Source organism: Agrobacterium sp. NPDC090273 (genome assembly GCF_044772305.1).
Classification (GTDB): Bacteria; Pseudomonadota; Alphaproteobacteria; order Rhizobiales; family Rhizobiaceae; genus Agrobacterium.
This window is the reverse complement of sequence record NZ_JBIVYN010000011.1, coordinates 1-57,671: the sequence shown is the minus strand read 5'-3', so window position 1 is coordinate 57,671 and position 57,671 is coordinate 1. Positions and strand designations below refer to the sequence as shown.

General features: G+C 56.7%; 46 protein-coding genes (1 of these 46 running past the window's edge). 30 read left to right on the top strand and 16 right to left on the bottom strand.

The window, feature by feature from the left end; genetic code table 11:
- Positions 1 to 701, top strand: the 3' portion of a protein-coding gene (locus ACIQT8_RS22995) for an ATP-binding cassette domain-containing protein (RefSeq protein ID WP_138793636.1). Its footprint begins 145 nt before the window's first position; the window shows 701 of its 846 coding nt (coding positions 146-846); its start codon lies beyond the left edge, outside the window; it ends in the stop codon at positions 699 to 701.
- Positions 702 to 774: 73 nt separating this feature from the next.
- Here ACIQT8_RS22995 and ACIQT8_RS22990 read toward each other — a convergent pair whose 3' ends face one another.
- Entirely contained in the window at positions 775 to 2,244 is a 1,470-nt protein-coding gene (locus ACIQT8_RS22990; protein ID WP_400970455.1) for a mannitol dehydrogenase family protein, read from the bottom strand.
- A 76-nt stretch (positions 2,245 to 2,320) separates the two neighbouring features.
- Positions 2,321 to 2,995, bottom strand: a complete 675-nt coding sequence (locus ACIQT8_RS22985) for a GntR family transcriptional regulator (RefSeq protein ID WP_400970231.1) — start codon at positions 2,993 to 2,995, stop codon at positions 2,321 to 2,323.
- A 246-nt stretch (positions 2,996 to 3,241) separates the two neighbouring features.
- Between ACIQT8_RS22985 and ACIQT8_RS22980 the strand changes: the two genes are divergently transcribed.
- Positions 3,242 to 4,360 carry a mandelate racemase/muconate lactonizing enzyme family protein gene (locus ACIQT8_RS22980; RefSeq protein ID WP_400970228.1) on the top strand — a complete coding sequence of 373 codons (1,119 nt, stop codon included), beginning with the start codon at positions 3,242 to 3,244 and terminating at the stop codon, positions 4,358 to 4,360.
- Positions 4,361 to 4,378: 18 nt separating this feature from the next.
- Here ACIQT8_RS22980 and ACIQT8_RS22975 read toward each other — a convergent pair whose 3' ends face one another.
- Both ACIQT8_RS22975 and ACIQT8_RS22970 read right to left on the bottom strand, forming a co-directional pair.
- A complete protein-coding gene (locus ACIQT8_RS22975) occupies positions 4,379 to 5,401 on the bottom strand; it encodes an LLM class flavin-dependent oxidoreductase (RefSeq protein WP_400970226.1) in 1,023 nt (340 codons plus the stop codon).
- A 130-nt stretch (positions 5,402 to 5,531) separates the two neighbouring features.
- Positions 5,532 to 6,449, bottom strand: a complete 918-nt coding sequence (locus ACIQT8_RS22970; RefSeq protein ID WP_400970223.1) for a LysR family transcriptional regulator — start codon at positions 6,447 to 6,449, stop codon at positions 5,532 to 5,534.
- Between the two features lie 227 nt (positions 6,450 to 6,676).
- Between ACIQT8_RS22970 and ACIQT8_RS22965 the strand changes: the two genes are divergently transcribed.
- The 10 genes from ACIQT8_RS22965 (at position 6,677) to ACIQT8_RS22920 (ending at position 19,055) form a co-directional block, all read left to right on the top strand.
- Complete coding sequence (locus tag ACIQT8_RS22965; protein ID WP_400970220.1) at positions 6,677 to 7,885, top strand: ABC transporter substrate-binding protein; 1,209 nt, start codon at positions 6,677 to 6,679, stop codon at positions 7,883 to 7,885.
- A gap of 11 nt (positions 7,886 to 7,896) precedes the next feature.
- Positions 7,897 to 8,682: an ABC transporter ATP-binding protein gene (locus ACIQT8_RS22960; protein WP_138793642.1), complete on the top strand. Its 786-nt coding sequence runs from the start codon at positions 7,897 to 7,899 to the stop codon at positions 8,680 to 8,682.
- Between the two features lies 1 nt (position 8,683).
- On the top strand, positions 8,684 to 9,385 hold the full coding sequence (locus ACIQT8_RS22955; protein WP_400970217.1) for an ABC transporter ATP-binding protein: 702 nt from the start codon (positions 8,684 to 8,686) through the stop codon (positions 9,383 to 9,385).
- A gap of 2 nt (positions 9,386 to 9,387) precedes the next feature.
- Entirely contained in the window at positions 9,388 to 10,275 is an 888-nt protein-coding gene (locus tag ACIQT8_RS22950; RefSeq protein ID WP_138793644.1) for a branched-chain amino acid ABC transporter permease, read from the top strand.
- Position 10,276: 1 nt separating this feature from the next.
- Positions 10,277 to 11,281, top strand: coding sequence for a branched-chain amino acid ABC transporter permease (locus tag ACIQT8_RS22945; protein WP_400970214.1), 1,005 nt, complete (start codon positions 10,277 to 10,279; stop codon positions 11,279 to 11,281).
- Positions 11,282 to 11,355: 74 nt separating this feature from the next.
- Positions 11,356 to 12,951: a GMC family oxidoreductase gene (locus tag ACIQT8_RS22940; protein ID WP_400970211.1), complete on the top strand. Its 1,596-nt coding sequence runs from the start codon at positions 11,356 to 11,358 to the stop codon at positions 12,949 to 12,951.
- A 12-nt stretch (positions 12,952 to 12,963) separates the two neighbouring features.
- Entirely contained in the window at positions 12,964 to 13,848 is an 885-nt protein-coding gene (gene mmsB / locus ACIQT8_RS22935) for a 3-hydroxyisobutyrate dehydrogenase (RefSeq protein ID WP_400970210.1), read from the top strand.
- Complete coding sequence (locus ACIQT8_RS22930; protein ID WP_400970207.1) at positions 13,845 to 15,800, top strand: acetoacetate--CoA ligase; 1,956 nt, start codon at positions 13,845 to 13,847, stop codon at positions 15,798 to 15,800. The genes mmsB and ACIQT8_RS22930 overlap by 4 nt, the downstream gene beginning before the upstream one ends.
- Before the next feature lie 3 nt (positions 15,801 to 15,803).
- A complete protein-coding gene (locus tag ACIQT8_RS22925) occupies positions 15,804 to 16,595 on the top strand; it encodes a 3-hydroxybutyrate dehydrogenase (RefSeq protein ID WP_400970204.1) in 792 nt (263 codons plus the stop codon).
- A gap of 120 nt (positions 16,596 to 16,715) precedes the next feature.
- Positions 16,716 to 19,055 (top strand): glucose/quinate/shikimate family membrane-bound PQQ-dependent dehydrogenase, encoded by a 2,340-nt coding sequence (locus tag ACIQT8_RS22920; RefSeq protein ID WP_400970201.1) that lies wholly within the window; start codon positions 16,716 to 16,718, stop codon positions 19,053 to 19,055.
- Between the two features lie 33 nt (positions 19,056 to 19,088).
- Here ACIQT8_RS22920 and ACIQT8_RS22915 read toward each other — a convergent pair whose 3' ends face one another.
- Together ACIQT8_RS22915 and ACIQT8_RS22910 are read right to left on the bottom strand one after the other, a co-directional pair.
- Entirely contained in the window at positions 19,089 to 20,105 is a 1,017-nt protein-coding gene (locus ACIQT8_RS22915; protein ID WP_400970198.1) for an NAD-dependent epimerase, read from the bottom strand.
- A gap of 14 nt (positions 20,106 to 20,119) precedes the next feature.
- Complete coding sequence (locus ACIQT8_RS22910; RefSeq protein ID WP_138793652.1) at positions 20,120 to 21,424, bottom strand: UDP-glucose/GDP-mannose dehydrogenase family protein; 1,305 nt, start codon at positions 21,422 to 21,424, stop codon at positions 20,120 to 20,122.
- A 465-nt stretch (positions 21,425 to 21,889) separates the two neighbouring features.
- Between ACIQT8_RS22910 and ACIQT8_RS22905 the strand changes: the two genes are divergently transcribed.
- The 3 genes from ACIQT8_RS22905 (at position 21,890) to ACIQT8_RS22895 (ending at position 24,506) form a co-directional block, all read left to right on the top strand.
- Positions 21,890 to 22,777 (top strand): DMT family transporter, encoded by an 888-nt coding sequence (locus tag ACIQT8_RS22905; RefSeq protein WP_262527223.1) that lies wholly within the window; start codon positions 21,890 to 21,892, stop codon positions 22,775 to 22,777.
- Between the two features lie 130 nt (positions 22,778 to 22,907).
- Complete coding sequence (locus ACIQT8_RS22900) at positions 22,908 to 23,885, top strand: glutathione S-transferase family protein (protein WP_400970193.1); 978 nt, start codon at positions 22,908 to 22,910, stop codon at positions 23,883 to 23,885.
- 3 nt (positions 23,886 to 23,888) lie between these two features.
- Positions 23,889 to 24,506: an alpha/beta hydrolase gene (locus ACIQT8_RS22895; RefSeq protein WP_400970190.1), complete on the top strand. Its 618-nt coding sequence runs from the start codon at positions 23,889 to 23,891 to the stop codon at positions 24,504 to 24,506.
- A gap of 13 nt (positions 24,507 to 24,519) precedes the next feature.
- Here ACIQT8_RS22895 and ACIQT8_RS22890 read toward each other — a convergent pair whose 3' ends face one another.
- Positions 24,520 to 25,422 (bottom strand): LysR family transcriptional regulator, encoded by a 903-nt coding sequence (locus ACIQT8_RS22890; RefSeq protein ID WP_400970187.1) that lies wholly within the window; start codon positions 25,420 to 25,422, stop codon positions 24,520 to 24,522.
- Positions 25,423 to 25,712: 290 nt separating this feature from the next.
- Between ACIQT8_RS22890 and ACIQT8_RS22885 the strand changes: the two genes are divergently transcribed.
- From ACIQT8_RS22885 to ACIQT8_RS22875, 3 genes are read left to right on the top strand one after another with little or no spacing between them, the layout of a single operon-like run.
- The gene (locus ACIQT8_RS22885) at positions 25,713 to 26,666 is read left to right on the top strand and encodes an aliphatic sulfonate ABC transporter substrate-binding protein (RefSeq protein ID WP_138793657.1); all 954 of its coding nucleotides are present in this window, start codon (positions 25,713 to 25,715) and stop codon (positions 26,664 to 26,666) included.
- Positions 26,667 to 26,688: 22 nt separating this feature from the next.
- Positions 26,689 to 27,468 carry an ABC transporter permease subunit gene (locus tag ACIQT8_RS22880; protein WP_400970183.1) on the top strand — a complete coding sequence of 260 codons (780 nt, stop codon included), beginning with the start codon at positions 26,689 to 26,691 and terminating at the stop codon, positions 27,466 to 27,468.
- An 11-nt stretch (positions 27,469 to 27,479) separates the two neighbouring features.
- Positions 27,480 to 28,289, top strand: coding sequence for an ABC transporter ATP-binding protein (locus ACIQT8_RS22875; protein WP_400970180.1), 810 nt, complete (start codon positions 27,480 to 27,482; stop codon positions 28,287 to 28,289).
- 50 nt (positions 28,290 to 28,339) lie between these two features.
- Here the strand turns inward: ACIQT8_RS22875 and putA are convergent, their stop codons facing one another.
- On the bottom strand, positions 28,340 to 32,026 hold the full coding sequence (gene putA / locus ACIQT8_RS22870) for a trifunctional transcriptional regulator/proline dehydrogenase/L-glutamate gamma-semialdehyde dehydrogenase (protein ID WP_400970177.1): 3,687 nt from the start codon (positions 32,024 to 32,026) through the stop codon (positions 28,340 to 28,342).
- A 173-nt stretch (positions 32,027 to 32,199) separates the two neighbouring features.
- Between putA and ACIQT8_RS22865 the strand changes: the two genes are divergently transcribed.
- Positions 32,200 to 32,670, top strand: coding sequence for an Lrp/AsnC family transcriptional regulator (locus ACIQT8_RS22865; protein WP_138793661.1), 471 nt, complete (start codon positions 32,200 to 32,202; stop codon positions 32,668 to 32,670).
- Positions 32,671 to 32,702: 32 nt separating this feature from the next.
- On the opposite strand, the gene ACIQT8_RS22860 is transcribed toward ACIQT8_RS22865, so the two are convergent.
- Complete coding sequence (locus ACIQT8_RS22860; protein WP_400970174.1) at positions 32,703 to 33,275, bottom strand: sigma-70 family RNA polymerase sigma factor; 573 nt, start codon at positions 33,273 to 33,275, stop codon at positions 32,703 to 32,705.
- The gene (locus tag ACIQT8_RS22855; RefSeq protein WP_138793663.1) at positions 33,275 to 33,481 is read right to left on the bottom strand and encodes a NepR family anti-sigma factor; all 207 of its coding nucleotides are present in this window, start codon (positions 33,479 to 33,481) and stop codon (positions 33,275 to 33,277) included. Before ACIQT8_RS22855 ends, ACIQT8_RS22860 begins: the two co-directional genes overlap by 1 nt.
- 136 nt (positions 33,482 to 33,617) lie before the next feature.
- Between ACIQT8_RS22855 and ACIQT8_RS22850 the strand changes: the two genes are divergently transcribed.
- The gene (locus ACIQT8_RS22850; protein ID WP_138793664.1) at positions 33,618 to 34,412 is read left to right on the top strand and encodes a response regulator; all 795 of its coding nucleotides are present in this window, start codon (positions 33,618 to 33,620) and stop codon (positions 34,410 to 34,412) included.
- 98 nt (positions 34,413 to 34,510) lie between these two features.
- Positions 34,511 to 35,494, top strand: a complete 984-nt coding sequence (locus tag ACIQT8_RS22845; protein ID WP_400970171.1) for a sensor histidine kinase — start codon at positions 34,511 to 34,513, stop codon at positions 35,492 to 35,494.
- Positions 35,495 to 35,696: 202 nt separating this feature from the next.
- Here the strand turns inward: ACIQT8_RS22845 and ACIQT8_RS22840 are convergent, their stop codons facing one another.
- Complete coding sequence (locus ACIQT8_RS22840; protein ID WP_400970168.1) at positions 35,697 to 37,418, bottom strand: sensor histidine kinase; 1,722 nt, start codon at positions 37,416 to 37,418, stop codon at positions 35,697 to 35,699.
- Positions 37,419 to 37,653: 235 nt separating this feature from the next.
- On the opposite strand from ACIQT8_RS22840, the gene ACIQT8_RS22835 reads away from it, so the two are divergent.
- Positions 37,654 to 38,229: a PRC-barrel domain-containing protein gene (locus ACIQT8_RS22835; protein ID WP_138793667.1), complete on the top strand. Its 576-nt coding sequence runs from the start codon at positions 37,654 to 37,656 to the stop codon at positions 38,227 to 38,229.
- 88 nt (positions 38,230 to 38,317) lie between these two features.
- On the opposite strand, the gene galE is transcribed toward ACIQT8_RS22835, so the two are convergent.
- From galE to ACIQT8_RS22820, 3 genes are all read right to left on the bottom strand, one after another.
- Positions 38,318 to 39,301 (bottom strand): UDP-glucose 4-epimerase GalE, encoded by a 984-nt coding sequence (gene galE, locus ACIQT8_RS22830; protein ID WP_400970165.1) that lies wholly within the window; start codon positions 39,299 to 39,301, stop codon positions 38,318 to 38,320.
- A 174-nt stretch (positions 39,302 to 39,475) separates the two neighbouring features.
- Positions 39,476 to 39,913, bottom strand: coding sequence for a hypothetical protein (locus ACIQT8_RS22825; protein WP_138793669.1), 438 nt, complete (start codon positions 39,911 to 39,913; stop codon positions 39,476 to 39,478).
- 9 nt (positions 39,914 to 39,922) lie between these two features.
- Positions 39,923 to 40,264, bottom strand: a complete 342-nt coding sequence (locus ACIQT8_RS22820) for a YqjD family protein (RefSeq protein WP_138793670.1) — start codon at positions 40,262 to 40,264, stop codon at positions 39,923 to 39,925.
- 363 nt (positions 40,265 to 40,627) lie between these two features.
- Between ACIQT8_RS22820 and nspC the strand changes: the two genes are divergently transcribed.
- Together nspC and ACIQT8_RS22810 are read left to right on the top strand one after the other, a co-directional pair.
- On the top strand, positions 40,628 to 41,725 hold the full coding sequence (gene nspC / locus ACIQT8_RS22815; RefSeq protein WP_138793671.1) for a carboxynorspermidine decarboxylase: 1,098 nt from the start codon (positions 40,628 to 40,630) through the stop codon (positions 41,723 to 41,725).
- An 84-nt stretch (positions 41,726 to 41,809) separates the two neighbouring features.
- Positions 41,810 to 43,048 (top strand): saccharopine dehydrogenase family protein, encoded by a 1,239-nt coding sequence (locus ACIQT8_RS22810; protein ID WP_138793672.1) that lies wholly within the window; start codon positions 41,810 to 41,812, stop codon positions 43,046 to 43,048.
- Positions 43,049 to 43,131: 83 nt separating this feature from the next.
- Here ACIQT8_RS22810 and ACIQT8_RS22805 read toward each other — a convergent pair whose 3' ends face one another.
- Positions 43,132 to 44,985, bottom strand: coding sequence for a DEAD/DEAH box helicase (locus ACIQT8_RS22805; protein ID WP_138793673.1), 1,854 nt, complete (start codon positions 44,983 to 44,985; stop codon positions 43,132 to 43,134).
- 378 nt (positions 44,986 to 45,363) lie between these two features.
- Between ACIQT8_RS22805 and ACIQT8_RS22800 the strand changes: the two genes are divergently transcribed.
- The 6 genes from ACIQT8_RS22800 (at position 45,364) to clpB (ending at position 55,245) form a co-directional block, all read left to right on the top strand.
- Positions 45,364 to 46,641, top strand: coding sequence for an aspartate kinase (locus ACIQT8_RS22800; RefSeq protein WP_138793674.1), 1,278 nt, complete (start codon positions 45,364 to 45,366; stop codon positions 46,639 to 46,641).
- A gap of 172 nt (positions 46,642 to 46,813) precedes the next feature.
- The gene (ptsP, locus tag ACIQT8_RS22795; protein WP_138793675.1) at positions 46,814 to 49,081 is read left to right on the top strand and encodes a phosphoenolpyruvate--protein phosphotransferase; all 2,268 of its coding nucleotides are present in this window, start codon (positions 46,814 to 46,816) and stop codon (positions 49,079 to 49,081) included.
- A 29-nt stretch (positions 49,082 to 49,110) separates the two neighbouring features.
- Positions 49,111 to 50,190, top strand: coding sequence for a peptide chain release factor 1 (gene prfA / locus ACIQT8_RS22790; RefSeq protein ID WP_138793676.1), 1,080 nt, complete (start codon positions 49,111 to 49,113; stop codon positions 50,188 to 50,190).
- Positions 50,187 to 51,056: a peptide chain release factor N(5)-glutamine methyltransferase gene (gene prmC / locus ACIQT8_RS22785; RefSeq protein ID WP_400970157.1), complete on the top strand. Its 870-nt coding sequence runs from the start codon at positions 50,187 to 50,189 to the stop codon at positions 51,054 to 51,056. The genes prfA and prmC overlap by 4 nt, the downstream gene beginning before the upstream one ends.
- Before the next feature lie 396 nt (positions 51,057 to 51,452).
- Entirely contained in the window at positions 51,453 to 52,256 is an 804-nt protein-coding gene (locus tag ACIQT8_RS22780; protein WP_400970154.1) for a DUF4167 domain-containing protein, read from the top strand.
- A 364-nt stretch (positions 52,257 to 52,620) separates the two neighbouring features.
- Positions 52,621 to 55,245 carry an ATP-dependent chaperone ClpB gene (gene clpB / locus ACIQT8_RS22775; protein WP_138793679.1) on the top strand — a complete coding sequence of 875 codons (2,625 nt, stop codon included), beginning with the start codon at positions 52,621 to 52,623 and terminating at the stop codon, positions 55,243 to 55,245.
- Positions 55,246 to 55,309: 64 nt separating this feature from the next.
- Here clpB and ACIQT8_RS22770 read toward each other — a convergent pair whose 3' ends face one another.
- Positions 55,310 to 57,256 (bottom strand): M23 family metallopeptidase, encoded by a 1,947-nt coding sequence (locus tag ACIQT8_RS22770; RefSeq protein ID WP_400970150.1) that lies wholly within the window; start codon positions 57,254 to 57,256, stop codon positions 55,310 to 55,312.
- Between the last annotated feature and the right edge of the window lie 415 nt (positions 57,257 to 57,671).

Genomic DNA, 57,671 nt, shown 5'->3' with positions numbered 1-57,671 from the left:
CCGGTTCGGGAAAATCCACGCTTGCGCGCATCATTGCGCTCATTGACCCGGCATCGGGCGGTGAGCTGAAGATCGAGGGGCAGGCGGTTGATATCGCCAAGCGTCGCCCTGGTCCCGATATGCGCTCCAAGGTGCAGATGGTGTTCCAGAACCCCTACGGTAGCCTCAATCCGCGCCAGAAGGTTGGCGATGTGTTGATGGAACCGCTGGTGATCAATACGTCCGTCCCAGCCGCCGAGCGTCGCGAACGGGCAGAAGCCATGCTGGTCAAGGTTGGTCTTGGCCCGGAGCACTTCAACCGTTATCCGCACATGTTCTCGGGCGGTCAGCGCCAGCGTATCGCCATCGCACGCGCGCTGATGCTGAACCCGACGCTGCTGGTTCTGGACGAGCCGGTTTCTGCGTTGGACCTATCGGTTCAGGCGCAGGTTCTGAACCTGTTGGCCGATCTTCAGGAAGAGTTTGAGCTGACCTACGTTTTCGTCAGCCACGATCTTTCCGTGGTGCGTTACATTGCCGATGACGTGATGGTGATCTCAAAGGGTGTCGCGGTAGAGCAGGGCACGCGAGAGGAACTGTTCGCAGATCCGAAGCATCCCTATACACGCCAGCTTTTTGCGGCGACGCCGATCACGGATGTCGATGCCATTCGCGCTCGCGTCGAGCGCCGCAAGGCCGCACGCATCGCCGCTACAGCCTAAGCATTTGTTTTGGCAAAGACGAAACAGGCCGGTTTTCCGGCCTGTTTTTTTGTGCGCTGATTTTGCAAGCGATTCACGGCTTCAGAAAACTGCTGACAGCGGCAAGCGCACCATTGTCCCTGACATGACGATATGCAGTTTTCAATTCTGCAACGAAGTCTGTGTTGTCAGGAAGGTCGTCACCGAATGTACGGGTGAAGCCCAGAAAGCGGTCGATGACGTCGTCCGGCTCCATCCGTAGCTGGTCGGGTGCATCCCATTCATTGAAGACTGGATCCAGGATCGTAATCGGCTCGCCGTTTTCATCGATCGTCGCGCAGGATCGGACCCAGAGCGCGACGGCGAGCACAAGGGGTCGGCTATCGACCTTGGATGCCAGCAGTTCTCGCAGCGGCGCGAGGACGCGCAGCGGCAACTTCTGCGAGGCATCCGAGGCGATCTGCATGGTCTTGTGTTGAAGCGCGGGGTTGCCGAAGCGCTCGCGTAAACCGGCCGCAAATGCCTCTCCGTCAACGGCGGCACTGAGTGTTTGTTTCACAGCATGCCAATAGGCATCGATAAAGCGCCGGATCGCAGGTTCGCTCCATGCATCGGCGACGGTGGCGAGCCCGGTGACCTGGCCGGCTGCCGCAATGGCGCTGTGCGCACCGTTCAGCATCCTGAGCTTCATATGCTCATAGGGTTCTACGTCTGCAACGAACTCCACACCGGACTTTTCAAGCATTGGTCGCCCGTGTGGAAAGCGATCTTCGATGACGAAGCGGAAGTAAGGCTCAGCGACCACGGGCCAGGCGTCCTCAACGCCAAGGGCAGCTTTGATGGTTTCGCGATCAAGGCTGGTGGTTGCTGGAACGATCCTGTCGACCATTGAACAGGGGCAGGCGATGTTCTCGCCGATAAAATCCGCCAGTTCGGGTTTGGCCAATCTCGCATATTCCAGCAGCAGCTTTTGCAAGACACGGCCATTGGATGGGAGATTGTCACAGGACAGAAGCGTAAGTGGCAAAGAACCTTCTGAAAGCCTGCGCTGCGTGGCGGCGAGAATGAAGCCGTAAATGGTTCGCGGCTTGTCGGGATTTGCAAGATCGTGGAGGATATCCGGGTGGTCGCGCAGCAGGGTCTTGCTGGCAAGATTTGTAACGTAACCTTTTTCAGTTACGGTCAGCGTGACAAGCCGGACAGCCGGATCGGACAGACGGTCAATGAGTGTCTCGGGCGCCTCAGGCGCGACGATTGTTTCGACAATGGAGCCGATGATGCGCAGCTTCTCGCCATCTGCATCGCGCAAGCTGAACGTGTAGAGATTGTCTTGAGGTTCGATTGCATCGCGTGTGTCTGCACTTCTGAGCGATGCGGCCACAATGCCCCATCCGGTCTCGCCCCGCGCGAGGCAGTCATCGATAAAAACCGCCTGATGGGCGCGGTGGAAGGCCCCGACACCGAGGTGAACGATACCCGGTGTGACCGCGTCGCGATCATAAAGGGGGATTTCGATGGATTGAGGCAGATAGGACAGGGTTTTGGCGGAAAGCCGTTCTGACATTGGCAGCGTCGTGGCTTTCGGATTTTCAAACGACAATTCTGTTTCCTCCCAGTTGTCTTTATCATGCTGCCGGCAGCTATCCTCCGTTCTGCTTCAGCAGACGTATCTGGCGCAACGTGTTTTGCCGGCTGCGCTCCAGGTGGCGCCACAAAGCATCGACGATCTGTGCCTTGCTTTTTGCACCCACCGCATCTGCGATATTCTGGTGCTCATCGACAGAACGGCTGTAGTCACCCAAAATCGAGACGAAAACGGTGTGCGTCTGGTCGAGGATGCGCTCATGCGAACCGGAAATGACGGGAATATTCGCAGCACTGACAAGCAGGCTGTGGAAAGAACGATCATAGAAAAGCGCCTGTGATAGGTCGTCCAGGCTGGTGCCTTTTGAGAAAGCACGATGTTTCTCGAGGCTTTCCAGAAGTTTTGCATGGAGGGTGTCGTTCAACTGCCCGGCGTCGAATGCCACTTCGACCGCACCTTTTTCGATAAGCATTCTGGCGGCGTAGAGTTCCTCAACATCCTCAATGCTGAAATCCCGCACCACCATGCCGCGGCGGGATGAATTGACCACGAGCCCATCCGCCTCGAGCTTGAGACAGGCTTCCTTGATCGGAGTTGGGCTTATTCCGAGATCTGCGGCGAGTTCGTTGGGAAGCAGTCGCTCCCCGCCACGCAACCGCCCACTGACGATACGCGAACGCAGTTCCTGGTGGGCCTGTTCGGCAAGAGTGACTTTGACCAAGCTGTTCATGCAAACATCATTGCTCAACCATAAAAGATCGGCAATCCTTCGAAATTAAAAATAAAAAATTTTTTATTTTCTATGATCGATAGTTTACGTTAGTTCTTATTTCGATGCTCACGGCTTCTGGGAGGAAGGCTGCTGAGTTTGGTCAAGAGGTTGGTTTGACGGTTTGCGGCCCGTTGCGGGCGCGGCCTTTTCACGTCCGCCATGCTCCTCCCGAGATGATTGAGCGCAAGGGAGTGAGTGTGCCTTATGAAAATCAAGTCGGTCGAACCGTTTATCCTGCACCTGCCGTTAACCTCGGCGTCCATTTCAGATTCCACGCACAGCATCACCCACTGGGGCGTCGTTGGCGCCAAGATCGTAACCACTGATGGCCTAGAGGGGTATGGCTTTACCGGAACGCATGCGCACCTGCCTTCTGATCGACTGATTACCTATTGCATCAGCGATTGTTACGCTCCCTTGCTCGTTGGCGAAGATGCATCCGATCATTCCCGACTGTGGACGAAGCTGGCGCGTTATCCCTCATTGCAGTGGGTTGGGCGTGCGGGCATCACGCACCTTGCGCTGGCGGCCATCGATGTGGCGCTTTGGGATCTGAAGGCGAAGAAGGCTGGCGTTCCGTTGTGGCACTATCTGGGTGGTGCAAGAACCAATCGGCTGGAAGCCTACAATACTGATATCGGCTGGCTCTCCTTCAACCTGGAAAATCTGCTGGCCGGAAGCGCAAAGGCTGTGGAAGAAGGCGGGTTCACACGCCTGAAGATCAAGGTCGGGCACGACGATCCGAATGTTGATGTCGAGCGTCTTGCTGCTGTCCGCAAACGCGTCGGTTCAACGGTCAGGATTGCCATCGACGGTAACGGCAAATGGGACCTGCCGACCTGCCAACGTTTCTGCGCCGCGGCCCGTGATCTCGACATTTATTGGTTCGAGGAGCCAATGTGGTATGACGACGTGACGAGCCATGCGCGGCTGGCGCGCAACACGTCGATCCCTATTGCGCTTGGCGAGCAGCTTTACACCGTCGATGCCTTCCGCTCATTCATTGATGCCGGTGCGGTCGCTTACGTTCAGCCGGATGTGACGCGGCTCGGTGGCATAACCGAATATATTCAGGTCGCCGATCTGGCGTTGGCTCACCGGTTGCCCGTGGTGCCGCATGCCGGCGAAATGAGCCAGGTGCACGTGCATTTGAGCTATTGGCACCCGGCCTCGACCATTCTCGAATACATCCCCTGGATCAAGGACCATTTTGAGGAGCCGGCCAATGTGGTCGATGGTGTTTACAGACGCCCGCAACAAGCGGGCGCCAGCACGACGCCGCTTGCCGCAAGCATGGAGCGTTACGGCAAGCCGGTCAGGTGAGGTGATGCCACCGGGCGATTAACGCCAGCCGAGGGCCGGGGCCACCTGCTTCAGGATCGTTTCGATCACGTGCGTGTTGTACGTGACGCCGAGTTGGTTCGGCACGGTCAGAAGCAGCGTGTCGGCCTCGGCGATGGCCTCATCGGCCTTCAGTTGCTCGATAAGCGCTTCCGGTTCGGCCGCATAGCTGCGCCCGAAGATCGCCCGCGTTTTGTCGTCGATGAAGCCGATCGAGTCATCTTCCTTGTTGCCGTAACCGAAATAGGCCCTGTCCATATCGTTGACGAGCGCGAAGATACTACGGCTGACGGAGACGCGTGGTTCGTGTGCGTGACCTGCTTCTTTCCAGGCGGCTCGGTAGGCCCTGATCTGCTCGGCCTGCTGGACGTGGAACGGCTGACCCGTCTCATCCGTCTTCAGTGTCGAGCTTTGCAGGTTCATGCCAAGCTTTGCGGCCCATTCGGCGGTCGCATTCGAGCTTGAACCCCACCAGATGCGCTCGCGCAGACCATCTGAATGCGGTTCCAGCCTGAGGAGGCCTGGCGGGTTGGGGAACATCGGCCGTGGATTGGGTTGCGCAAAACCTTCGCCTTTCAAAAGTTCAAGAAAGACTTCGGTGTGCTGGCGCGCCATATCCTCCTCAGTCTGGCCTTCCGCCGGGCGATAGCCGAAGTAACGCCAGCCATCGATGACCTGTTCCGGCGATCCGCGGCTAATGCCAAGTTGCAGGCGCCCTCCCGATATCAGATCGGCGGAGCCGGCATCCTCGGCCATGTAGAATGGGTTTTCATATCGCATGTCGATGACGCCGGTACCGATCTCGATCGTCTTCGTTCTAGCGCCAACCGCAGCAAGCAGCGGGAAGGGCGAGGCAAGTTGCCGGGCGAAGTGGTGTACGCGGAAATAGGCCCCGTCAGCTCCAAGTTCTTCGGCTGCAACCGCAAGGTCGATCGATTGCAACAGCGTATCCGCGGCTGAGCGCGTTTGCGACTGCGGAGAGGGCGTCCAGTGCCCGAACGACAAAAATCCGATCTTTTTCATGATGGCCTTCGAAACGTTGGAGGAGTACCGGCAAGCCGGTATCGTGTTGCCTGTCATATAGGCAACGCTCCGCCTTATCCAATCCAGCAATCGGAAACAGGGTGTCGCTGAAATGTGAACGACGGGATGTTCAGGTGATGGTTTTACGATCGAGCACAAACAGCTTTTCGTGAGAGCGAACTGTGTTCAAAATGAAATCCATCAAGGAGCGTACGCGTGGCACATCGGCAAAGTCGTGGTGGCTGGTTAGCCAATAACCGCGCCGCAATTCCACCTCTTCCGGCAGAACCATCTGCAGTTCTGGGAACCGTGCCGCTATGAAGTTGGGCAGGATGCACAGGCCGCGACCGCCAAGGGTTGCGGTCAGCTGCGCAAAGATGCTGGAAGACTGAAAATTGGGTCTTAATCCCGGCAGCACGTCCCGCATGTAATCGAGGCCAGGCGAAAAGATCAGATCCTGCACGTAACCAATGAAGAAGTGGTCGAGAAGGTCTTCGCGGCGGGTGATCTTTGGCCTGCCGGCGAGGTAAGAGCGCGATGCGTAGATGTGCAGCGTATATTCGATGATCTGTTCATTGACATAGGGACCAGCTTTCGGCGGGTCGAGCGTCACTGCCACATCGGCTTCTTTTCTGGAAAGGGCCATGATCTGCTGGATCGTCACCAGTTCCACCATGATGTGGGGATGAGTGGCGGCGAAGTCGTTGAGCTTTTCAACAAAGAAAAAATTGGAAAAACCTTCCGGCGCACTCAGCCGTACGACACCGCGCAACAGGCTGCCGCTTTCGGAAATATCCGACTGCAATCGCTCTGCTTCAGCCTCAATGCGCTCGACGGTATCGACTAGCCGACGCCCCACAGTCGTCAGTTCGTAGCCTCGCGGATTTCTCTCGAACAGCTTGGTTTTAAGAGAGAATTCCAAGCGGTCGATGTGGCGGGAGACGGTGGCATGACTGGTCCGCAGGCTGCGGGCTGCGGACGAAAGCTGACCGGTTCGAGCGACAGCGAGAAAATATTGCAGATCGTCCCACGTGAAAGGCGTCGCCATATTGTCCCCGCTCAAATGACTTCTGTTCAAAAATGAACAGTTCCTGTTCGCAATTTGATGATGCCGCCGTCTTGTGTCAACGCGCGAATTCGAGAAATCTAAGCTCAGGATGCATCGCTTTGAGGAGGGCGATGTGACCATTTCAGTGCAGATCGGAGCAGGTGCTCCATAAACGGCTGCACAAGTTGGATCTGAGGCTCGCAATCGATCTCTGGGAGGAGAAGTCAATGCGCAAGAGCATTATTTTGTCTACGGCCATGGTGTTGGCCGCGGGAACTGCCACTTATGCCGCCGATTTGTCGGATGGCAAGGTCAAGATCGGCATCCTGAACGACCAATCTGGCGTCTATGCCAACTTCGGTGGCAAGTACTCTTTCGAGGCCGCCAAGATGGCGGTGGAGGATTACGGTGGCAAGGTGCTGGGCGCACCGGTTGAGGTTGTGACCGCCGACCACCAGAACAAGGCTGATGTTGCATCCAATATTGCCCGTCAGTGGTACGATACCGAACAGGTCGATTCCATTATGGAACTGACGTCCTCGTCGGTTGGTCTTGCCGTGCAGGCACTGTCCAAAGACAAGAAGAAGATCACGATCAACACCGGTGCCGCAACAACGGAGCTGACCGGCAAGCAGTGCAGCCCCTATGGTTTCCACTGGGCCTACGATACCTATTCTCTGGCTGTCGGAACCGGTGGCGCGCTGGTAAAACAGGGTGGCGATAGCTGGTTTTTCCTGACCGCTGACTACGCCTTTGGCTATTCGCTGGAAGAAAACACCAGCAATTTCGTCAAGGCCAACGGCGGTAAGGTGCTCGGTTCGGTACGCCATCCATTGGCAACCACCGACTACTCGTCATTCCTGCTGCAAGCACAGTCCTCTGGCGCCAAGGTCATCGGGCTTGCGAATGCCGGCCTCGATACGTCCAACGCTATCAAGCAGGCGGCGGAATTCGGTATTGTTGCCGGTGGCCAGCGCCTTGCGGCCCTGCTCTTCACCCTCGCAGAAGTTCACGGTCTCGGTCTGGAAGCAGCACAGGGCCTGACACTCACCGAAGGTTTTTATTGGGATCGCGATGACGAGTCCCGCAAGTTCGGTGAACGTTTCAAGGAGCGTACCGGTGCGATGCCGAACATGGTTCATACTGGTACTTATTCGGCGGTCCTCCATTATCTGAAGGCCATCGAGAAGGCCGGAACGGATGATGCCGATGCCGTTGCCAAGGCCATGAAGGAAATGCCAGTCAACGACGTCTTCGCAAAGGACGGCCATGTTGCTGCCAACGGCCGGATGATTCACGACATGTACCTTATGGAAGTGAAAAAACCGGAAGAAAGCAAACAGGCCTGGGACTACTACAAGGTGCTCGCCACCATTCCCGGCAAGGAAGCCTTCATGGACCCCGCCAAGAGCGGTTGCTCTCTGGTAACGCAATAAGGGAACATTCGATGACGATCGCTCCCGTCCTTGCCAGACAGGAGGACCACCGCGTTGTGCTTTCGGCGCGTGGGCTCTCCAAGACTTTCGGCGCATTCGCGGCCGTGAAGAACGTCGATCTCGACGTCGAACATGCCCGCGTGCATGCCCTGATTGGTCCGAACGGCGCGGGGAAAACGACGGTCTTCAACCTGTTGACCAAGTTCCTCCAGCCCTCGGGCGGGACGATCACCTTCATGGGAACGGATATAACAAAAACGCCACCGGACAAGGTGGCGCGGCTCGGTCTCGTGCGTTCTTTCCAGATCTCGGCGGTGTTTCCGCACCTTACGGTTCTGGAAAACGTACGGGTCGCGTTGCAAAGGCCAAACAATCTCGCCACGCAGTTCTGGTTGCCGCTCTCCTCGCTCGACACGCTCAATGCACGTGCTGAAGAACTGATCAGCATGGTCGGGCTGACGCGTGAAAAAGACGCGCTCGCCGCAGATCTTTCCTATGGGCGCAAGCGCGTGCTGGAAATCGCAACCACGCTGGCGCTCGACCCCAAGGTTCTGCTTCTGGACGAGCCAATGGCAGGAATGGGCGGCGAAGACGTTGCGCATGTCGCGGACCTCATCCGCGAAGTCGCAAAGACCCGCGCCGTCTTGATGGTCGAACACAATCTCAAGGTCGTGGCGGATATCTGCCACCATGTCACGGTGCTGCAACGCGGAGAGATCCTCGCGGAAGGGGACTACGCCGCAGTTTCCGCCGATCCGCGCGTGCGAACGGCCTATATGGGTACGGAGGAAGCCTGATATGGCGGCACTTCTCGAAGTTTCAAATCTGAAATCCTGGTATGGCGAAAGCCAGGCGCTCCATGGCGTCGATCTCAAGGTGGGTGAAGGCGAGACCATCACCATTCTCGGGCGCAACGGCGTTGGAAAGACCACCACGCTGCGCACCATCATGGGCATCATCCGCAATCGCAAGGGCACCATCAAGCTTGCAGGCAAGGACATGATGCCGGTGCCGCTGCATCGGACCGCAAAACATGGCATCGGCTTCGTTCCTGAAGAACGGGGTATCTTCGCGACCCTGAGCGTCGAAGAAAACCTCAAGCTCCCCCCGGTTGTGTCCGAGGGTGGTATGAGCCTCGACGAAATCTACGAGCTTTTTCCCAATCTCTACGAACGCCGGGGCAGCCCAGGAACGAAACTCTCTGGAGGCGAGCAGCAGATGCTGGCGATGGCGCGCATATTGCGTACCGGCGTCAAGGTTCTGCTTCTCGACGAGCCGACAGAAGGGCTGGCACCCGTCATCGTTCAGCGCATCGGCGAGGTTCTGCAAAAACTCAAGAGCCGCGGCATGACAGTGGTTCTCGTTGAGCAGAATTTTCGCTTTGCGAGCAAGATCGCCGATCGCTTCTACCTGATGGATCACGGACATATGGTCGGCGATTTTCCGGTTGGCGAACTGCCTCATCGTATGGGCGAGCTTAACAAAGTGCTGGGGGTTTAACGATGACGATGATCTTCGGCATTCCTGTGCAGGCCCTGCTGGGCCAATTGCTCGTCGGCCTCATCAACGGCTCGTTTTATGCGTTGCTGTCGCTCGGCCTCGCCGTCATCTTCGGCCTGCTGCGCGTCATCAACTTCGCCCACGGCGCGCAATATATGCTCGGTGCGTTTGTGGCCTTCCTCGGGCTGCAATATTTCGGCATCAATTTCTGGGTCGCGCTGGTGGTGACACCGCTTGTCGTGGCGCTGTTCGGTGCCATCATCGAACGGTTTATGCTGTCGCGCCTTTACGATCTTGATCCGCTCTACGGTCTGCTGTTCACCTTCGGTCTGGCGCTTGTGGTGGAGGGGACTTTTCGCTGGCTTTATGGCGCGGCCGGTCAACCCTATTCGGTTCCACCGCAGTTAGCAGGTGGCACCAATCTGGGCTTTATGTTCCTGCCGAACTACCGTGCCTTCGTCGTTGTCATTTCCCTTATCGCCTGCATCGCGACATGGGCGCTGATCGAAAAGACCCGTCTCGGCTCCTACCTGCGCGCCGCTACGGAAAACCCGACGCTTGTCCAGGCATTCGGCATCAACGTGCCGGTTCTTTTGACGCTGACCTACGCGCTTGGAGCCGGGCTTGCCGGGTTCACTGGTGTGCTGGCCGCACCGATCTATCAGGTGTCGCCTCTCATGGGTACCAACCTCATCATCGTGGTGTTTGCCGTGGTCGTGGTCGGCGGCATGGGATCGATCATGGGTGCCATCGTGACAGGCTACATGCTCGGCATTGCGGAAGGACTGACCAAGGTCTTCTATCCGGAAGCCTCAAACATCGTCATCTTCGTCATCATGGCCTTTGTGCTTCTCATCCGCCCCGCCGGTCTTTTCGGAAAGGACGCCTGATATGTCCAAAGCCATTCAGAACTCTGCTGCTGCCTTGCCTCATACGGAGGTGTCTACGACGGCTGGAACCATCAGGACGGCGTTGATCATTGCCGGCCTTGGGGTACTGGTTGTCGCACCGATGTTCATCTATCCGATCTTCCTGATGAAGCTCTTGTGCTTTGCGCTGTTTGCTTGCGCCTTCAATCTGCTGATCGGTTATACGGGTCTCCTGTCGTTCGGCCATGCGGCGTTCTTCGGCGGCGCGGCCTACTTCACGGCCTATTCTGTGAAGGAATGGGGTGTGACACCGGAGATCGGTCTCGTCATTGGCATGGCCGGGGCTGCCCTTCTTGGTCTGGTCATCGGCTTTTTTGCCATCCGGCGTCAGGGCATCTACTTCGCCATGATCACGCTTGCCTTGTCGCAGATGTTCTATTTCTTCTGCCTGCAGGCGCCGTTCACACACGGGGAAGACGGACTTCAGGGTGTGCCGCGCGGCCACCTCTTCGGGATCATCGATCTCAACGCGACAAACAGCATGTACTACACGGTTCTGGCCGCTTTTGTGATTGCACTGCTGGTGATCTGGCGTTTCGTCAACTCGCCCTTCGGCATGATCTTGAAGTCGATCCGCGAGAACGAGCAGCGTGCCATTTCACTGGGTTACAGTGTCCAGCGCTACAAGCTTGGTGCCTTCGTAATGTCGGCAACACTTGCGGGTCTGGCGGGTGGTCTCAAGGCGCTGGTTTTCCAGTTCGCGACCTTGACCGATGTGACCTGGCAGATGTCTGGCGAAGTCATTTTGATGACGTTGCTCGGTGGCATTGGAACCATGATCGGGCCAATCTTCGGCGCTGGTCTTGTCGTGACCCTCCAGAACTATCTGGCGACATCTGATTTTCCGGTGACGATCATCACCGGTCTCGTCTTCATGGCCTGCGTGCTGGTCTTCCGCCGTGGCCTGATTGGCGAATTCTACGCCTCACGCATCGGTCGGAAACTCGGTTTCCAGCATCGCGGCTAGGTTTTGTGAAAACGGAATGAATGGTCTGGCTCGTGCCGTTTTCGGCGCGGGAGCGGGACCGCACGGAGAAAAGCATGGGCGAATATGACTATATCGTCATCGGAGCGGGCAGCGCTGGCTGCGTTCTCGCCAACCGCCTCTCGAAAGACCCGAATAATCGTGTGCTCTTGCTGGAAGCCGGCGGCAGCGACAACTATCACTGGATCCACATTCCGGTCGGTTATCTCTACTGCATCAACAATCCGCGTACCGACTGGTGCTTCAAGACGGCGGAAGAACCGGGACTGAATGGCCGGTCGTTGATTTATCCGCGGGGCAAGGTTCTTGGTGGCTGCTCATCCATCAACGGCATGATCTATATGCGCGGTCAGTCGCGTGACTATGACATGTGGCGTCAACTGGGTTGCGACGGTTGGGGCTGGGACGATGTACTTCCCTATTTCGTCAAGTCGGAGGATTTTTATCGCGGCAAGAGCAGCTTGCATGGGACGGGCGGCGAATGGCGGGTGGAAAAGGCACGTGTTCGCTGGGATGTGCTGGACGCATTTCAAAAGGCCGCCGCAGAAGCTGGAATTCCCGCGACGGATGATTTCAACAGAGGCGACAATGAGGGTGCAGGCTACTTTGACGTAAACCAGCGTTCGGGTTGGCGCTGGAACACCGCCAAGGCCTTTCTGAAGCCGGCGCGTGGCCGTGCCAACCTGACCGTTCTCACCAAGGCGCATGTGCGACGGCTTATTATCGAAGAAGGTGCGGTCAAGGGGGTGGAGTTCCATCATGACGGCGTGTCGAAGATAGCGCGCGCACGCAGGGAGACCGTTCTCTCCGCAGGCGCGATCGGTTCGCCCCACATTCTTGAATTGTCGGGTGTCGGGCGCGGCGACGTGCTGCAGAAGGCAGGGATCGACACGGTGTTGAACGTTGAAGGCGTTGGCGAGAACCTTCAGGACCATTTGCAATTGCGCATGATTTACAAGGTTTCAGGAGTGTCGACACTGAACGAAAGGGCGTCGACGTTGTTTGGAAAGGCCCGTATCGGTTTCGAATATGCGCTGAGCCGTTCCGGCCCGATGGCGATGGCGCCGAGCCAGCTTGGTGTCTTCACACGCTCTTCTCCTGAGAAGGAGACGGCCGATCTGGAGTATCATGTGCAACCGGTATCTCTCGATAAGTTCGGCGAACCGGTTCACACATTTCCCGCGATCACCGCCAGCGTCTGCAACCTGCGCCCTGAAAGTCGAGGCTCGGTGCACGTCAAGGGTCCTGATTTCGCCATGCAACCAGAAATCCGACCGAATTATCTGACGACGGAAGGCGACCGTCAGGTCGCAATCGATGCTATGAGGTTGACCCGTCGTATTGTCGGGCAGCCGGCTTTCTCTCGGTTTAGACCTGAAGAATACAAGCCCGGTCCGTCCTATGAAAACGACAATGATCTGGCGCAGGCGGCCGGGGATATCGGCACGACGATCTTTCACCCGGTCGGTACGCTGCGCATGGGCTCCGATCTCGAGAGCGTCGTTGACGCCCGTCTTAAATTTCGAAAACTTCGTGGATTGCGGGTGGCGGATGCGTCGATCATGCCGCGGATCACCTCAGGAAACACCAATTCGCCGACGATCATGATTGCGGAAAAAGCCGCCGACATGATCCTCGCTGACAATCGATAAGAGGAAAAGACCATGCAAACCGTCGCTTTTATTGGGCTGGGGCATATGGGCCTGCCCATGGCTGTCAATCTGGTGAAGGCGGGATACGCCGTCAGAGGTTTCGATCTTGCCGAGGCCTGCATCACTGCCGCAAGGCAGGCGGGTGTACCGGTCGCGGCTGCGAGCGAGACCGCGATAGATGGTGCGGATGTCGTCATAACGATGTTGCCGAAGGGCGAACATGTGGTTTCCGTTTATGGTGATCTGGTGCGGAAGGTCACGTCCGGAACACTTCTCATCGATTGCTCCACTGTTGATATGGAGAGCGCCTTGAAGGCCCATGCGCTGGCGGTATCTGCAGGCTGCCCGTCTATCGATGCGCCCGTTTCTGGAGGCACCGGCGGGGCAGCAGCTGGAACCCTGACCTTCATGTGTGGCGGTGAGGCGGATGCTTTCGCAGCAGCAAGACCGATCCTCGAGGCAATGGGCAAGAAGATCGTCCACTGCGGCAAGGGTGGCAACGGACAGGCGGCAAAGATCTGCAACAACATGATCCTCGGTATTTCGATGATCGCTGTATCAGAGGCCTTTGTGCTGGGCGAAAAGCTTGGTCTTTCGCATCAAGCGCTTTTCGATGTTGCTTCAACCTCGTCGGGACAGTGCTGGTCGCTCACCACCTATTGCCCAGTGCCGGGTCCGGTGCCGACGTCACCTGCCAACAATGAATACAGGCCGGGTTTTGCCGCAGCCTTGATGTTAAAGGATTTGAAGCTGTCACAGGAAGCCGCCAATGGCGCGGGGGCCTCTACCCCACTCGGGAAAGCCGCCGCCGAGCTATATGAAGGGTTTGTGGGGGAGGGCAGCGGTGATCGCGATTTTTCGGCCATCGTCGAGATGTTGCGGGGAGGTGATGCATGAACGCAGTCACACCGTCGGATATTCTGTGGAGCCCGCCGCAGTCCCGGCTGCGGCAGTCGGCACTCTTTCTGTTTGCTGAAAAAACGAAACCGCGGCATGGAGCCGAGCCGGATGATTATCCAGCGCTCCTGTCCTGGTCGATACGCGATCCCGAAGGTTTTTATGACGCTCTCTGGGATGAGCTAGATATCATCGGAGAGCGAGGAGACAGGTCCTTCGTTGCGGGAAAGTCGATCCGCGATGCCGTCTTCTATCCGAAGGCACGGGTAAATTATGCCGAAAACCTTCTACGCGATGCCGACGACCGGCTAGCCATCATCGCGCATCGGGACGATGGCACCAAGCGGACCCTAACCCGGCGCGAGCTTTACCATGACGTCTCCCGTTTGGTTCAGGCTCTTCGCGCCGAAGGTGTTGGAGAAGGCGATCGTGTCGGGGCGATCGTCACGCACGATATAGAGGCCATAGTCGGTTATCTGGCGACGAGCGCCATCGGTGCGATCTGGTCGTCCTGTTCACCGGATTTTGGGCCGGCCGGCGCATCTGACCGACTGTCGCAGATCGATCCGAAAATCCTGATCGCGGTGGCGGAATACGGTTATGCTGGTAAACGCATCGATGTCGCACCGACAATACGGGCTGTGGCGAAGAGCGCTAAACCTGAAAAGATTGTCTTGATAGGAGACGGGGTCCCGGCAGTTCTCGCCGACCTTGGCTGCACAACGATTGCGGATTTTGTTGCGCCATTTGATGCGGGAGAGATCGCTTTTAATCGTCTGCCGATCAAGACGCCGCTGGTTATCCTCTATTCCTCCGGCACGACAGGAAAACCGAAATGCATCACCCATTCTGGTGGTGGGCTGCTTCTTCAGCACATGAAGGAACAGAAGCTGCAATGCGATATCCAGCCCGGCGAACGGTTTTTCTATTTTACCACCTGCGGCTGGATGATGTGGAACTGGCAGATTTCAGGCCTTGCCCTCGGAGCAACCCTCGTTACCTATGACGGCAATCCCGGTTATCCGTCATCTGCGCGTCTAATCGATCTGATCGATGCGGAAAACATTGCTACTTTCGGAACATCGGCAAAGTTCATCGACGCCTGCCTGAAGGCAGGGGTGAAGCCTCGCGAGAGCCACAATCTCTCGTCCCTCAGAACTATTCTTTCAACCGGATCACCGCTTATCCCGGCCTCTTTCGATTACATCTATCGGGAGTGGAAGGCTGACGTGCATCTCGCCTCGATTTCCGGTGGCACGGATATCTGCGCCTGTTTCCTCGGTGGCAATCCGTTGCAAGCGGTGCACCGCGGTGAGTTGCAGGGCGCGATGCTCGGCATGGACATAGACACACTGGACGATCAGGGGCGATCTGTTTCCGGCGTGCCGGGTGAGCTTGTCTGTCGCAATGCGCATCTTTCCATGCCGGTCAAGTTCTGGGGCGACGAGGATGGTTCGCGTTATCAGTCGGCTTATTTCGACCGGTTCCCCGGCATATGGGCGCACGGCGATTTCGCAGAAAAACGACCGTCCGGCGGTTATGTCATCCACGGCCGTTCTGACACAACGCTCAATCCCGGCGGCGTGCGCATCGGCACGGCGGAAATTTACCGGCAGGTGGAAACCGTACCGGACGTCGAGGAGGCAATTGCGGTCGGACAGGACATCGATGGCGACCAGCGCGTCATACTTTTCCTTCGTCTCAAGAGCGGTGTAACCCTGACCGACGAGCTGGAAAAGACCATACGAACGCGTATCCGTTCTGGGGCGACGCCGCGCCATGTTCCGGCAAAGATCATTGCAGTCGGGGCTATCCCGCGTACCCGCTCCGGCAAAATCTCCGAGATCGCTGTCCGGGATACGATCCATGGCCGGCCGGTTAAAAATGCCGATGCGCTGGCCAATCCGGAAGCGCTTGAACTGTTTCGCAACCTGCCGCAATTGAAGGACTAGGCTATGGGCGAAGACACAGAACCGAAGATCGTCCTTGTCACAGGATCGACGAGCGGCATTGGGCTGGCGATTGCCAAGCGTTTTGCCGAGGCAGGATATCTCGTGGCGCTCCACGGCATCGAAGAGCCTGAAGATGCGGCTCAGGTGCTTGAAACAGTGACAAAAAACGCCCGGCATACGCCTGTCTATTTCTCCGCCAACCTGGCCAAATATGAAGAAAGCGCCCATCTCGCCGAAACCGTGATTGGCAAACTTGGCGGCATCGATGTGCTGGTCAACAATGCCGGCATTCAAAAAGTCGCCCCGATCGATGAGTTTGATTTCGCAGATTTCTCGCGGATTGTTGCCGTCTCGCTGGATAGTGCTTTCCATGCAACCCATGCCGCCTTGCCCGGCATGAAGCAAAGGGGATGGGGCCGCATCATAAATATCGCATCCGCGCACGGCTTGCGGGCATCGCCTTTCAAAGCACCCTATGTGGCGACCAAACATGCGGTGGTGGGGCTGACGAAAAGCGTGGCACTGGAAGTGGCCGAGCAGGGGATTACCTGCAATGCCATCTGCCCCGGATACGTTTTGACGCCGCTTGTCGCGGCGCAGATTGTCGATCAGGCCCGCGTGCATGGCATGAGCGAAGAAGATGTTATCAAAAAGGTCATTCTTGCCCCTCAGCCGACCAGACGGTTCGTCCAGCCGGAAGAGATTGCCGAGATGGCGCTTTATCTCTGTGGCGACATGGCCCGATCCATCACCGGAACAACCATCTCGATCGATGGTGGATGGACGGCAAAATAAGCTTTTGATTGCATAGTGGAGTGACACTTCAAGCTTGGCTTGAACAAAAAAGAGAGCCAGACGGAACCAAATGCCCTCGACTTCGTTGCACGCGAAGTGACAGGGAATCGGGGGCAATTCATGGCAGTTACAGTCACTGCAGTTATTCTCACGCTTATCGGGCTTGCTTTGTTCGGGTTCGGCTCACAACTGGTGATGCTGGGCGGAAGCTTTTATTATGCCTTGTCGGGGCTGGCCTTCGTGCTCACCGCCGTCCTTTTGTTCAAGCGCAGCAAGTTTGCGCTTCACGTCTACGCGGTTCTCATCCTTGCCACCCTCGTCTGGGCAATTTGGGAAGTCGGTTTCGACTGGTGGCAGCTCGGGCCTCGTGGCGGTGTCATCATTCTCATCGGCTTGTGGTTGCTGACCCCCTGGATCAAGAAACCGCTCGGGTTTGCGAGCCCGACGGGAACGGTTTACGGTCCGAATGCGTGGCCGCTGGCACTCTCGGTTCTGATCGCGATCATCGTCGCCGGTTACTCGATGACGCAGGACCCGCACAATCAGTCGGGAGAGTTGCCGCAGGAAAAGCTGGTGTCCGCACCGGTCTATGGCGGCGATGTGCCTGATAATGAGTGGCATCAGTATGGTCGCACACCTTACGGCCAGCGTTATTCGCCTCTGACGCAGATCACTGTCGACAATGTCTCTCAGTTGAAGGAAGTCTGGCGTTACCAGACCGGCGACGTCAAGCTGCCGGACGACGTGGGTGAGACCACCTACCAGGTCACGCCGCTCAAGGTTGGCGGGCTGCTTTATATCTGCACGCCTCACAATTGGGCGATTGCCATTGACGCCGCAACCGGCAAGGAAAAATGGAAGTACGATCCGAACGTCGGCCTTAACCCGGACCGGCAGCATCAGACTTGCCGTGGCGTTTCCTATTATGCCGAATCGTCAGCTGCGCCGGGAACCGCTTGCGCACAGCGCGTCTACCTGCCCACCTCGGATGCTCGCCTGATTGCACTCGATGCGCAGACCGGACAGGTCTGCACCTCCTTTGCCGATCAGGGTGTGCTGCACCTTGAGCAGGGCATGCAATACAATCCAGCGGGCTATTATTACTCCACATCACCGCCTGTGATTGTCGCGGGAAAGATCATCATCGGCGGCGCAGTGAACGATAATTATTCGACGCAGGAGCAATCCGGCGTCATTCGCGCGTTTGATGTCAACACGGGCGCGCTGATCTGGAACTGGGATTCGGGAAATCCGACGAAAACAGAACCGCTTGGACCGGGTGAGACTTACACCACCAACTCACCGAATAGCTGGTCCGTGTTCAGTTATGATGAGGACCTCGGTCTCGTTTATATCCCGCTCGGCAACCAGGTGCCTGACCAGCTTGGCATGGGGCGCAGCGAGAGCGTCGAGAAATATTCGTCGTCAATCGTCGCACTGGATATCAACACGGGGAAGGACCGCTGGGTTCGCCAGACCGTTCATCACGATCTCTGGGACATGGACGTTCCCGCCCAGCCGGTGCTTCTCGACATCACCAAACAAGACGGAACCATAGTTCCCGCACTGGTGGGGCCGACCAAACAGGGTGACATCTATGTTCTCGACCGACGTACAGGCGAGCCCCTGCTGGCCGTTACCGAAGAACCGGCGCCTGGAGGCGCTATCCCTGAAGATTTCAGCGCGCCCACGCAGCCGACGTCGTTACTGACATTCAAGCCCGCCCCGCTTCAGGAAAAGAACATGTGGGGCGTTTCCATGTTCGATCAGCTAGCGTGCCGTATCAACTTTCATCAGTTGAATTACAAGGGGCGCTACACGCCGCCATCATTGACGGGTACGCTCGTTTATCCCGGGAATTTTGGTACGTTCAACTGGGGCAGCGTGGCAATTGATCCTGAGCGCCAGGTGATGTTTGGCATGCCCACCTACCTTGCCTTCACCTCCCGTCTTGTTCCGCGTGATCAGATTCCACCTAAAGGACAAGATGAAAAAGGCAGTGAGCAGGGTCTGAACCGCAATGATGGAGCGCCCTACGGGGTCTTTATGGGGCCGTTTCTCGGTCCGTTGAAAATTCCCTGCCAGGCGCCGCCTTGGGGCTACGTCGCCGGTGCCGACCTGCGTACCGGAGATATTGCCTACAAGCGCAAGAACGGCACCGTCTATGACATGACACCGCTGCCACTTCCCTTCAAGATCGGGGTGCCGGGCATCGGCGGACCGATCATCACCAAGGGTGGCGTTGCGTTTCTTGGTGCTGCGGTCGACAATTATCTGCGCGCCTATGACCTGACGACCGGCAAGCAGCTTTGGGATGCGCGGCTTCCCGCGGGCGGACAGGCAACACCGATGACCTATGCGCTCGATGACGGCAAACAATATGTTGTCATGGTTGCTGGCGGTCACGGCTCCGTGGGAACGAAACCAGGCGATTACGTGATCGCATATTCGCTGCCGTAGCGGCGCACGAACAGCATCTTTGCAGGGCCGGGGTTAAACCCGGCCTGATTGCATGTCGCGATACCACGCTACCAGCGCTTCAATGCCTTGTTCGACGGACGTTTGCGGCACGTAATCTGTCAACGCACGCAGCAGGTCTGGCGAGGCGAATGTGCGTGGCACATCGCCTTGCTGCATGGGCAGCATGTTGCGGATTGCTGGTTTGCCGACAGCCTTTTCCACGGTTTCGACGAAATGCATCAGCTGGACGGGTTGGCCACCGCCGACATTCACGACGCGGAACGGTGCGTGCCGTGACAGAGAGTCGGTGACGCCGTCCTGTGTGACACGGTTGTCTTCGGATGGAATGACCTGGCTCAGCCGCACGATTCCTTCAACCAGGTCATCGATATAGGTGAAATCGCGGCTCATATTGCCTTCACCGTATATATCGATCGGGCGGTCGTTCGAAATCGCATCCACGAATTTGATCGGCGCCATATCAGGGCGACCCCAGGGGCCGTAGACCGTGAAAAAGCGGAACGCCGTAATGGGCAATTTGTAGAGATGGGCGTAGCTATGCGCCATCAACTCCATGGATTTTTTCGTTGCGGCATAAAGCGTCATCGGCTCGTCGGCCTTGTCGCTTTCAGCAAATGGCACCTTCTCGTTCGCCCCGTAAATGGACGAGGTCGAAGCCAGCATCAGATGTTTGACACCAACGGACTTTGCCAGTTCGAGTACATTCCACGACCCTGTGAGGTTGGAATCGATATAGGCTTTGGGATTTTCGAGGCTGTAGCGAACACCCGCCTGGGCGGCGAGATGAATGATGATCTCAGGTTCGGCGGCCTCTGCAGCGCGTTTCAACGCATCGGCATCTTCGAGCATGCCGATCTCTGCCTTGAAACCGTTGGACCGGGCGAGGATCGCGTGACGTTTTTCTTTCAGGCCGACATCGTAGTACTTCGTCATGCCGTCGAAGCCGACCACGAAATGGCCCTGATCGAGCAGGCGTTTTGCCACGTAAAAGCCGATGAAGCCCGCTGTGCCGGTTATCAGATAACGCATAGTCCGAAGTACCTTTATGGGCGACCGATAGCGGCATAGGCGAAGCCGTGCGCCGATACCTCGTCAGTTCGATAGATGTTACGCAGATCCACCAGGATCGGGCTTTTCATGATTGCTTTCAGACGTGGTAGATCGAGCGCGCGGAACTGGTTCCACTCGGTCACGATAACCACTGCATCAGCATCTTGTGCCGCTTCATACGGCCCTTCGGCATACTCGATGTTCTCAAGCACATGGCGAGCGTTTGCCATGCCCTCAGGGTCGTATCCGATCACCTTTGCACCGCCGTCCTGCAGTGTCTGGATGATGGCGATTGCAGGGCTGTCGCGCATGTCGTCGGTGTTCGGCTTGAAGGTGAGACCGAGCACGGCGATCTTCTTGCCGCGCACATCACCACCCACGGCATTGATGACCTTTCGGCCCATGGCGCGTTTGCGGTTGTCGTTGATGGCGATGGTGGTTTCGATCAGGCGAACAGGGCTGTCGTAATCCTGTGCCGTTTTTGCAAGGGCCAGCGTGTCCTTGGGAAAGCACGAACCACCATAGCCTGGGCCGGCATGCAGAAATTTGGAGCCTATGCGACCGTCGAGGCCGATACCGCGCGACACATCCTGAACGTTGGCGCCGACTTTCTCGCACAAATCCGCCATCTCGTTGATGAAGGTGATCTTCATCGCGAGAAACGCGTTGGCGGCATATTTGATCAGTTCGGATGCACGTCGTGTCGTGAAGAGCAGCGGCGACTGGTTGAGATAGAGCGGACGGTAGACCTCCGTCATGACCGGGCGGGCGCGCTCGTCGGAAAGTCCGACCACGATCCGATCGGGTCGTTTGAAGTCTTCGATCGCCGCACCCTCACGCAGAAACTCCGGGTTCGACACAACAGCGAAATCGGCTGACGGATTTTCTTCGCGGATGATGCGCTCGACCTCATCGCCAGTCCCCACTGGGACAGTCGACTTCGTCACGATGACGGTAAAGCCGGTGATGGCGTGAGCGATCTCTTTGGCTGCGGCATAGACATAACCGAGATCGGCGTGGCCGTCGCCACGACGCGATGGGGTGCCAACGGCGATGAAAACAACCTCAGCATTGCTGACGGCATCGGCGAGGTCGGTGGTGAAGCTTAGACGCCCAGCCTTGGCATTGTTGGCGACGATCGTCTCCAGGCCGGGTTCGAAGATCGGGATATGGCCACTTTTCAAGGCCTCGATTTTTTCCGGCATCTTGTCGACACAGATGACGTCGTGGCCGAAATCGGCGAAGCAAGCGCCGGAGACAAGGCCCACATAGCCGGAGCCGATCATGACTATCCGCATTCGTCTTCCTTTCGGATATCCCGCGTTTTGTTTGAACTGTGCACTGTAAAGACTCGGGGGGAGCGGTGACGTCTCCACCACACGGTGTTTAGCCGCCTTCCCGTCCGTCGCCAAGCGCCGGTGTGAGAGTGGCCTATTCGCTTTGCATGAAGCTTGTGTGATTACGTTCAGCATTGGCCGTTTAGTGGTTGGGTGCGAGCTTAAAAAGGCGTTGCACGGTGCTCTATCGTTGCGGGTTTGGGATAAATTTGTCGCACCTTCCGGTGATTTGCGCTGGTGCGGGTAAACGGGTTTGTTTTTGCCATTTGGTGGCTTGCACTCGCCAGTAGCCGGGTCTAGCTCTGGAGTAGAGGAGAAAATCTGCAACGATTGTGCTGCCGCCGATGCTCGATGAGCGTCGTTGTTTGCTCATGGTTTTTTGTGGTTTGGCTCTTACCCGCCTGTCCGATGCTCGGGGTTCCTGAAATGCAAAAAGGTTTTTTGCTCGGCTTGTTTGCCTATGCCAGCTTTTCCTGGGGGGACGCGACGATCAAGTCGCTCGGCTCGCAGATCGGGGTCTTCCAGATCGGCTTTTTCAGCATTCTCTTTTCCGGCATCTTTATCTATTTCAGTAGACCCCGTGACGAGAGATGGCGTGATTTCTGGCGCATGAGCCGTCCTTTCGCCGTGCACGGTCGTGCAATCTCTGGTCTCTTCGCAGGCATTCTCGGTATCTACGCATTTACAACCATTCCGTTGGCGGAAGCTTATGCTCTGATCTTCCTGTCACCGCTGTTCGTCACCGTGCTTTCAGCCGTGGTACTAAAGGAAGACATCGGACCGTGGCGTTGGGCGGCGGTGCTGGCCGGCATCGTTGGCGTGATGCTCGTCGTAAGACCGGGCTTCAAGGCGCTCGAATTGGGGCATGTTGCGGCAATTGGCGTTGCGTTTCTCGCGGCCATGACCATCGTTCTGCTGCGCTCGCTGGCAGGCAAGGAAAAGCGCACGTCCATCATGGGTGTGCTCCTGACATATGGTCTTGTTTTCAACGGCGTTGCGTCGGTCCCCGAATTTGTCGCGCCAAATCTGCATCAGATATTGGCGTTTGCATTTATTGGCCTCTGTACTGCGACCGGACAGATCACACTGCTGGTTGCGACACGGATTGCGCCTGCCAGCCAGATCGCGCCGTCTCATTATTCGCAGATCCTTTGGGCCGTCGCCATCGGTGCGACCTTCTTCCATGAATATCCCGATGCCACTGCGATCTTGGGACTAGGCGTCATAGCAGCTTCAGGTCTTCTCACCATGATCCGAGAGAAAGTCAGGCTTGGCACAGTTCGCTGGAATCCCTTTTTTCGCAATCGTCTTTGACGGCAACCTCAAAGTTTAAAAACGGTGTTGTCGCGCCTTGGGAAACAGTGCGTCAACCGAAGTGCGGCTTGCTGCACCGGCGCCGTGGGGGCCATAAGGTGTTCATCGATAGATGAACGGAGAGCTGCAAATGCTCGTGGACGGAAAGTGGACAGCCGATTGGCATCCGGTACAGGCAACGGACAAAAAGGGCGGTTTTGTCCGTCAAATATCCGGTTTTCGCAACTGGGTTACACCGGATGGCTCGGCTGGACCGACAGGTGAGGGCGGTTTTAGGGCCGAGCCCGGCCGCTATCATCTCTATGTCGCGCTGATTTGCCCTTGGGCGTCGCGCACGCTGATCGGTCGCAAACTTAAAAAGCTCGAAGACGTCATTTCTGTCTCCGTGGTCGAACCGTTTCTGTCCGACGAAGGCTGGAAGTTCGGAGACTATCCGGGTTCGGATCACGACACGCTGAACGGCGTCACCTACATGCACCAGCTCTACACGCGTGCCGACCCGCATTATACCGGTCGCGCCACCGTTCCGGTGCTCTGGGACAAGAAGACGAAGACCATCGTCAATAACGAATCCGCCGATATCCTGCGCATGCTCAATTCTGGTTTCGGTGACCTGGCAGACAATACCCTCGATCTTTACCCAGCGAATTTGCAGTCGCAGATAGATGCCCTCAATGACTACATCTATCCGCGCCTGAACAATGGCGTTTACAGAACAGGCTTTGCCACCACGCAGATCGCTTACGAAGAAGCGTTTGCGGATGTGTTTGCGACGTTGGACGAACTGGAGGCGCGGCTTGCCTCAAGCGGCCCATTCCTGTTTGGCGATGTTCCAACGGAAACGGATATCAGGCTATTTGTCACCCTTGTCCGCTTCGATGCGGCCTATTTCGGCCTGTTCAAGTGCAATCTTCGGCGCATTGCGGACTATCCCGATCTGCAGGCCTATATGATGCGCGTGCTTGATATTCCCGGTGTCCGCTCGACGGTGAGCATCGATCACATCAAGCGTGGCTATTATTCGGTCAAGGCACTCAATCCGACACAAATCGTCCCCGTTGGTCCCGATATGCCCGGCCTCGATGACGTGAAACTTTCAAAGGACTAAGAGATGACTGAAGTCGGCGCACGCAACCTCGTCATTCTGTTGCACGGTGTTGGCAGCAATGGAGCCAATCTCGCTCCGCTCGCCAATCTATGGAACGACCTGCTGCCCAATACGGACTTCGTCAGCCCCGATGGTCCGTTTACTTTCGGGCGCGGTCCCGGACGGCAATGGTTCAGCATCGAATGCGTTACCGAAGAAAATCGCCCGGATCGGGTGCGGGCTGCAAGGGGCGATTTTGATCGCGTTATCGGCGAAATCATTACCGAGTACGGACTTGCCGACAATCCGCAGCGCATCGCACTGGTCGGCTTTTCGCAAGGCTCGATCATGGCGCTTGACGTCCTGGCATCGGGACGACTGCCGGTCGCCGCCATCGCTGCCTTTTCTGGCCGCCTTGCTTCGCCGCAACCTCTCGGCCCGTCACTGTTGACACGGCTGACCCTTATTCATGGCGATGAGGATCACATCATGCCGGTCTCCGAGAGCGTCAAGGCATCAGATATATTCAAGGCTGCCGGCGTGGAGACAGAACTGCATGTTTTGCCGGGCCTCGGTCACAGCATCTCTCAGGATGGCGCCGTGATTGCCGGAAATTTCCTGCAACGAGCCTTTGGCGTCTAATCGCAAAAAGACATCAGAGCGGCTTGCCGACCTGTTCGAGCAGCCAGCTCTGAAACGCACGGGCCAGCATGTTGTCCTGCCTTCCTTCGGGCAGGGCAACGTAATAGCTTTTCTCGGTCTGCAAGGGCGCGTCGAAAGCGATGATGAGGCGTTCTGAGGCCAGTTCCGCTTCGATCAGGTATTTGGGCAAAAGCGCGAAGCCTATTCCGCTGATGGCGGCCTCTATGATCATCGAAAACTGGTCGAAGCGACTGCCTCGGTAGGCATGCTGTGTGATGACGCCGTTCATCTCCATCCACTCCGTCCAGAGTTTTGGACGTGTGGTCAAATGCAAGAGCGGTTTGTCGGCGAGGTCTTGTGGCGCTGTGATGCCCTTCGATGTCAGCAGCGCAGGGCTGGCAACCGGCACAATCACCTCGTCGCACAAGAAGGTGCAGGTTCCATGCGCCCAGACCGGCTGACCATAATGGATAGCAAGATCGAAGCCCTCTTCGTCGAAATCAAAGGGGTGAGATCGTGAGCCGACGGTAATTGTCGTCTGCGGGTTCGCTGTTAGGAAGTTGTGCAGGCGTGGCATCAACCAGCGGCTTCCGAATGTCGGAAGCGTGGCAATGGAAAGAGATGCGTGCGAAGTGCCGGCAGAGACGGCGCGAACCATGAGCTGTTCGGATTGTTGCAACAGGCGGCGAACATCCGGCAGAAATTTTCGGCCGGCCTCGGAAAGAACGACACGCCTGCGGATGCGCTCGAAAAGCTGCATGCCGGTCTGTGCTTCGAGGTCGCTGATCTGGCGGCTAACGGCGCTCTGGGTCAGATTGAGCTCTTCTGCAGCGCGCGTAAAGTTTCCGTGCCTTGCGGCACACTCGAAAGCCTGCAGGGTGACGATATCGGGGATCAGCCTTCTGCGTGAATCCATTTCATCCTCGCACCAACGCGCCCGCAGTCCCAAATAGAAAGGGCGTTTCGGCGTCTTATCTGATTGCCGTGGAGAATAAAACGACCATCTTGGCTTCGCAGTCTTTGCCGCGCTCACAAGCGTCGAATTTTGAAACGTCCTTTAGCGTTCTCCGCAATGGCGCTCCCTAAAGAATGATATTTCCGGGGTCGCCAATTTATTGAATGATTGTTTCTCTATCGTTCAAGTGGAAAAATCTAGCATGTCTCCATATCGAAATCGGCCGGAAGATCGGCGACAAGGAGACACCAATGCAGGGCCTGACCCGTCGTATCTTTTCTGGAAGCGTCCTTGCTGCCGCGCTTTTTTCCACCGTGCCATTCCAGGCCAGCGCCGCCGAAGAATTGAAAATCGGCTACCAGAAGACGGGCCTGCCGGTTATCGCCCGCCAGCAAGGCGTGATCGAAAAGGCGCTCGAGGCCAAGGGCGTCAAGGTTTCCTGGGTAGAGTTCACTGCAGGTCCGCCTCTTGTCGAGGCCCTGAACGTCGGCTCGATCAATGTCGGCTGGACAGGCGACGCGCCGCCAATTTTCGGACAGGCTGCGGGCTCGGCGATCGTTTATGTCGCAGCGCTTCCTTCGAACGGAAAGGGTGAGGCTGTCTTTGCCAAGGAAGCAAGTGGCATCAAGTCTGTTGCCGATCTCAAGGGCAAGAAGGTCGGGGTTGGCAAGGGTACCAGTGCGCATAATCTCCTCGTCGCGGCACTGGAAAAGAACGGCCTGAAGTTTTCAGATATCGAGGTGGTCTATCTGAGCCCGGCTGATGCTGCGGCTGCTTTCGCCAGTGACAAGATAGATGCCTGGGCTGTCTGGGACCCTTTCTTTGCCATCGCTGAAACCCGTTACAAGCCGGTGACGCTCGCTCGTACATCGGACGTGCTGGATGTGAACACGTATTTCCTAGCCAACCGCGATTATGCGAAGTCCAACGTTGAAACGATCAACATCACGGTCGATGCGCTCGGTGAGGCGGCGAAATGGTCTGCGGCAAACCGCGACAAGGTCGCTGCCGCTCTGCATGAAGTGACAGGCGTGCCGCTTGAAGCGCAGACGCTGGCTGCAAACCGTTCTGAATTCGGTATCACCAAGATCGACGACAAGATCATTGCGGGTCAGCAGGAAACTGCCGACCGGTTCTATCGGCTCGGACTGATCCCGAAACAGATCAGCATCAAGGATGCCGTCTGGTCTGGCGCGACAAACTGATAGCAACGCCGGAGGACGCTTCATGAGCAAAAAAATCCAGACGGCAAGCGGCAGCGTTATCGGCTGGCTTTTGCCTGCACTGATCATTCTTGGATGGGAAGTTGCGGCCAGAGCAGGGGTGATCTCGGCCAATGTTCTGCCGGGGCCGTCTGCGGTGGCAGAGGCGTTCTGGCGGTTGCTACTCTCCGGCGAACTCTTGAACAATATAGGCGTGAGTTCGGCGCGGGCGTTGGCGGGTTTTGCGATCGGTGGTGCCATCGGGTTCATTTTCGGCCTCGCCAACGGATTGTCGAAATTTTCCCGCAGCTTTACCGATACGACGTTGCAGATGATCCGCAACATTCCGCATCTGGCGCTTATTCCTCTGGTCATATTGTGGTTTGGTATCGACGAGGAAGCAAAGCTCTTCCTTGTCGCGCTAGGTGTGTTCTTCCCGATCTACATCAATACACTGCTCGGCATCCAAGGCGTTGATCCGCAATTGGTGGAGATGGGGCGCACCTACGGGATGTCGCCCTTCACCCTGTTTCGCCGCGTTATCCTGCCTGGCGCTTTGCCAGCCATTTTCACGGGTCTGCGTTATGCCCTCGGCATCATGTGGTTGACGCTCATCGTGGCGGAAACGATCTCATCTTCCTCCGGTCTCGGCTACATGGCCATGCAGGCACGTGAGTTCTTGTTGATCGACGTGGTGGTGCTGTCGATCCTCATCTATGCGCTTCTCGGCAAGCTTGCGGATAGTTTCGCACGCTTCCTCGAAAGCATTTTCCTGCAATGGCATCCGGCCTTCAAAAAAGCTTGAGAGGTAGTTCAATGTCGACGGGGAACGTTACAACTTTGCGGCGGCCGGATACCGTGGAAACGAAAGCTGTCCCATCGGCTGGCGTCAAAGAAAAAGGCAAAATCGCCTTCAGTCTTCGAAACGTTGCCAAGACCTTTGGCGATAAACCCGTATTGCGCGGGATCGATCTCGATGTGCATGAGGGTGAGTTTCTCGCGGTCATCGGCAAGAGTGGCTGTGGAAAAAGCACGCTGCTGCGCATTCTGGCCGGGCTTGAAACGCCTACCTCCGGTACGGTTTCGAAAGATCCGCAGGACCGAACCCGCATCATGTTCCAGGAGCCTCGGCTGTTGCCGTGGGAGCGGATTGCAGACAATGTTTCGGTCGGCCTGACAGGCATTGCCAAGGGAGACCAGGCCAGAGAACAGGCCTTCGCCATTCTCGACGAGGTAGGTCTGAAGGACAGGGCAGGAGAATGGCCCTATGTGCTGTCAGGTGGACAGAAACAGCGTGTGGCACTGGCGAGAGCATTGGTCGCTCATCCGCAGATCCTTGCGCTTGACGAGCCGCTTGGTGCGCTCGACGCTCTGACGCGCATTGAAATGCAGCTTCTGCTGGAGCGCATCTGGCGCAAACAGAAGTTTACCGCCGTTCTGGTCACACATGATGTTTCAGAAGCTGTGGCATTGGCGGATCGTATCGTGGTGATCGATGAGGGCCGTATCGCGCTTGATCTCGAGGTCAAATTACCGCGGCCGCGCCGACACGGTACGCCGGAGTTTGCAAGGCTGGAGGAGCAGGTCCTTGACCAGCTTTTTGGCCGAAGCGAAAACGGCGCCTGAGTGATGTTCGTATAAGGAGGTGGCAGGGCCGGAGCCCTGCCATGCTGTTGTCAGCCGATGCTCATCAGGCTGGCGTTGCCACCGGCAGCGGTCGTGTTGACGCTGACGGAAACCTCTTCCACCAACCAATCGAGGTTGTATGGCTGGCTTGCACCGGAAAGCGCTTGCGTTGTCGCGGCCTGCACCAGAACCAGCGGTCCTGGCAGAGCTGCGACCTTCCGGTTGACCTCCACGACACGCTCCGCGTCGCCTTCCACCAGGGCACCCGCGAAAGGACCGGATTTTTCCCACTTGTCGACCCAGCTGATGCGTGAGGTCACGGTTGCCGGCAATCCATAGGTCGTCTTCTCGAGCCCGGACGTGTTGTCGACGACGACCTTGTTTCCGGTTGCCAGCGCCGCGGCGAGCTGACGATAGAGGCCCTGTTCCGTCTGCGGAACAAGCAGGACTTTGCCACGCGGATGCAGGGCATAGACGTTGCGCTCACCCACCGGACCGGCCAGCTCCGTTTCGAAGCCAAGGCCGGAGAGAGCACCGGCCTCGTGCGCTGCCTCAGCGGCCACGGTTTCTCCGTTCTCAGTCAGCCAACGTGCAAAATCCGTTGCGGCTTCGTCCTGCTGGCTGATGATCCGATCAATTTTCGGCGCCTTTTGCGTCATGCGGCCAAGATAGAGCGGACCACCTGCTTTCGGACCGGTGCCGGAAAGGCCGCGTCCGCCGAATGGCTGTACGCCCACAACCGCGCCGATGATGTTGCGGTTGACGTAAAGGTTGCCAGCCTCGATACGGGAGAGAACATGCTTGATCGTATCGTCAAGGCGGGTGTGAAGGCCAAAGGTCAGGCCATAACCGGTCGCATTGATCTGGTCGATGAGGTTGTTGAGGTCATTGCGCTTGAAACGAATGACATGCAGCACCGGTCCGAAGACTTCACGCTTCAGATCCGCGAGCGACTTCATCTCGATGATCGTTGGCGGAACGAAGGTTCCCTTGCCAGTGTCGCCAGCAAGATCGATCTGTTCGATACGATTGCCAAGCGTTCGCATCTGCTCGACGTGTTTCTCAATAATTCCCTTGGCTTCTGCCGTGATGACAGGGCCGACATCGACGGACAGACTATCGGTCCGTCCGATCCGCAATTCGTGCAATGCGCCCTTCAGCATGGTCAGTGTGCGGTCGGCCACATCGTCCTGCAGGCAAAGGATACGAAGCGCCGAGCAACGCTGACCGGCGCTGTCGAAGGCCGATGCGATAACGTCGGCGACGACCTGTTCGGCAAGGGCGGAGGAGTCGACGATCATGGCGTTCTGGCCACCAGTCTCGGCAATCAGCGGGACTGGCTGACCGTTTGCCAGGACGCGGCCAGCAAGCTGGCTCTGGATGATCCGGGCAACTTCCGTTGATCCGGTAAACATCACGCCCGCCGTCAACGGTGAACCGACAAGTGCTGCGCCAGTCTTTCCGTCGCCCGGCATAAGTTGAACGGCGTCTGCCGGAACACCTGCTTCATGAAGCAGGCGTACACCTTGAGCTGCGATCAGCGGGGTTTCTTCGGCAGGCTTCGCCAGAACTGGGTTGCCGGCAACCAGTGCCGCAGCAACCTGGCCGATAAAGATTGCCAGCGGGAAGTTCCAGGGGCTGATGCAGACGACCGGACCGAGGGCCACTTGTTCGGCGCCAATGTTCTTGCGTGCTTCACCCGCGTAATAACGCAGGAAGTCGATCGCCTCGCGCACTTCTGCGATTGCATTGGGCATTGATTTTCCGGCTTCACGAATGATGAGGCCGAGCAGGGCTGGCATTTCCGCCTGCATCTGGTCAGCGGCGCGATCTAGGCACGCGGCGCGCTCTTCAACGGCGGTGGAGGACCAGCGCGACGTCGATGCCTTCTTCATTGCCTTTTCGACGTCGGCCTCGGTCGGCTCAATGACGTAACCGACGACATCGGCATGGTCCCCAGGGTTGAGGACGGGGCGGGCCTCACCGTTTGCCTCAGGCGCGGCGGCTTTCCATTCGGTCGCAGCACTTTCGCTCAAAATGGTGTTCAGCTTTGCCAGCGTCGTTTCACTGGAAAGGTCGAGGCCTGCTGAGTTCGCACGCTCGGTGCCAAACAATGCGGCTGGCGATGCGATGCGATCATGCTGCGCGCCGGGCTGCTGCATGGCTTCCACAACCGCAACCGGATCTTCCAGGAGAGCGTCGACCGGAACGGCAGGGTCGGCAATCCGGTTCACGAAGGACGAGTTCGCACCGTTTTCTAGGAGACGGCGAACGAGATAGGCCAGCAGGGTCTCATGGGTGCCAACGGGCGCATAGAAGCGGCAGGGACGGTCGAGGTTCTTCTTGCCAACGACTTCGCTGTAGAGCGGTTCACCCATTCCGTGCAGGCATTGGAACTCGTAGTCGCCAAGCTTAAAGTCCGGGCCGGCGAGATGATAAATCGTCGCCATGGACTGTGCATTGTGCGTGGCAAATTGCGGGAAGATCACATCACGGGCTGCCAGCAGCTTGCGGGCGCAGGCAATGTAAGACACGTCAGTGTGCACCTTACGTGTGAAAACCGGGAAGTCTTCAAGACCATCCAGTTGCGCACGTTTGATCTCGGCGTCCCAGTAGGCACCCTTGACGAGGCGCACCATGATACGACGGTTGGCGCGGCGCGCCAGATCGATGATGTAGTCGAGCACGAATGGGCAGCGACGGCCGTAAGCCTGCACCACGAAACCGAGGCCATTCCAGCCCGCAAGATCCGCATCATGTGCCAGCGACTCGAGAAGGTCGAGGGACAGTTCGAGACGATCGGCTTCTTCCGCGTCGATGTTGAGGCCGATATCATACTGCTTGCAGAGCAGCATCAGCGATTTCACCCGTGGCAAAAGCTCTTCCATGACGCGTGCGGCCTGCGCTCGCGAATAACGCGGATGCAGGGCGGAAAGCTTGATGGAAATCCCGGGGCCGCCATAGATGCCGCGCCCGGCAGAAGCTTTGCCGATCGCGTGAATGGCGTTTTCGTAGTCACGATAATAACGCTCTGCGTCTTTCGCAGTCGTGGCGGCTTCGCCGAGCATGTCATAGGAGTACTGGAAGCCTTGTTCTTCCAATGGCTTCGAGCGCTTGATGGCTTCGGCGATCGTTTCGCCTGTGACAAACTGTTCGCCCATCATGCGCATGGCCATGTCCACACCGCGACGGATTACGGGTTCGCCGGCACGAGCGATCAGTTTCGTCAACGCTGAAGACAGGCCGCTGTCGTTGACGGTTGAGGTGAGTTTGCCGGTAATTACGAGACCCCAGGTTGCCGCATTCACAAACAGGGATTTGCCGCCACCGATATGCGACTTCCAATCGCCGCGGGCGATCTTGTCACGGATCAACGCATCGCGGGTTGCCTTGTCGGGGATACGCAGCAATGCCTCAGCAAGGCACATCAGCGCGACACCCTCATGACTGGACAGCGAGTACTCCTGCACCAGTCCTTCAACGCCGGTGCCTTTGGTCTTGGCACGAAGGGACTCGATGAGTTTGCGAGCGGTTGTGCGAATGGCGCTTGCCTGCTCTTCTGAAACGGTTGCCGCCTGCAAAAGCGGGACAAGGCATTCCGGTTCCGATCGGCGGTAGGCCGCAGTGATCGCCTGGCGCAACGCGCTCTGTTCGCGTACTGCCGGTGCAAATTGTTCAAAAATGCCAACCGCGTGTTTTGATGTGTTCAAACCTGTCGTGTTCGCGCCATCGGCCATCCGAATGATCCTTGAAAAGCTGTTTCGCCAAAATTGACGGCACCTGCTTATGCGGTTCGGCCATCATTTTTTCTGAGCCGACAATATCATTGCCCCAGAAATTGATATGGCCTTATTTCTTCGATAAAACAGGAAATACGAACTTTTGTTTTGCCGGAAAGGCGTCAATAAGAATGGCTATATCGAAAAAAGAAGTCGATCTGGATCACTTTGATCTCAAGATCATCGAGGCGCTGAGCGAAGACGGGCGCATGTCGGTGCTGCAACTGGCCAAAAAGGTCGGGCTTTCAAAGACCCCTTGCCAAACCAGGCTCAAGCGTCTGGTGGATGAGGGCTATATTCTGGGCTTCCGCGCCATGCTCAATCAACACAAGCTCGGCGTCGACCATATCGCCTTTACCGAGGTCAAGCTTTCGGACACGCGTGAAAAGGCGCTGGAAGAGTTCAACGCTGCGGTACGCAAGATCAAAGAGGTCGAAGAGTGCCATATGATTGCGGGCGCTTTCGACTATTTGCTTAAAGTACGAACAAGCGACATTCGCAAATATCGGCGGGTGCTGGGTGAAAAAATATCCAGCCTTCCGTCGGTCGCAAATACATCGACCTTCGTCGTCATGCAGTCGGTCAAGGAAGCCGGCATTTGACGGCTTCCTTGAAGGACGAATGAGCGATCTCGTCAGCGGATGCTTGATGATGCCGTTCCCGTTGCCGCTGTCGTCTGCGCGTCCGGGCCGAATTCGTTTTCGTTTTCGATACCCAGAAGCTCCTGCAAGCGAATGCGCGCCCGGCTGACACGGCTCTTGATGGTGCCTACAGGGCATCCGCAAATCTCTGCGGCTTCCTCATAGGCAAAACCTGAGGCCCCGATCAGGAGGATTGCTTCGCGCTGGTCATCCGGCAGTTTCGCAAGCGCTGACCGGAAATCCTGAAGGTCGACAGAGCCGTGCTGTTCAGGCGGGACTGACAAGCGCGCCGTGTAGGCGCCGTCTGTATCCTGCACTTCACGGCCGGACTTGCGGATCTGGCTGTAAAATTCGTTGCGCAGGATCGTGACGAGCCAGGCACGCATGTTGGTACCGGGCTGATAGCTATCCTGCTTCGCCCAGGCCTTCATGATGGTGTCCTGAACGAGATCGTCTGCGCGATCGCGGGACCTGATGAGTGAGATAGCGAAAGCACGCAGATTTGGCAGCGCTGCCAGCATTTCCCGTTTGAAATTGTATTCAGTCTGTTCGGGCTCTTTCGCCATCATCCCTCCGAAACCCCGTTCTTTGCCTTGTTTTCGGCTTCATCGAGTTTTTCGAGAAGATCGAGGAATTTATCGGGAATGCCTTCATCCTGAACGGCATCGTAAAGTTCACGCAGCTTGCGTGAGATCACAGCCCGCCCGGAGTGCGGAACCTGTGGTGCGGCGGGATTGTCCCGCGAATCTTGGTCCGATTGAAAAATGCTCATAACGTCCGGTATTCCTTTTGTGTCGCGGCTTTAAATGCACCGCGCAAAAAATAGTTCCCGCCGTTGGAACTATTTTTACGATGCATGCGTTCGTACTTCGGTTTGCTGTGCAGACCGCATGAAAGGGGAGTTTTCCATGTCAGTTTCTACACGCATCGCACCGCACCTGCCTTATCTTCGCAGGTTCGCTCGTGCCGTTTGCGGTTCACAATCTACGGGCGACGCTTATGTCGCTGCTACGCTGGAAGCGTTGATCGCCGATATCGAGATCTTTCCAAAGACAAGCAGTGACCGTGTTTCGCTTTATCAATTGTTTGTATCGATTTTTAGTTCCGTTACGATCAACATAAAGACGGACGAAAATCTCTCCGGATGGGAAAAACGCGCTTCGGCTAATCTGTCTGCCGTGCCCGCCGTTCCTCGTCAGGCATTCCTTTTGACCACGGTCGAAGAGTTCTCGCCGTCAGAAGCCGCCGAGGTTCTGAACGTGTCGGAAGAAGAGGTCAGCGAGCTGATTGACGAGGCTGCCTCAGAAATCGCCCGTCAGGTGGCGACCGATATCATGATCATCGAAGATGAGCCGTTGATCGCGATGGATATCGAGCAGATGGTCACCGATCTCGGGCACCGGGTGACTGGCATCGCCCGGACGCACACGGAAGCGTTGGAGCTGTTCCACAAGACGCAGCCGAAGATGATCCTTGCCGATATCCAGCTTGCCGACGGTAGTTCTGGTCTGGACGCCATGAAGGACATCCTTCAGATGACCTCCATGCCGGTGATCTTCATTACGGCGTTTCCTGAACGGCTTCTCACGGGTGAGCGTCCGGAGCCGACCTTCCTTGTTACCAAGCCTTTCAACCCGGATATGGTAAAGGCGCTGATCAGCCAGGCCCTGTTCTTTAATGAAAGCTCTCGCGTCGCGGCATAAAAACGTTGACCTGCGTATCAATTCCGGAACCACCTCCGTGGCCGGGCGTTGGCAGGTACGTTTTATGTTTGACTGCAGCTTTCTTCTAGGAGACGAATTTGCATCGGCTGGCATGGCACAATGCGGACAGGGATGAGGGAGAACTCCATGACTCTCTCGTTCTTGCATTGCTCGATTCCGGTGAGACAGTCATGCTTCAGGATAGCAACAGGGACTATATCTTTGTTGCCAACTTGCCTGACGTATGGCGCTTGCCCGCCAATTCCCCGCCAACGGATGAAAGTCTGTTTGGCAGCGACCTTTCGGAGCGGCTTGCCGACCTCAAGAAGGATATGGTGGCTGCTGGAAGTCGCGGGATGCTGGAAGTGAACGCGGGTGCAAACCGGGTGTTTCAATTCCAGGTCTATTCCACGGTCAACCAGTCGAACCAGGCTGTGCTGAAGACCACGATCCGGGAAGTGACGCTGGAGCGGCGGCGTGAGCAACTGCTCAGGTCGCTGCTACGCGAGGTCAGCCATCGTTCCAAGAACCTGCTTGCAATCATTCAGAGCCTTGCGGCGCAGACGGCACGTTTCAGTCTCACTAAGGATGATTTCCTCCGTAAATTCAGGGGGCGTTTGCATGCGCTTGCCCAAAGCCAGGATCTGATTACGGACTCGGATTGGCGTGGAGCTCGTATCTTCGAGCTTCTTCGCCAGCAATTCGATCTCTATGTGCCGGAGTACCCGAACCTCATCCGCATGGAGGGAGAAGACCTCCTTCTCAATCCAAATGGTGCCCTCTATATCGGACTGGCCTTTCACGAACTGGTCGTCAACACGGTCAGTCACAGTGGAAATCTCGCCTATCACCTGCCCATCTCGTTACAGTGTCGGCGGGAAGGGGAGTTCTATATCGTCGAGTGGACTGAACCCGTCATGGCCTCCAAGGAGCCAGTCGAAGCACGTCGAAGCAATTTCGGCAGTGTTGTGCTGGAAAAGGTGGTTCCGGCGGCTCTATCTGGGACGGCAGAGTATCAGCTTTCGCCAGAACGCGTGTTCTACAAGCTCAGGTTCCCGGCCTCAGATACAACCGAACCATAAGGCCGTTGACGTCGATGATCGACTTTTCAGGGATCTAAAATGAAAGCAGCACGGCTCTTGCCAGAGCCGTGCCACTTTAACTGCAGGTCTTCAGGGGCGAAACCTGCGTATATCAGCCAAGCTTTCAGGCGGGGACGGGGAATGGCTTGGCTGCATGGATAACGGCCTCGCCAGATTTTGGTTCCCATCCTTTTTGATTTTTTTATTGCGTCCCGAATTGCTCTGACTGTTTCGGCACGAAATAACGCATCGGCGCTTCCAGCGTCCAGACGAAACCCGTCGTGAGATAGTCGGTGACCACCTGCCCGCCAAACGCGCCCTCCGCGTGTCGTTTGATAACGGTGGTTCCGAAACCCTTGCGGGTGGGCTGCGACGCTGGTGGTCCGCCCGATTCGGTCCATTGCACCAGCACCATGTCCTGCCCGTCTTTTTCAAACGTCTTCCAGTGCAAGGTGATCTTACCTTGTGACGTGGAGAGTGCGCCGTATTTGATCGAGTTCGTGGTCAGTTCATGCAAGACAAGGCCGAAGTTCTGTGCAGCTTCCGGCGAAAGCATAAAGTCGGTGCCATCAAGGATGACGCGCCCTGAGACGCTGCCGAAAACGTCCAGATGGGTTTCGATCAATTTGTGGATCGGCAGCCCTTGCCATTGCACTTCCGCCAGGGCCCTGATCGACATACCGAGACCGCGCAAGCGGTGATCCACCTCTTTCTGGAATTCGGGTATGCTGGTGTTCTCCCGCCCCAATTGCCGCATCATCGCCTGCACCAGCGTCAGGATATTCTTGGACCGGTGCACGAGTTCATGAAGCAGAAGCTGCAACTGGTCCTCTGCCTGACTGCGGTCGAATGAGGCATTTGAGAGTGCGACGGCAACCTGATTTGCTTCCTTGATACGCGTGTCGATAGGGGCGACAATTTCTCCCTCGCCGATCCGTTCAGCCATGCGCGTTAGGTCGCGGATGGATGTACGCAATTGTCGTCCGACGAGAGAAGCGCCGCCAATCGCGATCAACACCAGCAGAAGACTGCCGATCATCATCTGACGCCATGTGTCGATCAGTGCGGCCTGACCTGCCGCCATAGGCCCCCACATCACGGCCTTCCATTGCCAGCCCGGTAACTGGGCATAGGCGTAGAGATTCCCCTTGTCGTCAAAAAAGTTTCCACTGAATGCCGTCATTTCGGAGACGACGTCAGGCGCCGCAAAAGGCGTGCCGGACTGCATATCCTGACTGCTGGACACCACAACGCGGTTCGCGCCGTCGATGATGGCGATCGCCCAGTTCTGTGGCAGGTTTTCAGTTGAAATCAGCCTGCCAAGATCACTCGCGTTCTGCGTCAGGATCAGCGCGTCTCCCGCTGAAGAGAGCTTCTGATCCAGTGGCAAGGTGACGTTGAACACCCATTCTTTGCTCGTCTGTCCGAAAAACAGGTTCGAGACAGAGATGCGCCGGGACTCGAGTGCACTGGAAAGATCGGCGCCTTGAGCAACTTTTGCCAGGGGTTGACCGTAGGGAACGCGGGTATTGAGCCGCTGTTGGCCATCCTTTGTCGCCAGAATGGCGTAAAGACCCTCTCGGCTCATACTTTCGCCTATACGCGTCTGAAACGCGGAGAGATTGCCGCTTTCCAGTTCGGGAAATTGCGATAGCAGGTTCAGCGAGGTGGTTATTTCCTGAAGCCTGCGGTCTATGTTGCGGCTGATGAATCTGACGTCTTCCACGGTTTCGCGGCGCAGATCGTCGCGTTTCTCGTTTTCGAGCCGCAACATCAGATATCCGACAAAGAGGATAAGCGGTAGCGTGATCACCGTCGCCATCACCACCAGATAGGTGCCGATAGAGGCTGTCGGGAAGAAATGAGCACCACGTCGGCGGATGCTGCTGATCAGGTCTTTTAGTCTCGTGCCGGGTCCAGGCATGTCAAAAACTCCGGCGGGCATCTCATTGTTACAAAGCGATAATACCGCTCCAAGCCCCTTTAGCAACTCCTGATTTGCATAGTTTCAGGCTCAGCCGTGGCGGGTTCAATTCAGCTTTCGGCTGAAAAATTCGGAACCATTTCAATCGCCAGCCCGTTTGCAAATCATGACCGGCCCGATGAACAAACGGCATAAACGCCGATGGCCGGATAGGAAAAATCGAAAGGAGGACAACATGACCAAGAAACTTCTCACGATCACCGCAGCGGCCCTGATGGGTGCAACCGCATTTGCACCGCTTGCTATGGCGCAGACCGCACAACCGGCTCCGGCTGCACCGAGCACAGAGGCACCTGCGGCTCCATCCGCGACGCCGATGGCTCCGACAGCGCCATCTGCTGATACCAGTGCAGCCGCTTCGACCACCGGTGGCTCTTATTTGACAGAGCAGGCTGAAAATCAGATCAGCGCAAACGACTACATCGGTAAGGCCGTCTACACTGCCGCTGATGAAAGCATTGGTAATGTGACAAATATTGTCATGGAAGAAAACGGTGGGCTTGTCGCGGCCGTGGTTGGTGTCGGTGGCTTCCTTGGTATCGGCGCAAAGGACGTCGCCGTTCCGATGGACAAGATCACGATGACGCGGAATGCCGAAAACGGCACGATCCGTCTGACGACAACAGAAACCGCAGAAACGTTGAAAGCGGCGCCGGAATTCAAGACGCTGGAACAGAAGGCTTCCGAGCAGAACGCGGCAGCCCCGGCGCCAGCGCCTGACAACACGACGACCTCTGCTACAAAGCCATAACCCCTAGGGGAGCAGGAGCGGGGTGACGATGGTCACCCCGGAGGACACCGGTCTGAGGAGGCCGGTGTCTTCGTATGTATGGAGTTTTTCAGATCGGGGCGTTACGCGAAGAGTGCCATGCCCAGGCGGACTTGATTATATCCGTCAACGTGTAGCGCGGCTCCCATCCCAGGACTTCCTTCGCTTTGTCGTTGTTCGCCACGAGCGTTGTCGAATCGCCATCGCGACGCTCGGCATATTCGACGGGGAAGGGACGCCCCGACACTTCAGAGATTGTCGCCAGTAGTTCCTTCACTGTCGTTCCCGTGCCGGTGCCGAGATTGAGCTCGACTGTTTCGCCGCCATCCAGCAGATAGTCGACGGCCCGCACATGAGCATCCGCGAGATCGAGGATATGTATATAGTCCCGAACGCAGGTGCCGTCGCGTGTATCGTAGTCGGTGCCGAACACCTTGAACCCCTGACGCCGTCCGAGTGCGGCCTCGATTGCCAGCGGAATGGCGTGGGTTTCCGGCGTGTGCCATTCGCCGATGCGCCCTTCAAAATCCGCACCTGCGGCATTGAAGTAGCGCAGCATCACCGATCGCAGCCCTTTATAGGTGCTGTAATCCTTCAGGGCCTGCTCGACGACCCATTTGGTGCGGCCATAGGGATTGATGGGTGCCTGGCGGTGGGTCTCGTCGATCGGAACCTGCTCCGGGAGACCGTAGGTTGCGCAGGTGGAGGAGAAAACAAAAGCTTCCACGCCAGCATCGATGGCGGCGGACAGAAGGTTGAGCGAGCCGATGACGTTGTTGTCATAAAAGGCGACAGGCTGCTTAACCGATTCACCGACTTCGATCAGCGCTGCGAAATGCAGAACGGCGACCGGTTGGTGTTTAACAAAAACTTCATTTAGGCGTGCTCGATCGCGGATATCTCCCTGTTCAAGCGGTCCCCAGCGGACAAACTCTTCATGGCCGTTGGTGAGGTTGTCGAAAACGATTGGTTCATAACCGCGTTCCGACAAAAGCAGGCATGTGTGAGAGCCGATATAACCTGCACCGCCGACGACAAGAACTTTCTTCTTCATCAATGACCTTTCAGAAAAACAGACGCGCCAACACTCTTATTTACTTTGTCCAAATAAGGGCGGTCCGGCGCAAGGCGCCAGCCACCAAAACTATCCGTTGCGCGTAACACAAAAAAAACTGCGCATCCATTAGCGGGAATGCGCAGTCATTTTTTGTCGGAACTGTCAGTTTGCTTATTTGGTTTTTTTGGTGTTGGCCCTGGTTGCCAGGAAGCCCGCCGCCATAGCAACCGCGAGTGTCGCGTATGGCCTTGCCTGGATGGCAAGTGTCAACAGTGACTGCACTGCGAGCGGTGCTGCCGCGACTGTGGCGGTCAATGGCGGCGCAACAGGTCTTGCCACGGGATATGCTCTGGGCCGCTTAACAATCGCCAACGCGACCAGCATGATCACGCCCAACAAGAAGGCAGTTCCAGCAACGACGAGTGAGGCTGGGCCGGCGCCAAGATAATGTGAAAGATAGATCGAACCCGCAACCACCCCGGCAACAAGGGCGATCAGGAAGAATATTCCCGTCAATATCCAGAGAATTATGGTGGCGCGAAGCCGTCGCGTCACCATGCGGCCTTCACGTTGACTATCGCCCATATAGGCCAGCAATGCTTCAAGCATGGCGAAGCCTTATCGACGTGTCAGCAAAGCAAGGACAAAGCCAGCCGCAACGGCAAGGCCGAGCGATTGAAGTGGGTTTTTCTGAACCTGGTCGGTCAGGCTGTCATTCAGCGACGAAATCTCGTTGCGAACATTGTCGGCCATCTCGCCAGAGGCCGTAAGCGCATCGTCCGCCACACGGGCCGCTTGCGCTTTCAATTCATGCGAGGCGCCAACGCCAAGCGCTTTCACGCTCTTGGCAAGATTGGCAAGGTCCTCGCGAAGCTGCGCAAGCTGTGCTGCCACATCGGCGGCGTCGCCATTTTCGAGGGATTGCTGGATCTTGTCGTTTACGTCGCGTGCGCTTGCCATGGGAAGGCTCCTTATGGTGTGAGGTTGCGTGTCGGGAACGGTGGGAGGTGGGAAATCATAAGACGCCCGGTGCTGGGCATTCGTCAATGACGGAGGCAGTCTGCAAAACGGTTGTCATGTTTCCTCAGGTAAAATCTCTTCGACCGAGCCCGCGTTCAGGTTGAGCATTACTCTAACCGTTGATCGACTGAACGCGCGGTTGTGTCGTTTGTTCCATGCCGTCGCGTGGTTTCTTGAAGGATCTGTCGCAAGACTCGGTTTTTCGAGGATTTAAGGGCCGGACATTTGTTTTCCTGTAACAAGCATCATATAAGGCCCATCAATCGAAACGTGCCTTGACACCAATCAATCTGTGATACCGAGATGCTCCAGACGCCTTATTACCTGATCGACAAGACAAAACTCCTCCACAACATGGAGAAGATTGCCTATGTGCGGGAGAAATCCGGCGCCAAGGCGCTTCTGGCGTTGAAATGCTTCGCCACATGGTCCGTGTTCGACTTCATGTCGCAATATATGGACGGCACCACGTCGTCTTCACTTTACGAAGTTCGTCTGGGCAAGGAAAAGTTCGCGGGAGAGACCCACGCATATTCCGTTGCCTATGCCGATTACGAAATCGATGAAGTCATTGCCAACGCCGACAAGATCATCTTCAATTCGATTGGTCAGCTTGAGCGTTTCGCCGACAAGGCGTCTGGTATTACCCGTGGTCTGCGGCTCAATCCGCAGGTCAGTTCGTCGAGCTTCGACCTTGCCGATCCGGCTCGTCCATTCAGCCGTCTCGGTGAATGGGACGTTGCCAAGGTCGAAAAGGTCATGGACCGCATCTCCGGTTTCATGATCCACAACAATTGCGAAAACAGCGACTTTTCGTTGTTCGATCGCATGTTGGCGCAGATCGAGGAGAGGTTCGGTTCGCTTCTGTCGCGTGCGGAATGGGTCAGCCTGGGCGGCGGCATTCATTTCACTGGCGAGAACTATCCGCTCGACCAGTTCTGTGATCGCCTCAAAGCCTTCTCCGAAAAATATGGCGTTCAGGTCTATCTGGAGCCGGGCGAAGCATCGATCACCAAAAGCACGACGCTCGAGGTTACCGTTCTCGATACACTGTTCAACGGCAAGAACCTTGCCATTGTCGACAGCTCTATCGAAGCGCACATGCTCGATCTCCTGATCTATCGCGAAAGCGCCAAGGTCTCGCCGAACAATGGCAGCCATCCCTATATGGTGTGTGGCAAGTCCTGCCTCGCAGGTGACATTTTTGGCGAGTTTAAATTCGACAAGGCACTGGCGGTTGGCGACCGGATTTCGTTCCAGGACGCTGCCGGTTACACGATGGTCAAAAAGAACTGGTTCAACGGCGTCAAGATGCCGGCAATCGCCATCAAGGAACTGGACGGCACCGTACGCGCCGTTCGTGAATTCGACTTTGCCGATTACGAGCAAAGTCTGTCGTAACAACAGCCTCTCTGAAAGAGGTTCTTGTAAAACCCAAATCCAACCAAGCTCATCCCTGCGGGGATAAAGGGGGCATCACCTGAAATGAAGAAGAACGTTCTCATCATCGGCGCCGGTGGCGTAGCACAGGTCGTGGCGCATAAGTGCGCCCAGAACAGCGATGTATTGGGAGACATTCATATTGCGTCACGCACACTTGAAAAGTGCCGCAAGATTGTCGAGTCCGTACGCGAAAAGAAGAGCCTCAAGACTGATGTAAAACTTGAGGCTCATGCGCTTGACGCGATGGATATCGAGGCGACGAAAGCCTTGATAAAGAAAACCGGCGTTCAGATCGTCATCAATGTCGGTTCAGCTTTCGTCAACATGTCCGTTCTTCGTGCCTGCATGGATACGGGTGTTGCTTACATGGATACCGCTATCCACGAAGATCCGACCAAGATCTGCGAAACGCCGCCATGGTACGGTAACTACGAATGGAAGCGCGCAGCGGAATGCAAGGAAAAGGGCATCACCGCGATCCTCGGCGTTGGTTTCGACCCGGGTGTTGTCAACGCTTACGCCCGTCTTGCCAAGGATGAGTACTTCGACAAGGTCACGTCTGTTGATATCGTTGATATCAATGCCGGCAGCCATGGCCGCTGGTTCTCGACCAACTTCGACCCGGAAATCAACTTCCGTGAATTCACCGGCGTCGTCTATTCCTGGCAGAATGGCCAGTGGCAGACGAACCAGATGTTCGAAGTCGGTCAGGAATTCGATTTGCCGGTCGTTGGCAAACAAAAGGCCTACATGACTGGTCACGATGAGGTGCATTCGCTGTCCAGGAACATGGACGGCGCAGACGTTCGCTTCTGGATGGGCTTTGGAGATCACTACATCAACGTCTTCACCGTTTTGAAGAACCTCGGTCTGTTGTCCGAAAAGCCGGTCAAGACAGCGGAAGGTCTGGAAGTCGTGCCGCTCAAGGTGGTCAAGGCTGTCCTGCCCGACCCGTCCTCGCTGGCGCCGGACTACGTCGGCAAGACCTGCATCGGCGATATCGTCAAGGGTATCAAGGATGGCAAGGAGCGCGAAGTCTTCATCTATAACGTAGCGGACCACAAGGAAGCCTACGAGGAAGTCGGTTCTCAGGGCATCTCCTATACGGCCGGTGTTCCACCGGTTGCTGCTGCCATGCTTATTGCCACCGGCGAGTGGGATGTGAAGCAGATGGCAAACGTTGAAGAGCTGCCACCCCAGCCATTCCTCAACATCCTGAACAAGATCGGCTTGCCGAACCGCATCAAGGACGAAAACGGCGACCGCGCCCTGACGTTCTGATGGTTGCATTTTTATGATTGGCGGTCTTCCTCAGGATCGCCGATCGGCAAACAAAAAGCCCCGCGAAAGCGGGGCTTTTTTTATCAGCTTTTCTTGTGCTTTGGTGGGCGCTTTTCGAAAGGCTTGTCTTTCTTGCCCTCAAATTTCGGCTTGTCGCCGAAAGGCTTTTTCTTCTTCCAGGGCTTGTCGTCGCCTTTGCGATCGTCGCCCGAGGACTCATTCTTTTTGAAGTCGGGTCTTTCGAATTTGCGCTGCGCCTTGGCTGGGCGCGTGTCTTCACGATGTCCACCGGTCATTTCCGGTTTGCCTTCCAGCGCCTTCAGACGAATGCCCTTTTCGAGCGTCATGTCCTTGCCGATGGCGGAGGTAAACCGGTCCACGGCGTCGGCTGCCAGTTCCACATAGGTTTCTGACTGCTGCATGCGGATCGCGCCGATGTCCTGACGGGTGATCTTGCCGAAGCGGCAGAGCATGGGGATCAGCCAACGCGGCTCTGCGCTTTGCTTGCGACCGACAGAGAGCGAGAACCAGGCGCTGTCCGAGAAATCGGAACGCTCACGACGCGGCGCGTTGTTTTCGACGTGCTCAAAGCTGTCTCGGCGCGGTTTGCGGCTGTTGTCCAGCGACACTTCCGTGATGTCTTCCGGTGCTGAGCGTCCGGCGTGGTAGAGGCGCACGAAGGCAGCAGCGACCTTTTCAGCACCATGCTGCTCAAGAAGCCGGTTGACGAAATCGCGTTCATCGTCGGCCACAGCCTCGTTGAGCGAGGGATCTGCCAGAAGACGCGTGCCGTCACGTTCGATGATCTCTTCAACGGATGGCGGGCGAACCCAGGTTGGGCTTACCTTCGCGCCTTCCAGCAGGCGTTCCGCCTTGCGGCGCTGGCTGACGGGCACGATGATCGCGCTGACGCCCTTCTGGCCGGCGCGTCCCGTGCGGCCTGAACGGTGCAGCAGCGTTTCGGAATTGGTTGGCAGATCGGCATGGATCACGAGTTCCAGGCCAGGAAGGTCGATGCCGCGGGCTGCAACGTCCGTTGCCACGCAGACGCGAGCGCGGCCGTCACGCATGGCTTGCAGCGCGTGGGTACGCTCGTTCTGGCTGAGCTCACCCGAAAGTGCCACGACAGAGAAGCCGCGATTGTTAAGCCGTGCCGTCAGGTGGTTCACGTTGGCGCGCGTGGAACAGAACACGATGGTGTTGCGTGCTTCGTAAAACCGCAGCGCATTGATGATGGCATTCTCGCGGTCGGCGGGCGTCACCAGCAGGGCGCGATACTCGATGTCGTTATGCTGCTTCTGCTCAGAGGCAGTGGCGATGCGTACCGCATTCTTCTGGTAGCTTTCGGCAAGCTTGGCGATGCTGCGCGAAACGGTTGCCGAGAACATCAACGTGCGGCGGTCCGCCGGCGATTCTTCCAGGATGAACTCCAGATCCTCACGGAAACCGAGGTCCAGCATCTCGTCTGCTTCATCGAGTACGACGGCGCGGATAGACGACAAGTCAAGCGCACCGCGCTTGATATGGTCGCAAAGACGTCCAGGAGTTCCGACGATGATGTGCGCACCGCGTTCCAGCGCCCGACGCTCCGAGCGAATGTCCATGCCGCCAACGCAGGAAGCGATGGAAACACCGGTGAATTCGTAAAGCCATTCCAGCTCGCGCTTCACCTGCATGGCAAGTTCGCGTGTCGGGGCGATAGCGATGCCGAGCGGCGCGCCTGCCGAACCGAAACGGCCGTTCTGCTGGAGCAGCGTCGGCGCAATGGCAATGCCGAAAGCAACTGTCTTGCCAGAGCCCGTCTGGGCGGAAACCAGCGCGTCCTGTCCGTCCAGCTCAGGCGCAAGCATCGCCTTCTGTACCGGCGTCAAATCTTTATAACCGCGTTTTTCCAACGCCTGTGCAATCGCCGGGGCGATACCCTGGGTGTCTGTCATCTACCGTCTTTCGGATATAATACTGCCTGCACCCGCTCGAAACCCATAGGTCATAAAGCAGCCGATACCGGCCATTTCGGCCACGTGGCCGGTTTGATTGCCGCGCTCATACTGCGAATGGGCGCATTTGTACAGTGCAGTGCGGTACGCTCTTTCAGTCTGGTTCGTGACTGAAGGCCATATTTGCATTCTACGACGCTGCCGTCGCGCCGGAAAAGGCGTACCGCATGGTTCATAAACGGCATTGCGTGCCCCCCTCCTTTTCGGTAAGAGACCCGCAACTTGAGGCTCTTTGTCAGAAAGAACCGATTGGGTTTGTTCTTGTCCGCCCGCCCGACAAAAGGGCCGGCGGGAAAACGGGATGGTACTGGTCAAGCTATGGCTCGCATTGTCATGAAATTCGGCGGCACGTCCGTCGCGAACCTTGAACGCATTCACAATGTCGCGCGGCATGTGAAACGCGAAGTGGATGCTGGCCATGAAGTGGCCGTTGTCGTTTCCGCCATGTCCGGCAAAACGAACGAGCTGGTGGACTGGGTGCAGAATACACCCAAGGTTGCTGGTGCCAGCGCGGCGTCTTTTTATGACGCGCGCGAATATGATGCCATCGTGGCGTCCGGCGAACAGGTGACGTCCGGCCTTCTGGCAGTTGCGTTGCAGTCGCTTGGCATCAACGCCCGTTCCTGGCAGGGCTGGCAGATCCCGATCCGCACGGACAATGCCCATGGCGCTGCCCGCATTCTCGAAATTGACGGAACCGATATCGTTCGCCGCATGGGTGAGGGTCAGGTTGCTGTCGTTGCCGGTTTTCAGGGGCTTGGCCCGGACAACCGGATCGCAACGCTCGGTCGTGGCGGTTCGGATACGTCGGCCGTTGCCATCGCTGCCGCTGTTAAGGCTGATCGCTGCGATATCTATACGGATGTGGATGGTGTCTACACCACAGATCCCCGCATCGTGCCGAAGGCGCGTCGCCTGAAGAAAGTTGCCTTCGAAGAAATGCTCGAAATGGCATCTCTCGGTGCGAAGGTTCTTCAGGTGCGTTCGGTCGAGCTTGCGATGGTACACAAGGTTCGTACCTTTGTGCGCTCCAGTTTCGAGGATCCCGATGCACCGGGCATGGGCGACCTCATCAACCCGCCCGGTACTTTGATTTGTGACGAGGATGAAATCGTGGAACAGGAAGTCGTAACCGGCATTGCCTATGCCAAGGATGAAGCACAGATTTCGCTGCGCCGCGTGGCAGACCGCCCGGGTGTTTCCGCCGCGATTTTCGGACCGCTTGCCGAGGCGCACATCAACGTCGACATGATCGTTCAGAACATTTCTGAAGATGGTTCGCGCACTGACATGACCTTTACGGTCCCGTCGGGCGACGTTGCCAAGGCGCTCAAGGTTCTTGAAGACAACAAGACCACCATCGGTTTTGATGTTGCCCAGAACGAGACTGGACTTGCGAAGGTCTCCGTTATCGGTATCGGCATGCGTAGCCACGCTGGTGTTGCAGCAAGCGCCTTCAAGGCACTTGCCGAGAAGAACATCAACATCAAGGCTATCACCACCTCCGAAATCAAGATTTCGATTTTGATCGATGGTGCCTATGCCGAACTGGCGGTTCGCACTTTGCATTCTGCCTACGGTCTCGATAAGAACTGATATAAGACGTCGGTACCCGATGCTCCGTTTTTCGGAGCCGCGTTCTTCCGATGTGGCGTATCATGAAAACGCGTCCCTTGCGGGGCGCGCTTCTCGCGCTATAAATTTTAAAAAGACGTTTCGATTCCCGGATGTGTGAAAGCCGGTTCGAAACAGTCGGGGAGCAAACGCGATGAGAGACCTGTCCGCAGGTCCACGTGTCCTGCTCAAGCGGCTGCGCGAAATGATGGCGGAGCACCTTGAGCCGCAGGAGCGTCTGGACCAGATCGTCCGTCAGATTGCCAGCAATATGGTGGCGGAGGTTTGCTCGGTCTACGTGCTTCGCTCCGATGGCGTTCTCGAACTTTACGCCACCGAGGGATTGAACAAGGATGCCGTCCATCTCGCCCAGCTCAAAATGGGGCAGGGTCTTGTTGGCACTATCGCAGCTTCAGCCCAACCCCTTAATCTTTCCGATGCCCAGGCACACCCAGCCTTCCGCTATCTGCCTGAAACCGGAGAGGAAATTTATCATTCCTTCCTCGGCGTGCCGATTTTGCGATCCGGTCGCACTCTTGGCGTTCTTGTGGTCCAGAACAAGGCCAGCCGAACGTACCGGGAGGATGAAGTTGAAGCGCTTGAGACAACCGCGATGCTTATTGCGGAAATAGTGGCGAGCGGTGAATTGAAGAAGATCACCCGCCCCGGCGTGGAGCTGGATTTGACGCGTGCCGTCTCCATCGATGGCGATGCTTATGGCGAAGGCATCGGTCTTGGTCATGTTGTTCTGCATGACCCAAGAATCGTCGTTACCAATCTCCTCAATGAAGATGCTGATACTGAGATTCGCCGCCTGGCCGATGCTATTGGTTCGTTGCGGATCTCGATTGACGACATGTTGCAGCGGCGTGATGTGCCCACAGAGGGCGAACATCGCGAAGTTCTCGAAACCTATCGCATGTTTGCCCATGACCAGGGCTGGGTACGGCGCATGGAAGAGGCGATCCGCAACGGCCTGACGGCGGAAGCTGCGGTCGAGAAGGTTCAGAGTGACACCAAGGCGCGCATGATGCGCCTGACAGATCCCTATCTTCGCGAACGCATGCACGATTTCGATGACCTCGCCAATCGCCTGCTTCGCCAGTTGATTGGCTATGGTGGTCGCAGTTCAGAACAGGACTTTCCGCTGGATGCCATCGTTCTGGCGCGTGCAATGGGGGCTGCCGAACTGCTCGACTATCCGCGCGAGAAATTGCGCGGCCTCGTGCTCGAAGACGGTGCTGTGACCAGCCACGTCGTTATCGTCGCCCGAGCCATGGGTATTCCTATTATTGGTCAGGCCGCAGGCGTCGTGGCGCTTGCTGAAAATAATGACCCGATCATTATTGATGGTGAGGACGGTCAGGTGCATCTGCGCCCGATGGCGGATCTGCAGCGCGCCTATGAAGAAAAGGTCCGTTTGCGTGCCCGCCGGCAGGAGCAATTCCGCGCGCTTCGCAATGTTGAACCTGTCACAAAGGACGGCCAGAAGGTCAATCTCAAGATGAATGCCGGTCTTTTGGTGGACCTGCCGCAGCTTGAGGAATCCGGTGCGGACGGGATAGGTCTGTTCCGAACAGAACTGCAGTTCATGATTGCGTCGAACATGCCGAAGGGGGAAGAGCAGGAAGCCTTCTACCGTTCCGTGTTGCGTCAGGCCAAGGGCAGGCCGGTCACCTTCCGCACGCTGGATATCGGCGGCGACAAGGTGGTCTCATACATGCGCGGCCAGGAAGAGGAAAATCCGGCGCTCGGTTGGCGGGCGATCCGCCTCTCACTGGATCGGCCAGGGCTGATGCGCACGCAGATGCGCGCACTTTTGCGTGCTGCGGCGGGTGCCGAGCTGCGCATGATGTTGCCGATGGTGACAGAGGTTTCTGAAATTCGCGCGGCGCGTGATCTCTTCCAGAAAGAGGTCCAGCACCTGTCGAAGTTTAGCCATGCTCTCCCCAAGAAGCTGCAGTTCGGCGCCATGCTCGAAGTGCCGTCACTGATGTGGCAGCTCGATGAACTGATGCAGGAAGTGGATTTCGTCTCCGTCGGCTCGAACGATCTGTTCCAGTTCTCGATGGCGGTGGACCGCGGCAATGCCCGGGTGTCCGACAGGTTCGACATTCTCGGCAAGCCGTTCCTGCGCATTCTGCGGGATATCGTCAGGGCAGGAGAGCGCCACAACACGTCGGTGACGTTGTGTGGCGAAATGGCAGGAAAACCGCTGTCGGCAATGGCTTTGATCGGCCTTGGTTTCCGTTCGGTATCCATGTCGCCAACCGCAATCGGTCCTGTGAAGGCCATGCTGCTGGGTCTCGACGCGGGGCATCTCGCCGAGGAGATGAATGCGGCTCTGGACGATCACAAGTCGCTGGAAGGCATGCGTGATGTGCTGCTGCGTTTTGCAGCGACCCATTCCATCCCTATTTGATAAAGATACAAACCATATCGGAGTGACTGGTGGCGAAGCTTCCCGTCGAAAAAATGCGCGAATTGGAAAGGCGTTTCGATGAAATCGAAGCGCGTATGTCGGCTGGCCCGGCGGCAGATGTTTATGTGAAGCTGGCGTCGGAATATTCCGAGCTTCAGCCCGTTGTCAAAAAGATCCGCGACTACGAAAAAGCGGTTGCGGAAGCAGCCGATCTTGAAGCTTTGCTTGCCGACAAGACGACTGACCGTGAAATGCGCGATCTCGCCGAAATGGAGCTTCCGGACGTTGAAGCCCGGATCGAAGAAATCGAGAAAGAAATGCAGATTCTGCTGCTCCCCAAGGATGCAGCGGATGAAAAAAGCGCGATTCTCGAAATCCGCGCTGGAACGGGTGGTTCAGAGGCTGCTCTCTTCGCCGGTGACCTGTTTCGCATGTATGAGCGCTTTGCCGCATCGAAGGGTTGGAAGGTTGAAGTGCTTTCCGCCAGTGAGGGTGAAGCTGGCGGTTACAAGGAAATCATTGCGACCATCAGTGGGCGCGGCGTGTTTTCCAAGCTGAAGTTCGAATCTGGCGTACACCGTGTTCAGCGCGTGCCTGAAACCGAAGCAAGCGGGCGTATTCACACGTCTGCGGCAACTGTTGCGGTTCTGCCTGAGGCTGAAGATATCGACATCGAAATTCGCCCAGAAGATATTCGCATCGACACCATGCGAGCGTCAGGTGCGGGCGGTCAGCACGTCAATACGACTGACTCCGCAGTTCGCATTACCCATATTCCAACCGGACTTATCGTAACCAGTTCGGAAAAGTCCCAACACCAGAACCGTGCCAAGGCGATGCAGGTATTGCGTTCGCGACTTTACGACATAGAGCGTCAAAAAGCCGACAGCGAGCGTTCTGCCGATCGTAAAAGCCAAGTTGGTTCCGGAGATCGATCGGAACGCATCCGCACTTACAATTTCCCTCAAGGTCGCGTTACGGATCACCGCATCAATCTCACACTCTATAAGCTTGATCGAATGATAGAGGGAGAAATTGACGAGGTGGTTGACGCCTTGATTGCTGACTATCAGGCCGGCCAGCTTGCTCAGCTTGGCGAGCAGCAGTGAGCGGCGTTTCCGCTTGCACGGTTGAAAACGCAGTCGCCGCGGCAAAGCGGCGGCTCGAAGATGCGGGTGTCAACGATGCACTGCTCGATGCACGCATGCTGATCGGCGAAGCGATCGGATTTTCTTTGACCGATTTCGTTCTGAAGGCAGGACGTCTGGTCGGTGCGGATGAGGCCGAGCGGATTGCAGCAATGATCGAGCGCCGTGCATCAGGTGAGCCTGTGCATCGTATTCTTGGTCATCGCGAGTTTTACGGACTTGATTTTCTGCTTTCCAGAGAAACTTTGGAGCCAAGGCCCGACACGGAAATTCTCGTCGATACGCTCCTTGAGCATTTGCGGCGCATGACGTCTCGAAAAGGCAATACCCGTCTCATCGATCTTGGAACGGGCACAGGCGCAATTTGCCTTACGCTTTTGAAGGAATGTCCCGCAGCCAGCGGCATTGGCAGTGATATATCCGCTGATGCTCTCGCTACGGCCAGCAAAAATGCGGTGCGGCTTGGTGTTGCTGATCGTTTTGAAGCGGTAAGAAGCGACTGGTTTGAAAATATTTCTGGTGGCTTCGACATAATTGTGTCGAATCCACCCTATATACGTAGTGATGTCGTCACAAAGCTTGACCGGGAGGTTCGTTATCACGATCCCTTGGCGGCGCTTGACGGAGGTCAGGACGGCCTTGCACCGTATCGCCTTATTGCTGCCGACGCAGGTCGTTTTCTTGTGGAAAACGGTGTTGTCGGTGTAGAGATCGGGTTCGATCAAAGGCTTGATGTTTCCGCTATATTCACATCGCACGGCTTCACTCTTCTCGAGGCCGTCAAGGATTATGGCGGTAACGACAGAGTTTTGACCTTCCGGAGATAGTCAATCGCGATATGTCTGCGGATTTTTTGCAAGGATATTTTGCAGAGCAAAAGAAAAGACTTGGATTTCCGCATGAAGCGGGCTAGTTTGCGGCCACATGCCGGGTGGCTGAGGACGAACAAAGATTCGTCAGGGTATTGGTCAGTCCCGAAGCGGGTTCTTCTAAGAGCCCTGAAAGGCTGGGCGTTTCCGGCATGTGAATCAGTAAACTTTGTTCGCAGGCGGCTCGGTGCAGCATTTGCGCGGCCGGGCGTCATACGCGAGGTTTTCGACCGGAGCTATGTCCGGCAAGGCGCGTGATGGAGCAATTTCAAGAAAAGTGCGCAAGCATTTGGTGTTTGGAATTGCATGAAAACAACCAGATTGTCAGCAAAACAGAATTCAGGTGAGCAATTGATGAGGCCAGGACAGCAAAACAAGCGCGGCCGGGGGCGTGGAAATAACAACAACAATAATAACAATGGTGGCGGTAACAACAACTTCAACCGCAAAGGCGGTAACCCGCTCACCAGGACTTATGACAGTTCCGGCCCTGATGTTAAAATCCGTGGTACCGCCCAGCACATAGCGGAAAAATATGCGGCTCTTGCACGCGACGCACAGAGTTCCGGTGATCGCGTTATCGCTGAAAACTATTTGCAGCACGCTGAGCACTATAACCGCATCATTGCCGCCGCACAGGCGCAGATGCAGGAACGCTTCCAGCGCGATGACCGAGCCGACTACAACCCTGCCGATACGGACGACGAGGATGTGAACGATGGCGACGACGTCGTTGTAATCGTGCCTCCACAGCAATCCGAGCAGCCCGAACGCGCTCAGCGCCAAGAGCAGCCGGAGCGCCAGGAGCGGACCGAACGCAACGAGCAGCGCCCGAACCGTCGCGAACGGCCAGATCGCCGCGAGCGTCAGGAACGTCAGGTGGTTTCCGCAGAGGCAGCGGCGCCTGTTTATGACGCCAGCTCCGCACCGCAGCCGGTCATTGAGGGTACGCCTCTTGAGGTTGCCGTCGAGGAAGAGCAGCAGCAGGCTGAAGCAACTGCAGCTCCGGCTGCAGAGCGCGCGACGAAGAGCCGTCGTTCGGCTGCTCCACGCCAGCGTCGTCCGCGTCGTGCGGCTGCAGATGAAAATGCTGAAGGAGCAGAAGCGCCGGCTGGCGAAGAAGCTGCTCCGGCAACGTTGGAAAGCGCTGCGGAGTAAGCACGTCTTCGAAAGATCGATACGATCGAAAAACTCCGGCTTGCCGGAGTTTTTTGTTTTTGTGGCTTGGATGGATGATCCATATCGGCCCATTCTTTGGGGGCGGGCTTTACCGACGGTTTTGGGTCTTCCGAAAAATTCCGCAGCGCATGTTTTATCCCCTTTAAACCAGAGAAATTGCCTCCCATATCTCTCTCGAAAGAACCGGCGTCTCATGATTGTTGCGCTTGGTTCGCAGACGAGGCGAGGGTGCGAAATCACATGAAACGCATCGCTCGTAGCGGGGCTTGCCTTGAAGGGAGCCTCAACCCAAGCACACGGAACTGTGCCGAATGCGGGCAGGCCGGTATATGGAGGTTACAGTATGAATATTGAGAAGTATTCCGAACGTGTTCGTGGTTTCCTGCAATCTGCGCAGACATTTGCGCTTGCCGAAAACCATCAGCAATTTTCCGCTGAGCACGTCTTGAAAGTTCTGCTTGATGACGAGCAGGGAATGGCGGCCTCGTTGATCGAGCGGACTGGCGGCAGTGCCAAGGAAGCACGTCTTGCCAACGACGCTGCACTTGCGAAATTGCCGAAAGTCTCCGGCGGCAACGGTGGTCTCTCGTTGACTGCGCCGCTTGCAAAGGTTTTCTCTACCGCCGAAGACCTGGCGAAGAAAGCCAATGACAGCTTTGTTACCGTCGAGCGCCTGTTGCAGGCTCTCGCGATTGAAAGTTCCGCATCGACCTCTGCCTCTTTGAAAAAGGCAGGTGTTACCGCGCAGGCTCTCAACCAGGTGATCAATGAAATCCGCAAGGGACGGACGGCCGACAGCGCCAATGCCGAACAGGGCTTTGACGCATTGAAGAAGTTCGCCCGCGACCTCACGGAAGAAGCACGCGAAGGCAAGCTTGACCCGGTGATCGGTCGCGACGATGAAATTCGCCGCACCATTCAGGTCCTGTCGCGCCGCACAAAGAACAATCCCGTGCTGATTGGTGAACCCGGCGTCGGTAAAACGGCGATTGCGGAAGGTCTCGCGTTGCGTATCGTCAACGGCGACGTACCGGAAAGCCTGAAGGACAAGAAGTTGATGGCGCTTGACATGGGCGCATTGATTGCTGGTGCGAAGTATCGCGGTGAGTTCGAGGAGCGTCTGAAAGCTGTCCTGAACGAGGTTCAGGCGGAAAATGGTGGAATCATCCTCTTTATCGACGAGATGCACACGCTTGTCGGCGCCGGCAAGGCAGATGGTGCAATGGATGCGTCCAACCTTCTGAAACCTGCTCTCGCACGCGGCGAGTTGCATTGCGTCGGCGCGACTACGCTTGATGAGTATCGCAAGCATGTTGAGAAAGATCCGGCTCTTGCCCGTCGTTTCCAGCCGGTCATGGTTGATGAGCCGACGGTTGAGGACACGATTTCGATCTTGCGCGGCCTGAAGGAAAAATACGAGCAGCATCACAAGGTCCGCATCTCGGATTCGGCTCTTGTCGCCGCAGCTACGCTTTCGAACCGCTACATCACCGATCGTTTCCTTCCGGACAAGGCTATCGACCTTATGGACGAGGCTGCATCGCGTCTGCGTATGCAGGTGGATTCGAAGCCAGAAGAACTCGATGAGCTTGATCGCCGCATTATCCAGCTGAAGATCGAGCGCGAGGCGCTGAAGCAGGAGACTGACCAATCGTCTGCGGATCGTCTGAGAAAGCTCGAGGATGAACTCGCCGACACGGAAGAAAAAGCCGACGCCTTGACTGCCCGTTGGCAGGCCGAAAAACAGAAGCTCGGTCACGCGGCTGATCTGAAGAAGCGCCTGGAAGAAGCCCGTAACGACTTGGCGATCGCTCAGCGCAATGGCCAGTTCCAGCGCGCTGGCGAGTTGACATACGGCATCATTCCGGGTCTCGAAAAGGAACTGTCGGCTGCGGAAACCCGTGACGCCAGCGGTGCTGGTTCGATGGTGCAGGAAGTGGTGACGGCTGATAATATCGCCCACGTCGTTTCTCGCTGGACCGGCATTCCGGTCGACAAGATGCTGGAAGGTCAGCGTGAAAAGCTTCTTCGCATGGAAGATGAACTCGCACAGTCGGTCGTCGGGCAGGGGGAGGCCGTTCAGGCCGTTTCCAAGGCCGTTCGTCGTTCGCGTGCCGGTCTCCAGGACCCCAATCGTCCGATCGGCTCCTTCATCTTCCTTGGTCCAACCGGTGTGGGTAAGACCGAGCTGACGAAGGCTCTGGCTCGCTTCCTGTTTGACGACGAAACCGCGATGGTTCGCCTGGATATGTCGGAATATATGGAGAAGCACTCCGTTGCACGGCTGATCGGCGCACCTCCAGGCTATGTCGGTTACGAGGAAGGCGGAGCGCTGACGGAAGCCATTCGTCGCAGACCCTATCAGGTCGTTCTGTTTGACGAGATCGAAAAAGCGCATCCGGACGTTTTCAACGTTCTGTTGCAGGTACTGGACGATGGCCGTCTAACCGATGGTCAGGGACGTACTGTCGATTTCAAGAACACCATCATCATCATGACCTCGAACCTTGGTTCTGAGTTCATGACGCAGATGGGCGACAATGACGATGTGGACTCCGTCCGTGAGTTGGTAATGGAACGCGTTCGGTCGCATTTCCGGCCTGAGTTCCTGAACCGCATCGACGATATCATCCTCTTCCATCGCCTGCGGCGTGATGAAATGGGTGCCATCGTGGATATCCAACTCAAGCGTCTTCTGTCGCTGCTTGGCGAGCGCAAGATCGACCTGCAACTGGACGAGGATGCCCGCAATTGGCTTGCCAACAAGGGTTATGACCCAGCTTATGGCGCACGTCCGCTGAAGCGGGTGATCCAGAAGGCTGTCCAGGACAGGCTTGCCGAGATGATCCTCGGTGGAGAAATTCCTGACGGTTCTCGCGTCAAGGTTACGTCCGGCACGGATCGCCTGCTCTTCAAGGTCAAACCGTTGAAGGACCAGGTTGAAGCCGATACCGCTGACGCGGCATAAAACGAAAAGGGCTCCGGAGACGGAGCCCTTTCTCATTCAGGATGTCGTCCGACTGAGTAAGCCGTTAGCGGCTAGCCACCTGATTGGGTTTGTCCTCGATGTTGAGAAGATTGTCGATCCGCTTTCTCTCATCGGAGAACCTAGCAAGTGCGTCGCCCGAGAGCGACTTGCCGCCGGGGAGGCGAACCTTCATCGCATCGACCTTGGTGCCGTTGACGATAAGCTCATAGTGCAGGTGCGCGCCGGTCGAAAGGCCGGTGGAGCCAACATAGCCGATCACCTGCCCCTGCCTGACTTTCGCGCCTTCGGTCACCCCGCGAGCGATCGCGCTTTGATGATTGTAGGAGGACACGTAACCATTGGCATGACGCAAAAGGGTCTGGTTTCCATAACCGGAAGCCCAGCCGGCTTTTTCCACCACCCCGTTGCCGGTTGCGATGATCGGTGTGCCGCGCGGTGCAGCCCAATCCGTGCCGGTATGCATACGGCTGAACTTCAGAACGGGGTGACGGCGCATGCCGAAACCGGAGGTCATGCGGCCATTCGGAACCGGGTTACGCAACAGAAACTGTCGGATGCTCTTCCCGTTTTCATCGAAGTAGTCGACGCTGTTGTCGTCAGGGTTCTGAAAACGATAAAAACGTGTCTCGTTATCACCGAACTTGGCATTCACATAAAGAAGCTCGGATTTGTCGGTTGCTTTGCCATCCGTGTCTTCAACGGAGAAAAAGGCTTCCAGCGTATCTGTCGGCTTGAGCTGCGCCTGGAAATCGACGCTGCTGGCAAGAAGCTTGACGAGCTGCGAGACCATGCTCTGGTTCATGCCATAGGCAAGCGCGGCCCGATATACGCCATCATAAACGCTCGGCAGATCGCGCCCGGCAGCCGGGGCGGGGGTACTATCGAAAGCCGTCGCAACGGCAGAAAGTTTCGGGGGTTCGCTTGCCTTGATGAAGCGCTTCTTGTCGTCGACAGCCATGGTGACCATGTGTCGGCCTTTTCGATAAAGGCTGACACGGACGATATCGCTCTTTTCATCCTCTTGCAGCACGCCCACACGCAGCACATCACCGCTCTCAACGTTCTGCGACCGGATCTCGGGTGAAAGCAGACCGGCGATTTCGGAGGCCTGCGCTTTCGAATAACCGGCCCCGAACAGAGCATCCTGGATGGACTCGGCCTGGCGCGCGGGAATGACGTCGTCGGCATATTCCTTGACTGGCGCGGAGGGCGATTGTGGTGTCGACACCGACATGTTCTGCTCTACGACGCGTGCCGCAAGTCCAGCCGTAATGTCGACATCACCTTCGTCATCGTCGAAACGACGCGGGTCGATATAATAGAGAGCCGCAAGCTGCTCGTTTCCGTCCGTCAGGATCGAACCATTCGAACGGACCGCTTCTTCAACCTCGTCAAAACTCAATGACCCTGCAAAAGCATATTTGGAATGCTGCGTCGGGAAGGCGACCGTCTTAAGGCTGACTTCGGATTCCACTTCGGAACCGTAGATCGTGCCCGTACGGCTGGCAGGCGGAATGGCTGCGCCATTGTCATCATTGCTTGCGAAGATATTGAGCGGGTCAAAAGCCGGATAGTCGTCCTGTTTCGCATAATTCGACGCGAGCGGGATTTTGACATGCGAGAAGGGTACCTTGCGGACCACTTCCTTGTCACCGTCATGAATGACGGTCGAGACTTCCATGATGGAGCGATCCGAGGGACGCGCGGCAATATTGGGTGCGAGAAGGCGAACGCCACGGCGGGCGGCTTCTGTCGCATTGTTGCCCATGTCGGCGCGCGCAAAGGCTTCGGCGGGAATGGCAAGCTGCTGACGGCCATCAAGTGCGGCAAACAGCGCGACACCCATCAATATGGATGAGGTAATACCTGTCAGGAACGTGCCGGAAAGCCAGCGCATGGAAATTTCGCGACGGTCAGGCGCACGTCGACCCTCCGCCAAAATCGGCGGTTCTGTGCCAAGCGAGCGGATCACATTGCGATCCGCCATCATGCCTGCTGCTTCCCGTCAGTCATGCGTTCTCCAGAAACTTCAGCGAAGGTGTGCAACTTTCGACGCCATGAGTCAAATCCGCGGCGCCTGTGCTCGCGCCTATATATGTACGGATGGGCTGCGGTTAATTGTTCGTTGACGAAGCAATTAGTGAGGACTCGGGCCAAAACAAGGCGCAAAACGGTCTCTCCTATTAAGGACCCGATCCAGCTGTGCAAAAACTGCCGCCTTTAATAAGTGTTCCGACGGTGAAAACCCCGAAAATTCAAAATTATCACGCTTAAACAATAGCTTGTTTGATTTTTTGTATTTTTGAAAATTGGTATGTTGACTTGTTTGATGGGGTGGGTTTATAAGTCCGCTCACTGAACGAGGGCGGCGGCGCTGCTGGCGACGAACTGCTTCGTTCTAGAGA

What these genes read in the sequence shown, in the direction of transcription:
- ACIQT8_RS22925 (WP_400970204.1), top strand. Translation starts at nt 15,804, where the DNA reads ATGGGCGAAGACACAGAACCGAAGATCGTCCTTGTCACAGGATCGACG.
- mmsB (WP_400970210.1), top strand. Translation starts at nt 12,964, where the DNA reads ATGCAAACCGTCGCTTTTATTGGGCTGGGGCATATGGGCCTGCCCATG.
- ACIQT8_RS22950 (WP_138793644.1), top strand. Translation starts at nt 9,388, where the DNA reads ATGACGATGATCTTCGGCATTCCTGTGCAGGCCCTGCTGGGCCAATTG.
- ACIQT8_RS22970 (WP_400970223.1), bottom strand. Translation starts at nt 6,449, where the DNA reads ATGGCGACGCCTTTCACGTGGGACGATCTGCAATATTTTCTCGCTGTC.
- ACIQT8_RS22860 (WP_400970174.1), bottom strand. Translation starts at nt 33,275, where the DNA reads ATGGCGAAAGAGCCCGAACAGACTGAATACAATTTCAAACGGGAAATG.
- ACIQT8_RS22965 (WP_400970220.1), top strand. Translation starts at nt 6,677, where the DNA reads ATGCGCAAGAGCATTATTTTGTCTACGGCCATGGTGTTGGCCGCGGGA.
- ACIQT8_RS22985 (WP_400970231.1), bottom strand. Translation starts at nt 2,995, where the DNA reads ATGAACAGCTTGGTCAAAGTCACTCTTGCCGAACAGGCCCACCAGGAA.
- nspC (WP_138793671.1), top strand. Translation starts at nt 40,628, where the DNA reads ATGCTCCAGACGCCTTATTACCTGATCGACAAGACAAAACTCCTCCAC.
- ACIQT8_RS22855 (WP_138793663.1), bottom strand. Translation starts at nt 33,481, where the DNA reads ATGAGCATTTTTCAATCGGACCAAGATTCGCGGGACAATCCCGCCGCA.
- ACIQT8_RS22780 (WP_400970154.1), top strand. Translation starts at nt 51,453, where the DNA reads ATGAGGCCAGGACAGCAAAACAAGCGCGGCCGGGGGCGTGGAAATAAC.
- ACIQT8_RS22900 (WP_400970193.1), top strand. Translation starts at nt 22,908, where the DNA reads ATGCTCGTGGACGGAAAGTGGACAGCCGATTGGCATCCGGTACAGGCA.
- ACIQT8_RS22875 (WP_400970180.1), top strand. Translation starts at nt 27,480, where the DNA reads ATGTCGACGGGGAACGTTACAACTTTGCGGCGGCCGGATACCGTGGAA.
- ACIQT8_RS22820 (WP_138793670.1), bottom strand. Translation starts at nt 40,264, where the DNA reads ATGGCAAGCGCACGCGACGTAAACGACAAGATCCAGCAATCCCTCGAA.
- ACIQT8_RS22850 (WP_138793664.1), top strand. Translation starts at nt 33,618, where the DNA reads ATGTCAGTTTCTACACGCATCGCACCGCACCTGCCTTATCTTCGCAGG.
- ACIQT8_RS22835 (WP_138793667.1), top strand. Translation starts at nt 37,654, where the DNA reads ATGACCAAGAAACTTCTCACGATCACCGCAGCGGCCCTGATGGGTGCA.
- ACIQT8_RS22980 (WP_400970228.1), top strand. Translation starts at nt 3,242, where the DNA reads ATGAAAATCAAGTCGGTCGAACCGTTTATCCTGCACCTGCCGTTAACC.
- ACIQT8_RS22800 (WP_138793674.1), top strand. Translation starts at nt 45,364, where the DNA reads ATGGCTCGCATTGTCATGAAATTCGGCGGCACGTCCGTCGCGAACCTT.
- ACIQT8_RS22940 (WP_400970211.1), top strand. Translation starts at nt 11,356, where the DNA reads ATGGGCGAATATGACTATATCGTCATCGGAGCGGGCAGCGCTGGCTGC.
- ACIQT8_RS22840 (WP_400970168.1), bottom strand. Translation starts at nt 37,418, where the DNA reads ATGCCTGGACCCGGCACGAGACTAAAAGACCTGATCAGCAGCATCCGC.
- ACIQT8_RS22920 (WP_400970201.1), top strand. Translation starts at nt 16,716, where the DNA reads ATGGCAGTTACAGTCACTGCAGTTATTCTCACGCTTATCGGGCTTGCT.
- ACIQT8_RS22915 (WP_400970198.1), bottom strand. Translation starts at nt 20,105, where the DNA reads ATGCGTTATCTGATAACCGGCACAGCGGGCTTCATCGGCTTTTACGTG.
- ACIQT8_RS22905 (WP_262527223.1), top strand. Translation starts at nt 21,890, where the DNA reads ATGCAAAAAGGTTTTTTGCTCGGCTTGTTTGCCTATGCCAGCTTTTCC.
- ACIQT8_RS22810 (WP_138793672.1), top strand. Translation starts at nt 41,810, where the DNA reads ATGAAGAAGAACGTTCTCATCATCGGCGCCGGTGGCGTAGCACAGGTC.
- ACIQT8_RS22990 (WP_400970455.1), bottom strand. Translation starts at nt 2,244, where the DNA reads ATGTCAGAACGGCTTTCCGCCAAAACCCTGTCCTATCTGCCTCAATCC.
- ACIQT8_RS22805 (WP_138793673.1), bottom strand. Translation starts at nt 44,985, where the DNA reads ATGACAGACACCCAGGGTATCGCCCCGGCGATTGCACAGGCGTTGGAA.
- galE (WP_400970165.1), bottom strand. Translation starts at nt 39,301, where the DNA reads ATGAAGAAGAAAGTTCTTGTCGTCGGCGGTGCAGGTTATATCGGCTCT.
- clpB (WP_138793679.1), top strand. Translation starts at nt 52,621, where the DNA reads ATGAATATTGAGAAGTATTCCGAACGTGTTCGTGGTTTCCTGCAATCT.
- ACIQT8_RS22890 (WP_400970187.1), bottom strand. Translation starts at nt 25,422, where the DNA reads ATGGATTCACGCAGAAGGCTGATCCCCGATATCGTCACCCTGCAGGCT.
- ACIQT8_RS22975 (WP_400970226.1), bottom strand. Translation starts at nt 5,401, where the DNA reads ATGAAAAAGATCGGATTTTTGTCGTTCGGGCACTGGACGCCCTCTCCG.
- ACIQT8_RS22885 (WP_138793657.1), top strand. Translation starts at nt 25,713, where the DNA reads ATGCAGGGCCTGACCCGTCGTATCTTTTCTGGAAGCGTCCTTGCTGCC.
- ACIQT8_RS22955 (WP_400970217.1), top strand. Translation starts at nt 8,684, where the DNA reads ATGGCGGCACTTCTCGAAGTTTCAAATCTGAAATCCTGGTATGGCGAA.
- ACIQT8_RS22895 (WP_400970190.1), top strand. Translation starts at nt 23,889, where the DNA reads ATGACTGAAGTCGGCGCACGCAACCTCGTCATTCTGTTGCACGGTGTT.
- putA (WP_400970177.1), bottom strand. Translation starts at nt 32,026, where the DNA reads ATGGCCGATGGCGCGAACACGACAGGTTTGAACACATCAAAACACGCG.
- ACIQT8_RS22825 (WP_138793669.1), bottom strand. Translation starts at nt 39,913, where the DNA reads ATGCTTGAAGCATTGCTGGCCTATATGGGCGATAGTCAACGTGAAGGC.
- ACIQT8_RS22865 (WP_138793661.1), top strand. Translation starts at nt 32,200, where the DNA reads ATGGCTATATCGAAAAAAGAAGTCGATCTGGATCACTTTGATCTCAAG.
- ACIQT8_RS22945 (WP_400970214.1), top strand. Translation starts at nt 10,277, where the DNA reads ATGTCCAAAGCCATTCAGAACTCTGCTGCTGCCTTGCCTCATACGGAG.
- ptsP (WP_138793675.1), top strand. Translation starts at nt 46,814, where the DNA reads ATGAGAGACCTGTCCGCAGGTCCACGTGTCCTGCTCAAGCGGCTGCGC.
- ACIQT8_RS22770 (WP_400970150.1), bottom strand. Translation starts at nt 57,256, where the DNA reads ATGATGGCGGATCGCAATGTGATCCGCTCGCTTGGCACAGAACCGCCG.
- ACIQT8_RS22930 (WP_400970207.1), top strand. Translation starts at nt 13,845, where the DNA reads ATGAACGCAGTCACACCGTCGGATATTCTGTGGAGCCCGCCGCAGTCC.
- ACIQT8_RS22880 (WP_400970183.1), top strand. Translation starts at nt 26,689, where the DNA reads ATGAGCAAAAAAATCCAGACGGCAAGCGGCAGCGTTATCGGCTGGCTT.
- ACIQT8_RS22910 (WP_138793652.1), bottom strand. Translation starts at nt 21,424, where the DNA reads ATGCGGATAGTCATGATCGGCTCCGGCTATGTGGGCCTTGTCTCCGGC.
- ACIQT8_RS22960 (WP_138793642.1), top strand. Translation starts at nt 7,897, where the DNA reads ATGACGATCGCTCCCGTCCTTGCCAGACAGGAGGACCACCGCGTTGTG.